The following is a 55,533-nucleotide window of genomic DNA, read 5'->3' on the forward strand; positions in this document are numbered from 1 at the left end:
GGCGGCCCCGATCGTCAACGGACAAAGGCCCCCGCCGACGCCGTCCCGCCGCTTTGGGCGCCGCTCGCCGAGCTGGCGGCAGGAGCCGCCGGCGGGGACACCGCCGTCGCGGAAATGGCCGCGGACGGCAACGTCGCCCGCTCGCTCAGCTGGCGGGAGCTGGAACAGGGCATCGCCGCCCTCGCCGCCGGCCTGACGGAAGCCGGCGTAGGGCACGGCAGCCGGGTGAGCCTGATGGTCCCGCCCGGCGTGGACCTGACCGTGGCCCTCTACGCGTGCTTGCGGCTGGGTGCCGTGGTGGTCGTGGCCGACGCGGGGCTTGGCCGCCGCGGGCTGAGCCGCGCCGTGAAGGGCGCCACCCCGGATTTCCTGATCGGCATCGACAGGGCGCTGGCGCCTGCCGCGGTGCTCGGCTGGCCGGGACGCCGCATCAGTGTCCAGGACCTGCCGGCCGCCCGCCGCCGCCTTCTCGGCGTCGAAACCTCCCTCACCGCCCTCGCCCGGCGGGGAGCGAGCGTCAGCCCGAAACGGCCGGCCCTGGCTCCTGGTCCGGATGCCGACGCCGCCGTGCTCTTCACGTCCGGCTCCACCGGTCCCGCCAAGGGTGTGCTCTACACGCACCGGCAGCTGGCCGCGATGCGGGATACGGTGGCCGAAACGTTCGGGATCCGGCCTGGTGCCAGACTGGTGGCGGGCTTCGCGCCGTTCGCCCTGCTGGGGCCCGCGCTCGGAGCGGTTTCGGTGACGCCGGCCATGGACGTCACTGCGCCCCGGACCCTGACGGCCCGCGCGCTGGCGGACGCCGCCGCGGCCATAGACGCTACCGTGGTTTTCGCCTCGCCGGCGGCCCTGCGTAACGTCCTTGCCACGCGGGCTGGCGTGAGTGGGGGAGGGCGCAGAGCTTTGGAAGGTGTCGAGTTGCTGCTGTCTGCCGGCGCGCCTATTCCCGAACCGCTCCTGGCGGAGGTGCAGCGGCTGCTGCCCCGGGCCTCGCTGCATACCCCGTACGGGATGACCGAGGCGCTGCCGGTCACCGACATCAGCCTCGAACAAATCCAGGCCGCCGATGCCGAAGCTGCCGCAGGCACCGTGGCGGGAGCAGGCAATGGCGTGTGCGTGGGGCGGCCCGTGCATGGCGCGCGCGTGGCCGTCGTCGCACTGGCGGCGGATGGCACCGCACCCGGCACCGATTTGGTGACTGAAGCAGGCGTGACCGGCGAGATCCTCGTCAGTTCCCCGCACGTCAAGGAAGCGTACGACAGGCTCTGGCTGACCCAGCGGGAGAGCAGCAGTCTGCCCGGATGGCACCGCACCGGCGACGTGGGGCACTTCGACGCCGCCGGCCGGCTCTGGGTGGAAGGACGTCTCGCGCACGTCGTGACGGCGGCCGGTTCCGTGGTCACGCCCGTGGGCGCCGAACAGGCCATCGAACGCCTCGACGACGTCGGGCTGGCCGCCGTCGTCGGGGTGGGTCCGTCCGGAACGCAGGCCGTCGTCGCCGTCGTCGAGACCGTGCCTCCCGCCCGCAAACCCGGCCCCGCTGCGCCGCAGCTTGCCGGGCGTGTCCGCGCGGCGGCACTCGCCGCGGGCGTCAGTGTCGCCGCAGTGCTCGCAGTCCCGGCACAGCCCACCGACATCCGGCACAACGCCAAGATCGACAGGACCCGTCTGTCCCGCTGGGCTTCGCGGGTGCTGGCCGGCGGCCGTCCGGGCACGCCGTGAGGGTCCTCGTCACCGGCACAAGCGGGCTGCTCGGGCGGGAAGTGGCCCGGCTGCTGGTCCGGCAAGGCCACGCCGTCGTTACATTCCAGCGCCGTCCGTCAGGGGTGGACGGCGCTGCAGACTTCTGCGGGTCCGTCACGGACGATGACGCTGTCCATCGCGCGGTTGCCGGCGCCGAGGGCGTCATCCACCTAGCCGCGAAGGTCTCCTTTACGGGCCGCACCGCGGAGTTCGACGAGGTGAACGTCGAAGGCACACGCCGTCTGCTCGGTGCTGCCCGCGATGCAGGCGTGCGGGACATGGTGTTCGTGTCCTCCCCGTCCGTGGCCAACTCCGGCGCCGCCATCGCCGGGCTGGGCGCGGAGCCCGCTGATCCGGAGCATGCGCATGGCGACTACTCCCGCACCAAGGCCGAGGCGGAGCTGCTGGCACTGGCAGCGGACGCTCCGGATTTCCGGGTCACGGCAGTGCGCCCGCACATCGTCTGGGGCCCCGGCGATACCCAGCTCGTGGAACGGGTCCTGGAACGTGCAGGCCGCGGCCGCCTGCCGCTGCTCGACGCCGGGGCGGCCCTGATCGACACCACTTACGTGGACAACGCCGCCTCGGCCATCGTCGCCGCGCTGCACCGCATGGAGCACATCCACGGCCGGTCCCTCGTCGTCAGCAACGGCGAACCCCGCCCGGTCGGCGAGCTGCTGGCGGGCATCTGTGCCGCGGGGGGCGTCTCCGCGCCGTCGTGGTCTGTGCCGGGCGGGGTGGCGCGGGCGGCGGGAGCAGCGGTGGAGAAGCTGTGGACCTGGGCCGGGCGGAAAGAGGAGCCGCCGATGACCAAGTTCCTTGCTGAGCAGCTCTCCACCGCCCACTGGTTCGACCAGCGCGAAACCCGCGAACTTCTCAACTGGGCGCCCGCCGTCTCGCTTGATGAGGGCCTCGCGAGGCTGGCCGAGCACTACGGTTCCGTCGAAGCACGCTACCCAGCCGGTGCCGGCTCCAACGCACCGAGGATCAACTCCAGCCCGTAGGCGAATTCGTTGCCGTAGTCGTAGCCGGGCTGCATGACCACCTGCATGGCGATCTCGACCATATGCGGGTAGTCACCGGTTGCGAACCGTTCCATGATGGGACCGGCCACCTCAGCCATCGGCTCATGCTTTGCTATGGGCAGTGCGGCTTCCTGGAGGGCGAACCCGTAGATGTAGCTGTCCAGCAGGGAGTAGGCCCGGGCGGTCTGTTGGACGGTAAAGCCCGCGGCGCGCAGTGTCCCCAGGGTTGCCTCGTGGTGCTTTAGGGTCGCCGGGCCTGGCGCTTTGCGGGATTCCAGCAGCCCCACCGCCCACGGATGTCGGCGCAGCGCTTCGCGCGCCGAGTGGGCCCGGCGGCGCATCTGTTCCTTCCACTCACCGCCAGCGTCCGGTGTTTCAATTTCCGTGAAGACGAGGTCCACGAGGCCGTCAAGGATCTGGTCCTTGTTGGCCACGTAGTAGTAGAGCGTCATCGGCTTGGTGCCCAGGCTCTGTGCGAGGGAGCGTATCGATAGGGCAGCGATACCGTCCCGGTCTGCCAACTCCAGAGCCTTCCGCATTACCTTCTCCCGGCTGAGCACCGGCCGGTCCCTGCCGCCCGCTACTGCGTCCTTCATTATGGGATCCTCCTAGCCCTTCCGTTTACGTACAGTGTACGATATTGTTCTCGTACAGCGTACGACAATCACCTGCAAATGAAGAAAGGAACGCTATGAAAATGCAGGAGCGCTCTCAACAACAGGGCACCAGGAACGGGGACGGCATGCGCGCTATTGTCCGGGATACCTACGGAGGGCCGGAGGTGCTGCGTCTGGACGAGGTGCCTCGCCCTGTTGTCAAAGGCGACGACGTGCTCATCCGTGTCAGGGCGGCCGGCGTCGACCGCGGAGTCTGGCACCTGATGACAGGCCTGCCTTACCTCGGCCGTCTCGCATTCGGAATCCGCAAACCGAGGAACCCGGTTCTGGGCCTTGATCTCGCAGGAACCGTAGAAGCCGTAGGTCCCGACGTCACGCGGTTCGCAGTCGGCGACGCGGTCTACGGCAGCGGCCGTGGCTCCTACGCGGAATACGCCGTTGCACCGGAGGCTCAACTGGCCGCGAAGCCCCAGGGCCTCTCCTTCGAGCAGTCCGCGGCGGTGCCGGTCTCCGCGGTCACTGCCCTCCTGGGCCTGCGCGCCGGGAAAATCAGCGAGGGGCAGAAGGTGCTGGTCACCGGAGCGTCCGGCGGCGTCGGCAGCTACGCGGTCCAGCTGGCCAAAGCCTTCGGTGCGCAGGTCACGGGAGTCTGCAGTACCGGCAAGGCCGGGTTTGTCCGTGCCCTCGGCGCCGACCACGTCATCGACTACACCCGTGAAGACTTCGCAGACGCCGGCCCGTACGACCTCATCCTGGATATCGCCGGAAACCCCCCGATCTCCCGCCTGCGCCGCGCTCTGACACCCACAGGAACGGCCGTCATCACCGGCGGTGAGGGCGGCGGCAAACTGACCGGAGGCCTGCACCGCCAACTCGGCGCCCTGGCGCTGTCCCCCTTCATCGGCCAACGGCTGACCACGTTCCTCGGCCTGGTCCGTGCCGCCGAACTTCAGGATCTTGCCCCGCTCATCGAGGCCGGCAAAGTCGCGCCAGCCCTCGACCGGACCTTTCCGCTGGCTGAGGCCAAGGACGCGATCCGCTTCCTGGAAAACGGCCAGGTGTCCGGCAAGGTAGTGCTCACCATCTAAACGGCAGAGAAGAGGCTCAGTCGCCAGCCGAAATCAGCGAGCCGCCGCTATGGGCTGCTCCTGAAAGGCCGGCATCACCGCGTCGTCCGCTAGCGTTTTGTTAGTTGGTGCCCGGCCGGTCGCCTGCTCTGCGCGGCATGGCCGACGTCCCGTGATGCGGGATCACGCCTGAGGCCAGGACGGGGACAAGGCCCGTGACCAGCGTGCCCAAGCGGGCGGCCGTGTCCGTATTCAGGCCGCTGCCAGCGAGAGTGAGGTTGTCGCCGCCGATCACCAGCACAGCGGCGTTCATTGCGGCGTCCAGCCAAGTGGCGTCGTCGGGATTGGCGATGTCGAGCTGTTCGCGGTACATCGTCGCTTCGCCGGCCCGCAGGGAGATCAGCCCCTGCGGCGTCGTCGTGATGGCGAAAACAGTCCCGGCCGGCGAGGACTGCTGGAGCATTTCGCCGTAATCGCCGCTCATGCACAGCTGAAACCCTTGGGACAGCAGTGCGGCGACCAGCGCGGAGGTCAGCTCACCGCCAGGCTCCCGGGAGGACAGCACGTCAGGCCCGGTTCCCGGCAGCTCCGGTGGCAGATCTCCGCGTCGAAGGTGAAGTATTGGGTGGCTGGAGCTAAGGCCAACCGGCAGGCCGCACAGGCGGTGGCTGTGGCCGCGGTGACGGCCACGTAAGACGTCGTATCCCGTCCCTTGAAGGCCTCAAGGCCCGCGTCCCACGCGACGTTGTTTGTGATTGGCATTCGGGTCATCCTAGTTTGCTGACGGTCAGGGCATCAGCGGCGCGGTAAGCCCGTCTGTTGAGGTCCTGGGCGCGAGCCGGCTTCCGTCGGGCACCGGGAACGGGAAGCCGAGGACTGCGAGGCGGCCGCGGACCTGGTTTTGGGCCTGGCAGTCCTGGATGCAGTCGCTGGGGGAGTTGGCCACTTCGACGGCGTCCTCACCGGTGACCATGCCCATCCGGCCGCCGCTGGCGACGTCCCAGATGGACATCGCACCGCAGTGGTTGCCGGTCTCGTTCAGGCCCAGGGTGTTGGTGAAGTCCGGGCCGCAGGCCGGTTGTGGGACCCGGTCGGCGACCTGGGCGCTGTCGCGGACGGCGAACTTGGCCGAAACGCTGTTGCCGATGTTCACCCGCGGCCTGACCTGGACGCAGAACTGGCTCGGCGGCCCGGTCTGCACGCTGGTGCAGGCGGAGCCGACGAAGTCACCGAGGCGGGCCCGGAAGTTGGCGTTGTCGAAGTAGAAGGCCTCGTTGGCGAGGCGGTGAACGATGCGGGTCCGGTTCCCGTCGCCGCGCTCGGGCTCCATCTGGAACAGTCCGCCGGTGGCGCAGTCCTTGGCCTGGATGCTCATGGACAGCCCGCCGGTGCCCGTCCGGGCGAGCGTCACTTCTTCGTCTTTGACCTCGAGGGCGATGCTGCTGGTCAGTGCGAGGCCGCGGTGGTCGGGGACCTTGCTGGCGAAGACCGGGGTATACCGGCCGCCGGTGATATCGAGTTCGTTGGGCGCGCCCGTGAAGGCGTAGTTGTGGATCGCGAAGTTCGCCGGGTCCACCTCGAACCGGACGAACTTGCCCTGGACCACGAACCGGCTACCGGGGGCCGCAACGGTTCCGTCAAATTCTCCGGCCTGCCCGAGGACCCGGAACCCGCCGCCGACGCACCCTTTCGACGATGCTGCCTGCGCCGGTCCGGCGAGACCCGTGAAGCCGGCCGCGGATGCCGCCAGTGCGACGGCCGCTGCCGCTGACCGGAATTTCCACCTTGGTTGCCGCCCCCAAGCACTCATCAGATCCTCCTTGCTGGCCGGCATCGCAGCACTCAGTCATTGAGTTTCCGTCCCGTCAACCGATGTCAGACTATGAGCTGGGCAGCACCCTCGGAACGGATGGTGACGTATACGGTACGAATCTTGGATAAACCTTGGAATTTCCCTCAACGTCTCCGCGAGAAGGGCCCCGCGGCATGCCTGAGATTCTCGAGAAGCGCCTGAATGGGAGGGGCTGGCAGTGCAGGCTCGTGCAGCGAACATGCTTGCATCTGCCCCACCCTACAACTCGCTGAGGCGTACTGGGTGGTGGGGGCGCGCGCTGAACCCGGTGCCCCTACACCAGCGGCCACGGGTACCGCATGCCGGTGCGGTCCACCGGCAGCACCGGTTCGTGCAGCAACCGCCGGACCCGCCTCTGCAGGGCGGTGACCTCCGAGCCGTCGAGGAGTTCGGCCACCTCCTCGGGCACGGACTCGGCGAGCGGGGCGATGTCGTCGAGCAGGGCCTCCGGGATGGGGTCGCCCGCGAAGTCCCAGATCACGGTCCGGAGTTTGAAGATCGCCGAAAAGCACAGCCCGTGGTCGATGCCCCACACCCGGCCGTCGTCGCCGCGCAGCACGTGTCCGCTTTTGCGGTCCGTGTTGTTGGCGACGTAGTCGAACAGGGCGATCCGCGCCAGGTCCGGGTGCGTCTCCGGGACGTCGGCGTACAGCGTGAAGTAATGCTCCCCGAAGTCGCAGTCGATGAACCACTGCAGCGACCCGACTCCCAAGGGTGCCTCCTCGCGGATCACCGTTGTCGGAACGAATTCCCAGCCAAGGGACTCGCTGAGCAGGTACGCCGCGCGTTCCCGCCGGTACAGTCCAGGCTCAAAATCGGACAGCGGCCGTTCTCCTGCCTCCGGCTTGTAGACCGCAAAGGCGGTGCCGTCCCCGCCGGAAATCTCAACGAGGAACGTCTCGTTGCTGCTGCGCGGGATGCGTCCGATCAGCTCTACCTGCCCTTCAGAAAGAAGTGTCAGCTCGCGTCCACAGCCAGCCATGTCACGGCACCATGACCTTCACGCCCGCAGCCCGCTCAACGGTTCCGACGTCGAATTCACCATATGCACGGCGGGCACCTGACCGTCCGCGTATGAAATGGCAGAGACCGACCCCGGGCTGATGACAATCCGCTGGAAGTGGTCAAGATCCGTGCCCAGGGCGTGGGCCACTGCCGCCTTGATCGGGTCGGCGTGGGAAAAACAGACGACGACGCCCCCGGCGTGCGCTGTCCCCAGCCCCTCGAGCGCCCCGACGATCCGCGCCTGCATCTCCGTGAAGCTTTCCCCGCTGGGGAAGCGGAAGGCCGAGGGGTTGTGCTGCACCGTCTGCCATTCCGGCAGACCGGACAGTTCGGCGAGTGCGACGCCGGTCCACTCACCGAAGTCGCATTCGAGCAGGCCGGGCTCCTCGTGCACCGCCAGTCCAACAGCGGCCGCCGTTGGCTCCGCCGTCTCGCAGGTGCGCTCCAGCGGTGAGGAGTACACGGCGTCGACCTCAAGGCCCGCGAGCCGTTCCGCCACCCGTTCGGCCTGGGCCCGGCCACGCTCCGAAAGATGCAGTCCCGGCGCCCGCCCGGGCAGCACCATGCCGGTTGTGGGCGTCTCCCCGTGGCGCACCAGGAGGAGGAGCGTGCTTTCCGGTTTCGACGGCGGTGATGGTGCCGACGGCGTTTCTGCAGTCATCGTGATCTAAGCGTAGCGGCAGGGGACCCCGCCCGAGCTTGCGAGGGTGGGGGCCGCGGAGCGCTAGCGTTCTGGCGGGTAGGAATCGGAGGGAATCTCTCGATTCCCCGCACAGTCGAGGACTAACGTAGAGGGGTGAGCGATCGTCCAGATATCTTCACCGTTGGCGAACTGCGTGCATCCGGCCACGTCCACAAGGACCTGCGCCACGAAATCCGCGACAACCTGATCGCGGCGCTCGCCGCCGGGCGCGATCCATGGCCCGGGCTGTACGGGTTCAGCCGGACCGTGCTGCCGCAGCTTGAGCGCGCCCTGATTGCCGGCCACGACGTCGTCCTCCTCGGCGAACGCGGGCAGGGCAAGACCCGGCTGCTCCGCACCCTGGCCGGGCTGCTGGACGAGTGGTCGCCGGTGATCGAGGACTCGGAACTCAACGAGCACCCCTACGAACCGATCACCGAGCAGTCCCGCGCCCGTGCCCTCACCGAAGGGGACCGGATGCGGGTGGCCTGGCGCTACCGCTCGGAGCGCTACGTCGAAAAACTTGCGACGCCGGACACCTCCGTCGCCGACCTCATCGGCGATGTCGACCCGATGCGCGTGGCCGAGGGCCGCCGGCTCGGCGATCCCGAGACCATCCACTACGGCCTGGTCCCGCGCTCCAACCGCGGCATCATCGCCATCAACGAGCTGCCCGACCTCGCCGAGCGGATCCAGGTGTCGATGCTCAACGTGATGGAGGAACGTGACATCCAGATCCGCGGCTACGTGCTGCGGCTTCCGCTGGACGTGCTGGTGGTCGCGTCCGCCAACCCCGAGGACTACACCAACCGCGGCCGGATTATCACGCCCCTGAAGGACCGCTTCGGCGCCGAGATCCGCACCCACTACCCGATCGAGCTGGACGACGAGGTCTCCGTCATCCGCCAGGAGGGGAAGCTGGTGGCCGACGTCCCGCCCGTCATCCTGGAGATCCTGGCCCGCTACACCCGGGCGCTGCGGCAGTCCCCGGCCATCAACCAGACCTCCGGCGTTTCCGCCCGCTTTGGCATCGCGGGCGCCGAAACTGTGGCGGCGGCGGCCCTGCGCCGGGCCAGCGTGCGAGGGGAGGACCAAGCTGTTGCCCGGATCATCGACCTGGAGACCGCCGTGGAAGTCCTCACGGGCAAGATCGAGTTTGAGTCGGGCGAGGAAGGGCGTGAACAGGGCATCCTCGACCACCTGCTGCGCACTGCCACGGCCGAAGCCGTGCGCGCGCATTTCAAGGGTATTGAGATGGGGCCGCTCGTGGCCGCGCTCGACGGCCACACCACCGTGACCACCGGGGACCAGGTCACGGCACGGGAGTTCCTCCAGAACCTCCCGTCCCTCAACGGCACCGGACACGGATCGAGTCTCTACGACAAAATCAGTGAGCGCCTGGGCGCGAAAAACGACGGGCAGCGCGCTGCGGCCGTCGAACTTGCGCTGGAAGGCCTCTACCTCGCCCGCCGGATTTCCAAGGAGTCCGACGACGAGGCAACGGTCTACGGCTAAGTCCAGTTTCTGCCCGGTACAGATTAGGGCCGGTACAGATTAGCGAGTACAGGAGGCACCATGACCCTGCACAACCGGTCCAGGTACGGCCGGTACGCCGGAGGTCCGGATCCGCTTGCCCCGCCGGTGGACCTGGCGGAGGCACTGGAGGCCATTGCCGAGGACGTCATGGAAGGCTACTCGCCCCGGCATGCCCTGCAGGAGTTCCTGCGGCGCGGCGGCCGTAACCGCGACGGGCTCGACAAGCTGGCCCGCCGCGTCCAGCAGCGGCGGAGTGAACTGCTGGGCCGGCACCGCTTGGACGGCACCCTCAACGAGGTCAGGAAGCTGCTGGACACTGCCGTGCTGGAGGAGCGCAAGCAGCTCGCCCGCGACGCCATGATGGACAACAACGACCGCGCCTTCCGCGAGATGCAGCTGCAGAACCTCCCGCAGTCCACGGCGGCCGCGGTCAACGAGCTCGCATCCTATGACTGGCAGTCGAGCAGCGCCCGGGAAGCCTACGAGCGGATCAAGGACCTGCTCGGCCGCGAAGTCCTTGACCAGCGGTTTGCCGGCATGAAGCAGGCGCTCGAGAACGCCACCGACGAGGACCGCGAGGCCGTGAGCGAGATGCTGCGCGACCTCAACGAACTGCTCGGCAAGCACCGCCGCGGCGAGGACACGGATGCCGATTTCCGGGAGTTCATGGCCAAACACGGTGACTATTTCCCGGAAAATCCGCAGTCCGTCGAGGAGCTGGTGGACGCCCTCGCCAAGCGCGCCGCGGCGGCCCAGCGGATGCTGCAATCAATGTCCCCGGAGCAGCGCGAGGAGCTGATGCGGCTGTCCGCCCAGGCGTTCGGGTCGGCCGACCTCATGGCCCAGCTCAATCAGCTCGACGACAGCCTGCGGGCCCTGCGGCCCGGTGAGGACTGGAGCGGCTCCGAGCGGTTCGGGGGCCAGGAGGGACTTGGGCTAGGTGACGGCACCGGCGTGCTGCAGGACATCGCCGAACTCGACCAGCTGTCCGAACAGCTCTCCCAGCACTACAACGGATCCACCCTCGACGACCTGGACCTGGACGCCCTGGCCCGCCAGCTCGGGCAGGACGCCGCCGTGACGGCCCGGACCCTCGCCGAGATCGAGCGGGCGATGCAGGACGGCGGCTACCTGCGCCGCGGGGCCGACGGCGACCTCCGGCTGTCGCCCCAGGCCATGCGGCGGCTCGGGAAGTCGCTGCTGCGGGACACCGCCAAGCAGCTGTCCGGCCGGCAGGGCGGCCGGGACACGCGCGTCGCCGGGGCCGCAGGCGAGCAGACCGGCTCGAGCCGGCAGTGGGAATTCGGCGATGCCGAACCGTGGGACGTCACCCGCACCATCACCAATGCCATCCGGCGCACCATGGCCGACGGCGGTGATCCGGGCCGCGGACTGCGTCTGGCGGTGGGGGACATTGAGGTGACGGAGACGGAGGCGCGCACGCAGGCCGCCGTCGTCCTCTTGGCGGACGTGTCCTTCTCGATGGCTGCCGAGGGGCGGTGGGTGCCGATGAAACGCACGGCGCTCGCCCTGCACCACCTCGTGTCCACCCGGTTCCGCGGAGACCGGCTGCAGCTGATCACATTCGGCCGCTACGCGCAGTCGATGGACATCGGCGAGCTCACGGCACTGCCGGCGTTTCGCGAGCAGGGAACCAACCTGCACCACGGCCTGCTGCTGGCCGGCCGGTTCTTCCGGCAGCACCCGTCGATGCAGCCCGTCCTCCTCGTGGTGACCGACGGCGAGCCCACCGCACACCTGCTGGGCGACGGCGAGTCGTGGTTTTGCTGGCCGCCGGACCCGGAGACCATCCGTGTCACGGTCGCCGAACTCGACCGGCTAGGGCGTGCGGGCACGCAGGCCACGTTCTTCCGGCTCGGCGACGACCCGGGCCTTGAACGTTTCGTCCGGCGGCTGGCCCGCCGGATCGACGGCCGGGTGGTCGCACCGGACACCGGGGACCTCGGCGCCGCGGTTGTGGGGGAGTACCTCCGGGCCCACTTCCGCGGCCGCTATTACGACGACGACTGGGCCGCCGGGATTTAGCTCAGGCGGCTGCCAGTACAGGTGCGGCGACCGGGAGGGCTACCAGTTTCGGCGCTGCGATCTTCGGCGCTGTAAGTTTTGGCGCTGTAAGTTTCGGCGCTACCAGTTTCGGTGCCAGGATGCTGAACCGGTAGTCGCGCTGCAGCGGATCGACCTGCAACGGAAGGTGATGGGAGCGGGCGCAGCCGCGGAGCTCCTCCATGGCCTGGGGTTCCACCTCGGCCAAGGTCATATCGAGTTCCAGTGCCAGTCCCGGGACCAACGCGTCGGCGCGCTTCATCACGCTGTACAGGCCCTGGATGCTTTGGATAGTCACGTGACCCTGAGTCTTGACCTGGGCCTTGGCGCCGTCGAGGTCAACGCTGACCAGCACCCGCAGCTTCTCGTTCACTAATTTTCTCCCCAATTTAGAAAGGGCCACCACGCTGTGGCCCCCGACTACGATAGACGAATGTGACGTGGCTAACAAGTCGGCGGGGCGCCGGGCTGACGGACGGCCGGTTACTTCTTCTCCTCGACGGGGATTTCTGCCGTTGCCCGTTGGGTGGCGGCCCAGCTCGCAAGGACTTTCAGAGCATCCTCGGACGGGGTGCCGGGCTCGGCCGTGTAGACGTTGATCCGCAGGCAGGGGTCAGCGGGGAGCTCGAGCGCTTCGAAGCTCAGGTCCAGGTCCCCGACGATCGGGTGGTGGAGCCGTTTGCGGCCGGTGCGGTGGTACTTCACGTCGTGCCTGGCCCACCGCGTGCGGAACTCCTCGCTGCGGGTCGAGAGCTCGCCGATCAGATCCGTGAGGTCCTTGTCGTAGGGGTTTTTCCCCGCGGTGGAGCGTAGGACCGCGACGATGTCGTCCGCGGCGCGTTCCCAGTCGGCAAAGAACTCCCGCGCCTTCGGGTTCAGGAAGGTGAACCGTGCGCTGTTCGGCGGGGTGACCTGCTCGGCCATCAGGTCCAGGTACAGCGCCCTGCCGAGTTCGTTGGCGGCCAGGACATCCCCGCGGTCGTTGCGGACCCAGGCCGGCGCCGTCGTAATCGCATCAATGACCCGCTGCACGCTCGGCCGCACTGTCTGCGGGCTGCGCTTGCGCCGCACGCGGGGGGATGCCGTGGCCGCACGGGCGAGGTCGAAAAGGTGGGCTGTTTCGGCGTCGTCGAGCTTCAGCGCCCGGGCAAGTGACTCGATGACGCTGTCCGAGGCGCCGGAGAGGTTTCCGCGCTCCAGGCGGATGTAGTAATCGATGCTCATTCCGGCGAGCATGGCGACTTCCTCGCGGCGCAGCCCGGCCACGCGCCGGTTCCCGCCGTAGACCGGTAACCCGGCTTCCTCGGGCGTGATCCTGGCCCGCCGGGAGGTCAGGAATTTCCGCACGTCGTCGCTGTGTGTCATGGCATCAACGCTACGCGGGGGCTGGTGCCCGAGGGAGGCACTGGCATTACCCGGAACGACAGGAACTCCCGGCCCCTGGGAAATCACGGTTGTATTGAAGGCATGAAACCTGAACTCACACTCAACAACGGCATCACGATGCCCGCCCTCGGCTTGGGCGTTTTCCAAAGCCCGCCGGAGCAGACGACGGCGGCGGTCGAGGCCGCGCTGGCGGCCGGCTACCGGCACATCGACACCGCCGCCGCGTACGGCAACGAACGGGAAGTCGGCGAAGGCATCCGCCGTTCCGGCGTCGGCCGGGCGGACGTGTTCATCGAGACCAAGGTCTGGGTGAGCGACTACGGCTACGACGAGACCCTGCATGCCTGGGAGAAAGCAGTGGGCAAGCTCGGCGTCGACTACCTCGACCTGCTCATCCTGCACCAGCCGGCACCCGACCGGTTCGAGAAAACCATCGCCGCATACAAGGCGCTGGAGACCCTGCTCGCAGACGGGCGCGTCCGGGCGATCGGCGTCAGCAACTTCATGCCGCACCACCTGGAACAGCTGCTCGCCGCGACCCACATCGTCCCGGCGGTGAACCAGATCGAGCTGCACCCCTATTTCACCCAGGCGGATGTCCAGGCAGCAGACGCCGAAAACGGCATCCTCACCCAGGCCTGGTCACCTATCGGCGGCATCACCTTCTACCCTGGCTGGGGCGAGGACCGCCGGAACGTGATGGAGGACCCTGCGATCACCGCCATTGGGCAAACGCACGGCAAGAGCTCCGCCCAGATCATGCTGCGCTGGCACCTGCAGCAGGGCCGTTCAGCCATCCCGAAATCAACCAACCCGGCACGTATCGCGGAGAACTTCAACGTCTTCGACTTCGAGCTCGGCGCCGAGGAACTCGCATCGATCGACGCGCTCGACGCAGGCGTTCGCAACGGACCCGACCCGGACGAAGCCCGCGAGGAGCGCTTCGCCATGGTCATCCCCGAAGCCTGAAACAAGGAAAAAGGAGTCACTATGGAGTACCGCCCGCTTGGCCGCACCGGCGTTCAGGTCAGCCCCTTGTGCCTCGGCGCGATGATGTTAGGCCCCTGGGGCAACGACGACAGCGCCGACAACAACCGCATCATCCACCGCGCCCTCGACGCCGGCATCAACTTCATCGACACCGCCGACGTCTACTCGGGCGGGGCGTCGGAGGAGATCGTCGGGCAGGCGCTGGAGGGCCGGCGCGACGACGTCTTCCTCGCCACGAAGTTTTTCATGCCCATGAGCGAGGAACCGAACCAGCGCGGCGGATCCCGCCGCTGGATCATCCGCGAGGTGGAAAACTCTCTCCGCCGGCTGAACACGGACTACATGGACCTCTACCAGGTCCACCGGCCCAGCCCCGACACCGACGTGGAGGAAACCCTCGGCGCGCTCACCGACCTCGTCCGTCAAGGCAAGGTACGGTACATAGGCTCGTCGTCGTACTCCGGAGCGCAGATCGTGGAAGCCCAGTGGGCGTCCCGGGAACGCAACCTGGAGCGGTTCGTCACCGAGCAGCCGCCGTACTCGATCCTGGTCCGCGGCATCGAGGAGGACATCCTCCCCACCGTGCAGCGCCACGGCATGGGCACCCTCACCTACAGCCCGCTCGCGGCTGGCTGTCAGGACGGTGGCGGAAGGACGCAGCATCGGCACCCACCTCGAGTGCCCGCCCGGGCGCGCGCTTCGACATGACCAGCCCGGCCAACCAGCGCAAGCTCGACATCGTGGAAGAACTCGCCCAGCTCGCCGAACAGGCAGGGATGAGCCTCATCGAACTGGCGATCGCGTTCGTCATCAACCACCCCGGCGTCACTTCCGCCATCGTCGGACCCCGCACCATGGACCAGCTCGAGTCCTACCTCCCGGCCGCGGGCATCACCCTGTCCACCGACGTGCTGGACCGCATCGACGAGATCGTCGCACCCGGCGTGACGGTCAACCCGGACGACAACAGCTACGGCGCGCACGAACTCACCGCCCAGGCACGGCGACGGAAACAGCCGTGAGCGCATAGCCTGCACCGTCGCATCGAACATGGTGACGTAGCGAAGGCTAGTTACGTTACCGCTGTCGCGTTCGCCGGCGAACCTGTGGCACCGGTGATGTTGAGCGGTTTCACGGTAACCAGCGCGTCCCAGTTGCCGGTGGCCTTCATGTGCCGGCTGAGCGGGCCGAGCTGCCAGAGTTCCCCGAGCGGCAGACCGAGCTTGGCAAGCAACTGCTGGTGCATCATGCCGTGGTCGTTCGGGGCTGTCTCCCGGAACGGGCTGGAGGGGACCGGCGGCAGGCACTCGACGGCGAAGTTGTCCGCGGCGATGACCGCGAGCCGGTTGTCCCAGGCCCAGGCGACGAACTCGGCCGACTGTTCGATGCCGCTGGCCCGGCGGCTGTCCCGGAGGCTCTCCTTCTCCTCGGCGGGGAGCGCGAGGAACCACTCGCACCACCCCGTGTGCAGCATGAGGATATCGCCGGGCCGGAGGGCAACGGACTGGGCCTCGGCCGCGGCCTGAATCAGGCCAAGCCCAAGAGGCTGCCCGGCCGCGTGGTCGATCGGCGTGCCCTGGCCCCGGCTATATCCGCCGAGATCCACCAGCACGCCCCGGCCGACGATGGGCTGCTCGGCCCAGGCCTGGATTCCGAGGGCAGCGGTTCCCTCCCGGATCTCGTCGTCCGGGGTCCCGTTGTAGAAGCCGACGTCGTCCGCCCGGCGGTGCCGGAGCCCGTCGATCTGGCTGGAGCCCTGCAGGTAGTACCCGTCAAGGAAATCGTCGCGATGCGCCGGGTGTGCCGAGTAGATTGTGTGCCGCGGAGCCCTGCGTTTCAGGGACATGCCGGGGTCGAACGCGTCGGCGGGGTAGTCGAGGCCAAAGGCCGTGCCGGTCCGGACGCAGCCCGCGGCTTCCCGGACGGAATCGGGCCGGATGAAGGACGGGGTGCCGCGCTCGGCGTCGGAAAACAGCCCCCACGAGGTGCCCGAGAGGTGCCCTTCCCGTTCCAGCAAAGCCTTGTACTGGGGATAGGTGGTGCCGGATTCCGTGGCAGTCATGGGGTGCGGGCTTCCTGCTGCGGGCTGTTCTGTTTTGCGGGTTTCTTGTAGCTGAGCAGGAACCCGGCGATGGCACAGACGGAGGCGGCGATGCACGCCGGGCCCTTAACGGCCTCGTTGAGGACTGCCAGCCAGTCGCCGTGCCCGGTGATCAGGGCGAGGGCCTGCCCGGCCACGAAAACTGTTCCGGCGATGAGGAGTAGCGCCAGGCTGATCACGAAGACGGCGTTGATGATGTGTTGTAGCTTCAGCATTTCCACGCTTCCCTAGATTGGCAGGACACCGATCGGCAGGACGCCGACGGCGATCAGCACGCCGATGGCCAGCAGCGGCAGGGCGTAGAGGACGAACAGGCGGGCAAAGGTCTTGTAAGGGTCTACGTCGGCAATGCCGCACGCGACATAAAGGGGAGCGCCGCCGGGCGGCACGGCCGCCTCGCAGGAGGAGAAGACCAGCACGGCGACTGCCGCCGTGGTGGCCGGAACGCCGGCGGCCACCAGCGTGGCCACACCCACCGTTCCGACGGCGGCCATGGTCGCCGTCGCGGACAGGGGAGCGGCCACGGCGATGACGATCAGTCCGATCAGGATGGCCAGCAGCCACAGCGGCAGGTTGAACTGGTTCAGCAGCGCCGTCATCTGCTTGGGCAGCCCGGTGGCGGCCAGGGCGTTGGCGCCGGCGAAGGCGAACACCACGGTAACGCCGACGACGCCGAAACGTGGCGCGGACTGCTGCAGGAAGTCCCAGTACGCTTTCCTGCTGCGTGGCAGCCGCTTCCTGCCCAGGATGATGCCCGTGAGGATCAGGACTACCGGGATCCAGACGATGACGCTGACGGTCTTGGCCACGTCCGAGCCCGTCCAGTCCGAGAGGGCATTGGCGATTGCGCCGGAGGTGAGGATCAGCGGGACGGCCACCACCACGAACAGGATCATGGTGGCCCAGCCCTGGGCGAAGGCCCGGCGGACAGGTGTCCGGTGCGCCCCGTCGAGCGGTGCCATGTCGCTCTTGCGGATCAGCACGTAGGTGACGATCAGGCGGTGCAGGAAGCACCAGAGCCCGCCGAGCAGAAGGGGAAGGATGAGGTCGTTGACCTTTAGCAGCGGCCCGACCGTGGAGGATCCGACGAGGACGAACATGGACGCGCTGAACGGGAACGTGATGCCCATGCCCGCGTTCCCTGCCACCAGCGTTGCCGCGGACGGTTTGTCGAGACGGGACTTCTCCATCCACGGGATGGTCACCGAGCCCACGGTGGCGGCGATCGCGGCCTGGTTGTGCACCACGCCGCCCAGGCCGGCCGACGCGACCGTGGAGACCCAGGCCGGACCGCCCTTGACCCCGCCGATCAGGGAGTTCAGCAGGTCGATGAGCCGGTCCAGCACGCCGGTCCGCTCGAGCAGGTAACCCATGAACACGAAGGCCATGGTGGCGTAGACGATTTCATCGGTGATGGCGTCGTGGAACGCGTCCCAGCCGACCTGGCCGGCGGCCCCGGTAAACGGAAGGACAACCAGGAACCCGAGGAGCATCGCTTCGCCCACACTGCGTTTGATGACAGTCGTCCAGAGCAGGATGACAGCCAGGTAGGCTCCCAGTGCCCAGATGCCGATCATCGGGCTGCTCCTTCGCGGTTTTCGGTTGCTTCCGGATTCATCGTTGACTCCCTGTTCATTGATTCTGCCTCATGCGCGTTCAGCGCAGGGCGGCCTCCGGTGCCGGTGCCGCAGCGATGCGTGTCAGCGCAGCAGCCGAAGCGGCAGTCATCTCTGCGGGGACGCCGAGATCGGCAAGGTAATTGGCGGTGTCCTGCATTTCCCGGGACCTGCGCACGGCGTGCTTGGACGTTCCCGCCAGGAACCTGTCGATGACGGCCTGGCCGTCGCCGGCGAGCTGGCGGGCGATCTGCTCCCGGATCCAGCCTTCAAGTCCGGCTGCCTGGCCGGCGGTGACCGCTTCCACCACCACCGATGCCAGGCCCTTCATCAGGACGCTGCGCAGCAGCTTGTGGGACATGGCCGCCCCCGGCCCGCCGTCGGCGATTTCGACCTCGACACCCAGCGGTACCAGCAGCTGCGCCACCGCGGCGGATCCGGGGCCGCTGACCATGAGCGGCGTTTTGGCGCCCAGGGCGGCGACGGGCCCAAGGATTGCGACGTCGGCAAAGCTCGCCTGGGTGGGCAGCTGGCCGAGCTCCTGCATCACGGCGGGGGACGACGACGTGAAGTCGGCATAGGTGCTGCCTGCCGCGAGTACCGGCAGGCACTCTGTGGCGACGCTGCGGGCAGCGGCCGCGCCGGTAAGCACCAGGACGATGTCCGCGCCCTCGCAGGCTTCGGCGGCGGTGGCGGCCCGGGACGTTCCCTGCGGGGTGGCGGTGGCAACGGGGTCAAACCCGGTGACCTGGTGGCCCGCTGCGGCAAGGGCTTCCGCGTAGGCCGCACCTGCTTCGCCCAGGCCGATGATGGTGCACTTAGTCATGGGATGTGTTTCCTTACTTACTGGGCGTTCATTACTTACCGCGGGCGGCGACGATCGACGCCCGGCGGTTGGTTTCGTCCGCGAAGACGGCTTCGGCGGCTTCCGCCACTGCCTCGGCCTGCTCCAGGGGGATGACCACGACGCCGTCGGAGTCACCGATGATGATGTCGCCGGGCAGGACGGGAACGCCGCCGAAGGCGACGGGGCCCCCGATGCGGTGCGGCCCGTTCTTGTACGGGCCTGCGGGGGTGACCGCCCGGGCGAAGACCGGCATGCCGATCTCGCCGAGGGCCTCGGCATCGCGTGCCGCGCCGTCAAGGGCGAAGCCTGCGATGCCGAGGTTGATGGCGCGCTCGCCGATCAGTTCGCCCAGGAGGGCGCGGGACTCGTCGCCGCCGCCGGAGACCACGATGACGTCCCCCGGCTTGGCCAGCCCCAGGGCCTGGTGGATGCCCTGGTTGTCCCCCGGGCGGGTCCAGACGGTGAAGGCGGGACCGGCGATTTTCGCCCCGGGCCAGATCGCCTGGATCGCGGAGTCGGCAACTCCCAGCCGGTCCATGGCGTCACCGATGTTGGCGGCGGGCAGCTTGGCCAGCCGGTCGACCAGTTCCTGGTCCGGGCGGGTGAAGGAGGTGTCCTGAAGGGCGGGGGTGGTCATGGCGGTGTCTTCCCTGGTGGCGTTGGTGGGCTGGAACGGGCGGTGCGTGTGGGCTAGTCCTTCTTCTGCACTAGTCCTTCTTTTGAACCATGGGCAGGACCTTCTTGAAGTCCGACTCCTGACCGGCCCAGAACGTCTCGTAGTCCTTGCCGGAGAGGTAGCTGGTCTGCAGGCCGAGGTCGTTCATCTTCTTGACGACCTCCGGATCCTCGATGGCCTTCTGCAGCGCGGCCTCGAGCTTCTTGGCGACGGCGTCCGGCAGGCCTGCGGGGGCGGAGTAACCGCGGGCGGTGCCGGCTTCAACCTCGTATCCGCTTTCCTTGAACGTGGGAACGTCCGGGAGCGACGGGGACCGCTCGGCGGTCATGATGCCCAGGACACGGGCCTTGTTCTGCTTGGTCAGGTCGGTGACGTCGCTGACGTTGGCCACGAGGATGTCGACGTGCTTGCCGAGGAATGCCGTGGTGGCCTGCGAGGCTCCTTCGGAGAAGTGGACCGGTGCGAACTCGGCGCCGGTGGTCTCCTGGATCTGCGCAAGCGCGAAGTGCTCGCCGGTCTGCAGCCCGGTGGTGCTGGCGGTCATGGACTTGGGCTTGGCCTTGGCCGCGTCCAGCAGTTCCTTCAGCGTCTTGTACGGGCTGTCCGGCTGGACGGCGATGACGGCCGGGTCAATGACCTGGCGGCCCAGCGGCTGGAAGCTGCTGCGCGTGTACTTTGCACCGCGGGCCGGGTCCAGCGGGGACACGACGACGGACGGGGACCCGGTGGCGCCGATGGTGTAGCCGTCGGGCTTGGCGCTGGTCAGCTGGGTGTAGCCGATCTGGCCGCCGGCGCCGGGCTTGTTGATGACCTCGACGTTGGTGCCGAGTTCCTTCTCCAGGACGGGCTGGACCAGACGGGCCGCGGTGTCCACGGCGCCGCCCGAGGAGAAGGCGACCACGAGGTCAATGGACTTGCCCTTCTTGGGGAAGTCGTCGCCGGCTGCGGAGGGTGCCCCGGCGTTGGCACCGCATCCGGTGAGGGCGAGCAGGGCGGCTGCAGCGATGGCTGCGGTTACTTTCTTGCGGGACATGTGTCTTCTCCTTCGAAGAGGTTGCTTTGTTGGTTTAGGGGGAGTGCGGGCTGGGTCTAGGTTTCGGGGTCGTCCATCAGGGCTTTGGGCTTACGGAGCTTCAGCAGCGGGCTGCAGATGATCAGGACACCGACTCCGATGAGCACGGCCGAGATGGGGCGGTTGAGGAAGATGCTGAAGTCACCCTGGGAGATTTCCAGTGATTCGCGCAGCGACCGCTCCATCAGCGGGCCCAGGACCAGGGTGAGGACCATGGGGGCCAGCGGAATCTCCAGGTGCCGAAGGGCCAGGCCCAGCAGGCCGAAGCCGATCATCACGAAGACGTCGAAGACGCTGAAGTTGATGGTGTACGCGCCGATGACCATGAACAGCAGGATCAGCGCGGTCAGGATCGGAGCCGGGACCCGCAAGATTGAGGTCCAGAGGCCCACCAGGGGGACGTTGAGCAGCACCAGCAGGAGGTTGCCGATGAAGAGGCTGGCGATGATGGCCCAGGCAATTTCGGAGTGCTCGATGAACAGCGTCGGTCCGGGAGTGAGGCCCTGCTGGAGGAAGGCACCCATGAGGACGGCGATGGTGGGGGAGGCGGGGATGCCGAGGGTGAACAGCGGGATGAGCGCGGCGTTGGCGTGCGCGTTGTTGGCCGTTTCCGGTCCGGCAACGCCTTCGACGGCGCCCTTGCCCAGTTCGTTGCGGTGCTTGGAGAACTTCTTCTCGGCGCCGTAGGAGAGCAGGGATGCGACCGATCCGGTCATGCCGGGGATCAGGCCGAGGCCGAAGCCGATGCCGGTTCCGCGGGCCATGGAAGGTGCGCTGCGGCGCCATTCGTTCCGGGTGGGCAGCAGCGAACGGAAACCGGGGGCGTGCACTACGGTCGACTCACCCTTGCGGTAGGAGAGGATCTCGGACAAGCCGAAGACGCCGACGATGACGGCCACGAAGCTCACTCCGTCAAGGAGCCGGTCCATGCCGAACGTGAAGCGGGGTGCGCCGGCAACAGGATCGATGCCGACCATGGAGATCAGCAGGCCCAGGGCTCCGGAGATCAGGGCCTTGACCATCGATTTGCCGGCCAGTGCCACCAGCAGCGAGATGCCGACAACCATCAGGGCGAAGAACTCCGGGGGACCGACGAGCAGGCCGAGTTCGCCCAGGGGCTTGGCGGCGGCGACGAGGCCGAGGGTGGCTATGGTGCCGCCGACGAAGGAGCCGATGGCGGCGATGGTCAGGGCCGCGCCGGCCTTGCCCATCTTTGTCATCGCGTGGCCGTCGATGGTGGTGATGGCCGATGCCGCCTCACCCGGGGTGTTCAGCAGCACGCTGGTGATGGTTCCCCCGTAGGCCGTGCCATAGAAGATGGCACAGAGCATGATGATCGAGCCGGTAGGGTCCATGTTCAGCGTGAGCGGGATGAGCAGGGCGACGCCGGCCACAGGGCCGATGCCCGGCAGCACGCCGATCACGGTGCCCAGCAGGCAGCCCAGGAACGCGAAGATGAGGTTCTGCCAGGTCAGGGCGGCCGCGAAGCCGTTCAGCAGTTCGTTGAGGGTGTCCATGTCTAGAGTCCGATCAGGTTCAGGACGGGAATAGATGAGACAGGCAGGGCCACGTTCAGTCCGTAGTTGAAGGCGTAGAAGGCGCCGACGCTTCCGGCCAGTGCGGTCAGGAGGGAGGACAGCCAGCTCCGCTTCCCCCGGATCTTCAGGTGGTACATCAGGAAGAGGAACATGCTCAGCTGGAAGCCGAGCAGGTCCAGGAGCGCTGCCAGCAGCAGAAGGCTGACGACGACGGCGAGCACCAGTCCGCCGTCGGCCCCTTCACCAGTGGTGCTGGGGCGCTTGAGCTCCTGAAGCAGCCACAGGACCGACATTGCGGCGAGCACCGCGCCCATGGCGAACGGGAACAGTCCGGGGCCGGGACCCAGTGAGGTCCAGAGACCGAGGCCCACCGAGGTGACTAGTACGTAGGCGCCCAGTGCCCCGAAGGCGGCGATCCCGGCCAGGACGCTGCGCGCAGGCCTGGCCCGGGTGGGGGACTGGGTCATGGTCGACTCCGTTGTCATCTAAATGCCTTCCAATTGCTTTCATAGAATGAAAGTGTCTTACGTCAGAAGAAATAGTGACACGGCCCACAGGTGCTGTCAAGCGAGGTGATGCGCATCGGAAGTTACATAGAATGAAAGAATGACGGTCACCAACACGCAGCCCGGCACCGCAGCTGACGACGGCGGCAAGCCCTCCAACATGCGCTCGCTGTCGCGGGCCATGGAGGTGTTCGCGGAACTCCAGCGGGCCGACCGGCCCCAGCGGCTCAGCGATCTGGCGCGGAACTGCGGCATGAGCCTGCCCACCACGCTGCGCATCCTGCGCGTGCTGCAGGATTTCGGCATGGTCAGCCAGACCGACAAGACATACCGGATCGGCCCGGCCGTGCTGCCGGCGGCGCGCAGCTATATCGAGAACGACCCCCTGGTGACCGCATCCCGTCCGGTGCTCCAGCAGGTGGCGGCACAGACTGGAATGACCGCGTCCCTCTACACCAGGCTGGGTTTCGAGCGCATTCTGGTGGTCCGCGTCGACGGTGATGCCCCGCTGCGGTACGACATGCCGCTGGGAAAGCGGCTACCCCTGACCGTCGGCGCTGCCGGAAAAATCCTGCTGGCCGGTGCGTCGGATGAGCATCTCCAGGAAGTGGTGAAGGGGGCGGTGGCAGGCGGGCACGAAGAGCCGAGCTTCAGCCTGGCCGAGCTCAAGGCCCGCCTGCCCGAACCGGGAACGGACTATGCCTACTCGGCCGATGAGCGCGCCACAGGAGTGCTCTCTGTGGCAATTGCGATCAACAGGTCCGGGCTGCCCAGTGAATCCGTCGCCCTGACCAGCCCGGTGGAAGCGGCCACCGAGGAGGGGCTCAGGGCTGGGGTGCCGGAACTTCGCCGCGCTGCGGCCCGGCTCGCTGAACTGCTGGAGGGCAGCGTCTACTAACGGACAGAAAGGCGGGTTTCATGGCGCGAATGCCGCCGGCCACCGTGGAGGTGGGTGCCGCCGTCGTCCATGCCCTCATCCGGGACCAGCGGCCGGACCTCGCAGACCGCTCCCTGGTGCGGGTGGCAAACGGCTGGGACAACGCGACCTTCCGGCTCGGTGACGATCTGGCAGTCCGGCTGCCCCGCCGGAACGAGGCAGTACCGCTGATCGTGCACGAGCAGCTGTGCCTTCCCGGCATCGCCCGCCGGTCCCCGGTGCCGGTTCCTGTGCCGGTCCATGCCGGCCGGCCGGCGCCGGACTTTCCCTGGCCGTGGAGCATTGTCCGCTGGGTGCCCGGCACTGCCGCCCTGGATCGCAGGCCGGCGGACCGCGCGCCGGCCGTTGATGGCCTGGCCGCCTTCCTCAAGGCGCTTCACGTGCCCGCCGCCGCAGGAGTTCCTGTGAATCCTCTCCGCGGGGTGCCGCTGCCGGACCGCGATGCCACGGTAATGGCACGGCTCGCAGACGGGAAGCGCTACCGGCAGGCCGCGGAGTTGGAAGCGCTATGGGCGCAGGCCTGCGCGGCTCCGGCGTGGGACGGCCCGGCGATGATGCTCCACGGGGACCTGCATCCGGCCAACATCCTGCTGGCGGCCGAAGGGTCGCTGGCCGGTGTGATCGACTTCGGCGATGTGGGGGCCGGGGATCCCGCCGTCGACCTTGCGGTGGGATGGTTGATGTTCGACGCCGGCACCCGCCAGCGCTTCATCCGTGCCTTTGGCTCCTCGGTGGACCGGGACACCTGGGCGCGGGCCCGCGGCTGGGCCCTCATCCTGTCCACCGCCATGCTCAGCAACTCCGACGACAACCCGCCGATGTTCTCCGTGGGGGAGTTCGGACTCCGGCAGGTCCTGGGGCGGTGAGCCGCCGTAGCCGGCCGCCTTATAACGAATTGATAAGTTTACTTACCACCCATTGTGGGCGACCCTACACTTGTTGCATGGAACCGCTGGTGTCGATCTTATTGGTGTTCGCGGTGGCGTTGCTGTGGCTCGCCGTTCCGGTGGTGCTGTTCTCAAGGATCAACCGGGATGCGCGGCGGGCCTGGCGGCAGCAGAGGAAGGCGCTGCGCATGAAGGAGCGCGAAAGCCATCGAAGCCACGTCCCAAAGCGGGCTGTCCTGGCGCGGAAGCGAGGGCTCAAGGCCGCCAGGCGTCGTTCTGAGTCGAAACCGCCGGCGCTCCCGTCCGCCAACTGAGCGGTCAGGCTCGAAAATAAACGTATCCGCTGCTCGGGCGGCGGTAGGGTGGGGCGCATGGAGATGCGCCTTGAAGTTGTGCAAGTGCCGGTTGCTGATGTGGACACGGCGAAGTCGTTCTACGTGGACAAGCTGGGCTTTGTCCTGGACCACGATGTGGAACACATCCCTGGCATGAGGGTGGTGCAGCTGACGCCCCCCGGATCCGCTGCCTCGATCGTCATCGGCACGGGGATGACCAGCATGCCGCCGGGGAGCCTGGAAGGGCTGCAGCTCGTCGTGCCCGACATCGGCGCCGTCCGCGCCGAACTGCTGGACCGCGGCGCCGGCATCAGCGAGGTCCAGGATATGGGCGGGGTGCAGTTTGCCTTCCTCAGCGACCCCGACGGCAACCGCTGGGTCATCCAGGGTGCAACGCCTCCGGAGGTCAAGAGCGCGCACCTGGATCCCGCCGCATCGTAGCTGCTTCGCGTGCGCTGCATACTGTACCCATGAGGGGACATGGATGGGCTGGGTTCGGGAAAAAACGAAAGCCACAGGAAGTGTGGTCCGACTGGCAGGCCGCGGATGAGGCAGGAGACCCGGGCAAAGCGGCGGCGCTTGCCGCCGAGCTGTTGCAGCTGACCCCGCAGTCGTATTTCAGCTGGTTCCAGGCAGGTCTCCTGTCCAAGGCCCGCCGCGATTGGCCCGAAAGTGCGGAGCGCAATGCCCGGGCGTTGGAACACTTCACGCCCCAGGACGCAGAGGCATTCTACGGTGCCAATCCCGCCGCCTGGAACCTGGGTATTGCAGCAACAGCGCTGGGTGACTGGGCCACCGCCAGACGTGCATGGGTGGCCTATGGACTGGACAGCTTCGGGGCCGAAACCGGCATTATCGATGTGGATTGCGGGCTGGCTCCACTCCGGCTCAATCCCGACCAGCCCAGCCTTCCCCACCAAGAGCCGCCTACCTCCGGCACTGCCGAGGTGGTCTGGTGCTGGCGCAGGAGTCCTGCCCATGCCGTCATTTCGAGCGTTCCCCTGCCCGAGTCCGGGCACAGGTTTAGGGATGTCATCCTTCATGACGGCGAACCCAAAGGATCCCGGCTGTTAGGCGATCAAGAAGTCTCCGTCTTCGACGAGCTAGAACGGCTGGATGAGTCCGGGCTTCCCACATGGCAAGCGCAGGTCAGCGGAGCGGGCTCCGACGATCTCGAAGCACTATCTGACCTTCTCGGACCGCGCGGACTCGGCGTCGACGACTGGTCCGGGATCCGGTTGATGTGCTCCGGCTGTTCACACGGTGCACCGCGGGAGGGACATGACCATGCACCTGCAAACGCAGAGGCTACGCGGCTGGGACTTGCCGGCCACGAAAGTCTTCTTGGCGAGATGATGGCGGCGTGGCTGGACAGCAGGCCCGGCATCGAGATCCATAACCTCGAACTGCTCTGGTAACAAAGAACCTCACGCAGGCCGAATGGTATCGAGCAGCCGCTGCAGATGCTCCGGCTGTTCGGCGTTGGCGAAGCGGCCGCAACGCGGATCGACTCCAGCCGGACGTGCGGGACGAACGCGTGCATCGGACATGGCGAAGGTTGTGGCCGAAATCGCTGCAACGCTGGCAGCGCGCTCCGGCCATCTCGCGGCCAGATGTCAAGCCAGGAAGCCTCCCATCGAATGGCCCACCAGGTTCCAGCGCCGGTAGCTGAGTGAATCCAGTATCTCGACGACGGCACGCCCCATCGCTTCGACGCTAAGCTCTTCCACCCGGACGCCCTCCGTGGACTCACCCCAACCGGGCAGATCGATGAGCACGCGGTCAATGTCCGGCGCCGTGGACAGCAGCGGCTGGAACGTGGTCCAAGATCCCGCGGCGCCGTGTAAGTAGACGGTTGGTGTCCGTGCCGCCACGTGAACATATCCGGTGCCCCTCTGAACACGCACGGAGACAGGACCCAACTCTGTTAAAACAATGCACGCCTGTAGCGCGGTGGCTCCGGTGCGGGCGGTTGCCTGCTGAATACTGATGGTCATCTGCTGCTCCTGGGTCTCTGGAAGGTATTCGGAGCAGGGGGAGGACCGGACGGGAACCCTACCCACCCGAAACCACGCGGCGTTAGGATGCCGTGTGACTTTCACCCATGGATACGCGGCCAACGGCGACCTGCGCATGTACTACGAGGTCCACGGCCAACCAGCACAAGACACGAGCCCGCTACTCCTCATCCCCGGCGGAGGCTCCACCATCCAAACGAACTTCGCCAACCTCATCCCGCTCCTCGCCACCCAGCGGCAGGTGATCGCCGTCGACGAGGAGGGCCACGGCCGCACGGCCGCCACCGACCGCCCCCTCACGGCCGATAATTCTGCCGGGGACGTCCTGGCGGTCCTCGATCAGCTGCAGCTGGACGTGGTCGACGTGCTCGGTTTCAGCGCCGGTGGCCACACCGCCCTCGCTCTGGCCATGCAGAACCCAACCAGGGTGCGCCGCCTCATCACAGCCTCCACGTTCTTCAGCCGGGACGCCGTGCCCGATGAATTCTGGGAAGGCATGGAGTCAGCAACTCTCGACAACATGCCAGCCGCCTACCAGGACGCGGACCGCAGCCTCAATCCCGAGCCCGGGCACCTCGAGCGGCTGTTCGAGCTGGACCGGCAGCGCATCGTCGGCTTCCCCGGCTGGTCCGAGCAGGACCTCGCCAGGATCACCGCACCCACGCTCGTGGTCTGCGCCGACCAGGACGTAATGAGCCCGGAGCATGCCGTGCGGATGTCCCGTGCCATCCCGGATGCCCGACTGCTCATCGTGCCCGGGGGCCACGGCGACTACCTCGGCGAACTCGCCGCCAGCGACGGCGACCTGCAGGACATGCACGCGACCCTGCCGCACCTCCTGCGCTTCCTGGACGCTTAAGACGGGACGACGACGGCGGGAGCCTCCGCGCCGTCGTCCGTTCCGTTTGAGATTCGGCCAGCTGCCTACTTCCGGAGAGTGTGCCCGAGGCCGGTCAGGAACCTGGCCACGGCGTCCTCCGCTGTAGGAGGAGGGCCGAAGACCTCCTGCTGGCGGGTGGTGTCGGCGACGTACTTGCCGGTCTGGAACCAGTCGATCATGGCGCTCATGTCCCGGGTCAGGGGAACCGCAGGTCCGAGGACCTTGCCGGCAGCGCGCAGGAGGCCGGCCGGAATGGAGCGGACGCTGATCCGCTCGCCGAGGAGGCGACCGGAAATGTCCGCGATTTCGTGCATGGACACCGGGCGGTCCCAGCCGATATCGATCCGCGTCCCGGGCGCCACATCCGCGTCGACGGCGGCTGCGAGATAGTCGGCGAGATCGGACGTCAGAACGAAGGTCATCGGAACCTGGTCCGAGCCGAACCAGGTCAGCCGCCGCTTGACGAACGGGTCACCGCCGAACCGGGCGACCTGGTCCAGGAAGGCGCCCGGCCGGAGCGCGACGAACGGCACATGCTGGTCCTCCAACCGGTCCTCGGCCAGCCTCTTGTGCCAAAAGTGCGGCACGCCGGGCGTCTGGTCGCACGTGAGGATGCTGGTGAGCACGAACCTGCGGACACCGGCGCGGGCGGCGGCATCGGCCAGGTTGGCGTTGCCGGTGATGTCAATGTCGGCGGTGTCACCCTTGCTGTGCCGGGTGTATCCGGCCGCCGTGGTGATGACCGCGTCAGCCCCCTCCATGCCGCGGAGCAGGGATTCCGGGTCCAGCATGTCCCCGCGGACAACCTCCACGTCAGCTCTTTGCAGCCCGGCGGCGTCTGAACCGGGACGGACCAAAGCCCGTACCTTCTTGCCGTTGGCATGCAGGGCGGAGACCACCTTGCCGCCCAGCATGCCGGTGCCGCCCACGACCAGCACTGGACCTTCGTTGCTCATTGTGTCTCCTCACTGTTTGATGAACGTCAGTCCCGTCCTTGCCACGTGCAGATGTCCACCACGTTGCCCTCCGGGTCTATGAGGGACACCCACGCGGGCGCGAAGCGGTCGCCGAGGACGCGGCCGCCGGCGGCCACGATTGCGTCGATGCGGGCCTGCGCCTGGTCATGCGGAACCGAGACGTCCATGTGGATGCGGTTGCGCGGCGGGACGAACTTCTTGTCCTGGAACCATGCGGGCGGGCCGATGAGGTTGGGTTCGATCAGGTCCTCGTCCCCGACGGCGACGTAACCCAGCGCCGCCCGCCAGAACTCCATGACGGCCGGCCGGTCCTCGGCGTCGAACGCGAGTTGGACGTGCTGCACAGCCGACGGGTCCGGCTTCAGCCCAAACCGGGCGGCAATGCCGGAGATGCTGCGGGCAAGCTCGAGGTCGCGGTCGCTGAGCCCAACACCGGGCGTGACGACCTGGACTGTGACGGTGTCCGGCCGCAGGTCCACCAGCGGGGCGTGGCCGAGCGCTTCGGCTGCCTCCGCGATCGCGGCAACAAACTTCGCGCCGGTGGCGAAGTCGCCAGTTTCGTAGAGCGTTTTCGCGCCCCAGAAGAGCACGCGCCACTCCGCGACGCCCTCGGCGGATGAGAAGTCTGCATCGGAAATCTGCGTGGCCATGCCCCCACTATTGGGACTCCGGGGGCGGCGGTCAATGGGCCGGTCCCGGTAACTAGTAGGCTTCTTCCGGTTGGCCTTACGCCGACGCATCATTGGGAAATCTTGGGGGAAAATTTCATGAAGTACCGCTGGGCCACATTCACTACCGTTTTCGGCGCACTCCTGGGCCTGGCCGCCGCACCGGCCATGGCAGCGCCTGAGGAGGCAATCTCCGTCGGGGGCACCCCGGTGCGGGTAGCGATTGCCGCCGACGGCACGGCCTATCTCGGCAATTACGGCCAAGGCGGCGGTGTCTTCGTGGTTCCCGCCGGAGCCCCCAGGGCGTCCCGCACCATCAGTACGGGAGGCCACCCGGCCACCGGGCTCGCGCTCGGCCCGGACAGTACGCTCTACGTGGCCACATCGGACGACGCCGGCCAGAACATCGTCGGCGTTGTCCCGGCAGGAGCCACGGGCATGGCACGGACCATTCGGGTATCCGCAGGCCGCCACCCGCTCGCCGCCGGACCCGACGGAACGGTATACGTCGCCAACCCCGAGGGGAACACCGTCTCCGTCATCGCGCCGAACGGGACAGCCGTGGACCGGACTGTCAAAGTCGGGGCGGGTCCGGCAGAGGTAACGGTGACGAAGGACGGAACCGCGTTCGTGTCCAACCAGATCGCCGGCACGGTCTCCGTGATTCCGGCCGGGGCGGACACCGTCTCGAAAACCGTCGAATTCGTCTCAGACATTGGGACCTCACAGGCGCCGCACGGCATCGCCGCCGGCCCTGACGGGACCGTCTACGTGGCCGTCATCAAGTCCAGTGACATTGCCGTCATCAAGCCTGGCGCAAGCGACGTTGCCGATCGGATCTACGTCGAGGGCGGCCCGCAGGACGTGGCCATCGCACCGGACGGCACCCTGTACGTGACGAGCCTGCTGACCCAGAAGCTGTCCGTCATCCGTCCGGAGGCCTCGGACGTGTCGGGCTCCCTCCCCACCGAGGGCGGCCCCGCTCACCTCGCGGTGGCCCCCGACGGTTCGGTCATCGTGATCAGCCCGGGTTCCTCCCCCGGCGGGGGTGCGGTGTCCAGGTTCAGCGCGGCAGCCCTGGCAGCGGCGTCACACGATTCGACGGCGGCAACTCCGGCGGAGTCCGGGGCGCCGACCGCGGCAGCTCAGGCGAATGAAGCCGCGGCCCAACCATCCCCCGGCTCCTGGAATGCTCTCCCCGCAGTTGTTGCCGGCGGAGCGACGGCCGCCGTCGTCGCCGTCGTTGCTTTGATTCTGGTGAACGGCCGACGCCGGAAAGCCGGGCTGGCTGCCGGCGCCAGCCAAGCGGGGTAGCGGGCTGTAACATCGTTCACATCCGTAGTTGAAAGGGGAGCAGTGCGCGCAACCGTCAAGGACGTCGCGCGCCATGCCGGGGTTTCACCTAAGACTGTGTCGAACGTGATGAACGGCGTGGTGCCGGTCAGCGGATCCACCCGGCTCAAGGTGGAGCAGGCCATCCTCGAACTCGACTACGTGCCCAACCTCTCCGCCCGGGGCCTGCGCAACGGCAGGTCAGGCGTCATCGCCCTGGCGCTGCCGGACCTGGCCACCCCCTACTCCGCGGAGATCGCGCACCACGTGGTGGAGGTCGCCCACGAGCAGGGCTGGAGCATACAGATCGAGGAAACCGGCTCCGACCCCAGGCGCGAATACGAACTGATGTCCCGGGCGCGGTCCAACCTCATCGACGGCCTGATCCTCAACCCCGTGGTGCTCGATGAAAGCGCCGTCAAAGTGGGCGTCTCCCTGCCGCCGGTGGTCCTGCTGGGGGAGGTCTCCCAGCAGCTGGCTGACCGCGTGTGGGTGGACAGCGTTGCCGCCGCCCGCGACATGACCCTCGCGCTCGCCCGGACGGGCCGCCGCCGCATCGCCGTGCTGGGAACTGCAGAGGGCCGGCACTCGGCAGCGGCAGTTCTGCGGACCCGCGGCTACCAGGCCGCGCTGGATGAACTCGGCATTGATCCTGATGACTCGCTGCTGATCCCCTGCGAGAAGTGGACGCCCCAGACGGCTGCGGACGCGCTCGCCTCCTATCTGGACGCGCACCCGCTCCCCGACGCGCTGTTCTGCTTCACTGACTCCATGGCCATCGGCGCGCTCAGCGTGCTGTGGAAGCGCGGAATCAAGGTTCCGGAGGACGTCGCCGTGGCCGGCTTCGACGACATCGCCGATGGGCAATATGCCGTGCCATCGCTGACCACCGTTTCCTTCGACAAGCGACTGGTGGCCAGCGAGGCCCTGCGCCTCCTCACCGCGCGGATGGCGGACCGTGCCAGTGAGCAGCAGGTAGTCACCGTGGACTACAGGATTGTGGAACGGGAGAGCACCGCATCCTGAACCAGGATCCGGGCTAAGCGAGACCGCCCCATCACATTGTTGGCGCTAACAAATTTTCCTTGTGCCCTGTTTTACAACGATGTAATGTGAGGTCTGCATCACACGCCAGCCGCAACCGGTCACGGGGTACAGCGAACCGGAACGGCTGGCGCGGTGCCACAAGGATTACTTTCAGCGGACCCATCCAAAGGAGTGACGGGTGAAGCACTTTGATTTTTTCGCGAGGAATCAGTTGCCTGGCAGACAGGTGTCCCGGCGACAGCTACTGGCAGGAACCGCGGCCCTGGGCAGCGTCTTAGCCGCCGCCGGACTCACGGGCTGCGGCGGAACCGCCTCCGCGGCGGCTGTTCGGGACATTGCGTTTTGGCATCTGCTGTCCGGCGGCGACGGCATCAAGATGCAGGCCATGATCAGCGCGGCGAACGGGGCCAACCCCGGCTTCAAGGTCCATCCGACCGTCCTCGCGTGGGGGCCGCCGTATTACACCAAGCTGGCCATGGCATCGGCGGGCGGCAGGCCGCCGGAACTGGCCATCATGCACGCCAGCCGGGTTCCCGGGTACGCGCCGGGCGGGCTCATCGACCCGTGGGACATGTCCCTGCTGGCTGAACACGGCGTAACGGCCGAAAGCTTCGCCCCGAGGATCTGGGACAAGAGCCAGCACGACGGCCAGGTGTTCTCCATCGCACTGGATTCCCACCCCTTCGTCATGTTCTACAACACTGAGGTTGCCGGCAAGGCGGGAGTGCTCGCCGCCAACGGCCAGCTGCAGGAAGTTAGCTCCCCGCAGGACTTCCTCGCCATGGCCCGTGAGATGCAGAAGGTGACGCAGGCGCACGGCCTGTCCTTCGGTTATTTGGGCAGCGGTTCGCAGATGTGGCGCCTCTTCTACACGCTCTACAAGCAGCACGGGGCGGACATGGAACTCACGCCCGGCCAGCCGATGAAGGCCGACCGGGACGCCGCCGTCGAATCCCTGGAATTCATGGCCTCACTGTTCGATGACACCGTCGCCGCAAAGAGTGGGGACATCGGAACGGGGATCGCCGAATTCGCCCGCGGCGGTTCGGGGATGCTGTTCAGCGGCGTCTGGGAACTCCCCACCTTCAAGAAGGCCGAGCTGCCCGTCGACGCCGCCACCATTCCCACGCTCTACGGGACCCCGGCGTCGTACGCGGACTCGCATTCCTTCGTCCTGCCGCGGCAACTGAACGTCGACGACGGGAAGCGCCGCGACGTGTACAAGTTTGTGAGCGACATCCTCAAGGGGTCGCTGTCCTGGGCCGAAGCCGGCCACATCCCGGCCTACCAGCCCATTGTGCAGTCCCAGGCTTACAGGGACCTCACGCCCCAGATCCACTACGCCAATGCCGCGGACATCATCACCTACGACCCCGAGTCCTGGTTCAGCGGCTCTGGTTCGGACTGGCAGACCTACTTTGCGGAAAACGTGCAGAACGTACTCCTCGGCCGCGACAAGGCAGCCGACGGCTGGGACGCCTTTGTCCGGCGCACCAACACCCTTCTTTCCCGGCCCAACCCGGTCTGAGGCCACTGAGTATCTGAGGCCACTGAGCGACAAAGGAGTCCCCAATGAGTTCCTTAGCAACATCCGAAAGTGCTGAGCAGGCGCCGTCGCTGCCCGGCCAGTTCCGCAGCAACCCGTCCCGCAAAAGACCGTCCGGACCCGGCCGGTCCAACGCATCGCAGTCCAGTCCCCGCCGGACCCGGGACAACCTCAACGGCTGGGGCTTTGCCGCCCCGTTCCTGGCGTTCTTCTTGGTGTTCCTCGTCTGGCCGCTCCTGTACGGCCTGTACATGAGCCTGACCGGCAAATCCCTAACGGGAGCCAATGACAGCCTGATCGGCCTGGCCAACTATGCCGAAGCGCTGGCCGACGCCGACATGTGGCACTCGCTCGGCAACACGCTGTACTTCACGGTGATCAGCACGGTTCCGCTGGTACTCGTCGCCCTTGTTATGGCGGCACTGGTCAACGTCGGGCTGCCGGCCCAGTGGCTGTGGCGGCTCTCCTACTTCGCCCCGTACCTGCTCGCATCCACGGTGGTCTCCCTCTTCTTCTCCTGGATGTACAACCCGCAGCTGGGCCTGATCAATGACTCGCTGGCGAAGATCGGGCTTCCCAAGGTGGCCTGGCTGAACGACCCGAACGTAGCCATGTGGGCCATCGTCATCGCCACGCTGTGGTGGACGGTGGGCTTCAACTTCCTGCTCTACCTGGCCGCCATGCAGAACATCCCCGCCCAGCACTACGAGGCCGCGTCGCTGGACGGGGCCGGCGCCTGGCGGCAGTTCTTCTCCATCACCCTGCCGCAGCTGACTCCGACCACCGTGATGATCGTGCTCCTGCAAATCCTGGCCTCGCTGAAAATCTTCGATCAGGTCTACCAGATGACCGCCGGTGGCCCCGCGGGTTCCACCCGGCCCGTGGTGCAGTACATCTTCGAAACCGGGTTTACCGGCTACCGGCTGGGCTACTCCGCAGCCATCTCCTACATCTTCTTCGGGCTGATCGTGGCCGTCTCGGTCATGCAGTTCTTCATCACTCGCCGCAGGAGTGCATAACCATGGCAACCCAGACCCTCACCCGTCCCGCCCTTCGCGGCACATCCGCCACACAAGTCCGCCAGCCCCGCAAGAAGATGACCGCCGGCAGGGCCGCCGTCCTGGCGGTGGCCGCGATCCTCGCCGTCCTGTGGCTGATCCCCTTCGCCTGGGCTACGGTCACCGCTTTCAAGAGCGAAACGGATGCCGCAGCGCCGAAAGTAAGCTGGATCCCGCCGTCGGGCTTCACTGCCGATGCGTTCGTCAAGGTATTCCAGGACGGCAACATCCCGCTGTGGACGTGGAACTCCCTCTACACCTCCGCGGCCATCACCGTGATCACGCTGGCCATCTCCGCGCTGGTGGCCTATGCCCTGTCCCGGATCGACTTCCGCGGCAAGAAAGTGCTGATGACGGTGATCATCGCCTCCATCATCATCCCTCCGCCGGTGCTGATCATCCCGCTGTTCTACCAGATGGTGGCGCTGCACATGATTGACACGTCGTGGGCCATCATCCTGCCGCAGGTCATCCACCCCGCCATGGTGTTCGTGCTCAAGAAGTTCTTCGACCAGATCCCGCGTGAGCTTGAGGAGGCCGCTGTGATGGACGGTGCCAGCCGGATGCGGATCTTCACCCAGATCATCCTGCCGCTCTCACGCCCCATCCTGGCCGCCGTCGCGATCTTCGTGTTCATCAGCGCCTGGAACAACTTCCTCTGGCCCTTCATCTCCACCAACGACGGCTCCATCCTGACCCTGCCGGTGGGGCTGCAGACCATCAAGAGCGCCTACGGCATCCAGTACGCGCAGAACATGGCGTCCGCGCTGCTCGCGGCACTGCCGCTCATCCTCGTCTTCCTGTTCTTCCAGCGCCAGATCATCAAGGGCGTTGCGACGACGGGACTCGCCGGCACCTGATCCGGAACCTTCGCTTTTCACCTGATTTCTGACGATCCAGTTCCACCACCAAGGAGAACCCCACATGTCCCGCGCAAGGATCACCCTCGACCGCGACTTCACCATCGGGGAAGTACCCCGCCGCCTTTTCGGCTCCTTTGTTGAGCACATGGGCCGCTGCGTCTACACCGGCATCTACGAGCCCGGCCACCCGGAGGCCGACGAGAACGGCTTCCGGCAGGACGTGCTCAAGCTCGTCAAGGAGCTCGGCGCCACCGTCATCCGCTACCCCGGCGGCAACTTCGTCTCCGGCTACAACTGGGAGGACGGCATCGGGCCGCGGGAAAACCGCCCCCGCCGGCTCGACGGCGCCTGGCACACCTTGGAGACCAACGCCTTCGGCCTGCACGAGTTCGTGGACTGGTCCCGGCAGGCCGGCACGGAAATCATGGAAGCCATCAACCTCGGCACCAGGGGAGTGGACGCGGCCCGCGAGATCGTGGAGTACGCCAACCACCCCGGCGGCACCTACCTGTCCGACCTGCGCGCCAAGAATGGCCACAAGGACCCGTTCAACATCAAGCTGTGGTGCCTCGGCAACGAGATGGACGGGCCATGGCAGATCGGCCACAAGACGGCCGAGGAATACGGCCGGCTGGCCCAGGAGGCCGCCAAGGCGATGCGGTTCGTGGACCCGGACATCGAACTGGTGGCCTGCGGCAGCTCCAACTCCGGCATGCCGACCTTTGGCGCCTGGGAACAGACCGTGCTGACCCACGCCTACGAGGAAGTGGACTACGTCTCGCTGCACGCCTACTACCAGGAGCACGACGGCGACGTCGGCAGCTTCCTCGCCAGCGCCGTCGACACCGACTACTTCATCGAGTCGGTGGTCGCCACGGCCGACGCCGTCCGCGCCAAGGGCAAGCACAAGAAGAACATCAACCTGTCCTTCGACGAGTGGAACGTCTGGTACCAGCGCGGCCTCGACACCGAGGACCAGCCGCACAACGTGACCAAGGCGGGCTGGCGCGAGCACCCGCGGGTCATTGAGGACAAATACAACGTGACGGACGCCGTCGTGGTCGGCACCCTGCTCAACTCGCTGCTCCGCCACGGCGACAGGGTCAAGATCGCCAACCAGGCGCAGCTGGTCAACGTGATCGCGCCGATCTTCAGTGAGGAAAACGGCCCGGCCTGGCGGCAGACCATCTTCCACCCCTTTGCCCGGATGGCCGAACTGGCCAAGGGCCAGATCCTGCGCCTGTCCGTCGACTCGGACAAGTACGGGAACGCCCGGTTCGGCGACACCGACCTCGTGGACGTCAGTGCCACGTGGAACGAGGAAACGGGCCGGGTGGCGCTGTTCTTCGCCAACCGGGGCCTGGAGGAGGCGGCCGACGTCGAGGTGGCCCTGCGCGGCTTCGACGCCCGCAAGGTGCTCCGCGCCGAGGTGCTGGAAATCCCGGAGGGCGGGGACCGCTTCACGATCAACACCCAGGGCAGCCCGGACCGCGTGGGCCTGAAGCCGCTCGAAGGGGCCAAGGCAAGCGGCTCCGAACTCCGGCTGAGCCTGCCCGCGCTGTCCTGGGCCGTCGTCGAGCTGGACGTGGCGAAGAGCTGACCCCTTCCCGTCGAGGACCTTTCTCAAGGCGTTATGTACATCCGTACACAACCAGTGTACGTTTGTACATAACGCCTTTTGGAGGGATTTATTGTGGAGCAGTATTTTGCCGGCGACAGCAGGACGATGCAGGAACGGATGCTGGCCGGAGACCTGTACATCGCCGACGATCCGAACCTTGCCGCCGACAACGCCCGCGGCATGGAGCTCGCCGACCGCTACGGCAGGACGTGGGCCGGGGATCGCGAGGAGGCGAAGCGGATCCTTGCCGACCTCCTCGGCGCGGTCGGTGAGGGTACGGACATCCGGCCGCCGTTCTTCGTCGACTACGGCAAGTACATCCGGATCGGCGCCCGGACCTTCATCAACTTCAACTTCACGGCGCTGGACGTTGCCCCCATCACCATCGGCGACGACGTACAGATCGGCCCCAATGTCCAGCTGCTGACGCCCACCCATCCCGTGGAGCCCGGGCCGCGCCGGGACAAGCTTGAGGCGGCGCAGCCCATCACCATCGGGAACAACGTCTGGATCGGCGGAGGCGCGATCATCCTGCCCGGCGTGACCGTGGGCGAGAACTCGGTAATCGGCGCCGGGGCCGTGGTGACGAAGGACGTGCCGGCCAACGTCGTCGCCGTCGGCAACCCGGCCCGCGTCATCCGCAGCATATGAGCGTGCGCCGCCACGACCCCAACCGCCGGCAGCGGCTTATCGAGGTGGCCCTGGACGTCATCGCCGAACACGGCGTTGCCGCCACCACCCACCGGAAGGTCGCCCAGGCAGCGGATGTGCCCCTCGGTTCGCTGACCTACCATTTCAAGGGCCTCGACGATCTGTTCGCGGCCGCCTTCACGAAGCTCGCTGACGAAACCGCGGACGGGTTCGAGGCAGCCCTGGCTAACGCCGAGGGGCCGGACGCGGCGCGGGAAGCCGTGGTGGGCCTCATCGCGGGCGAGCTGCTCGGGGAACGCCGGAACATTCTGCTCACCTACGAGCTCTACGCCCTGGCCGCGCGCCGCCCGGACCTGCGCCGGGTGACCGATACCTGGATGGCCAGGAGCCGCGCCGCCCTGGAACGCCACTTTGATCCGGCCACGACGGTGATGCTGGACGCTCTGATAGAGGGCCTCTCCATCCACCGGGCGCTGGCCCTGGAACCCATGTCCGTTGAGACCGTTCGCGACGCCGTGAACAGAATAGTGATTCCGCAGTGAACAACCCTTCAACAACGGCGCCGTCCACCGCCGCGATCGCCGCCCCGGCCGGGCCAGGCAAGGCGCGTGCCGCCGTCGCCATCCTCTTCCTCACCAACGGCGCGCTCTTCGCCAACCTGCTGCCCCGGTACCCGGCCATCATGGCGGAGCTGGGTCTGAACAACGCCCAATTCGGGCTTGCTGTGGCGGCATTTCCGCTCGGCGCCCTTCTGGCCGGGCTCGCCGCCGGGGTGCTGATCCGCCGTTTTCGGTCCTCGCGGGTGGCGGTCGCGGGCACCATTCTGACCAGCCTGGGGATCCTCTGCGCGGGCATGGCACCGTCCTGGGCGATGCTCGCCGCCGCGCTGTTCTTCGCCGGAGCGATGGACGCCGTCACCGACGTGGCCCAGAACGCCCACGGGCTGCGTGTCCAGAGGTTGTACCAGCGCTCCATCATCAACTCGCTGCACGCGGTGTGGAGCATCGGAGCCGTGCTGGGCGGCCTGATGGGGGCCGCGGCGGCGGGCCTGGATCTTGCGCCCGGAATCCAACTCAGCATCTCGGCCGCACTGTTCGCGGCGTTGACGCTGTGCTGCTACCGCTTCCTCCTGCCCGGGCCGGAAACGGACGACGACGGCGAGTCCGCCGCCGCTGCGGCGGACGGGACAGCGGCACCTGGCCCGGAGCCGTCGTCGGCCGCCCGGGGAACAGTCGCCAAGTACGGCGTCCTGGCCGCACTGGTGCTCATCGCCACGGCTGTGGCTTTGGTGGAGGATGCCGGCAGTTCGTGGTCCGCCATCTACCTCAGCGACACCCTCGGCGCGGCCACCACACTCGCCGGGTTCGGCTTCGTGGCGCTGACCGGGGCGCAGTTCGTCGGCCGCCTGCTGGGCGACCGGCTCGTGGACCGCTTCGGCCAGCGGACGGTGGCGCGGGCCGGCGGACTGATTGCCGCCGTCGGCATGGGTACCGCCCTGGCCGTCCCCAGCATCCCCGGCACGATTCTCGGCTTCGCGGCAGCCGGCCTCGGCGTGGCAACGCTCGTTCCTGCGGCCATGCACGCCGCGGACGAACTACCCGGGCTGCGGCCCGGGACCGGCCTCACCATGGTCAGCTGGCTGATGCGCGTGGGCTTCCTGGTTTCGCCGCCGGTTGTCGGCGCCGTCGCGGATGCCGCCAGCCTGCGCGCCGGCCTCTTCGTGGTGCCGCTGGCCGGACTCCTGGTTCTGGCGCTGTCGGCGGTGCTGGCCAAGCGGCTGAAACCGGGTTTCACCCATTGAAATCGTCGGAGGCAGGGCAGGCCTGACCGGGGGACGCTTAATCAGGTGAACATGATTAATGTAGAGCCGCGCTGCCGGATTATCTTGGACAATGACTGGGCAGGTGATCCGGATGGGCTTATCGGGCTAGCCCATCATGCCTTGTCTCCTGCCAACCGGATCATCGCGGTCACGAGCTCGCTGACCAACCCGATGTTCGGGCCGCCCGACGGCATGGCCCGGGAAGGGGCGGACCTGGCCGAGGACTTGCTCCGAGTCCTGAAGCTCCCGGATCTGGCAACCGTTCACGCCGGCTCCGACGCGCCGTTCACCGGGCAGCCTCGGCACACAGCCGCCGCGCAGTCCATCGTTGACGCTGTCCGGGCAGGAGCTATTGCAGACATGCCAACGGTCCTCGTATGCGCCGGCCCGCTGACGAACGTGGCAGACGCGCTCCTTCTGGAACCGGACATCGCCGCCGCGTTCACCCTTGCTTGGGTCGGCGGGGCCGCCGCGAACGAGGACGAATACAACTACTACACGGATCCTGCCGCCGCCCGGTTTGTGCTGGCGAACCAACAACTCGCCGTGTGGCAATTTCCCATGGAGACGTACCGGGAAGTCGTCATTTCCGTTGCCGAGCTGGACTACTCGCTCAGGAACGCGGGAGCGGGCGGCACGTGGCTGTGGGAGCGGTTCAACAGCCTAAAGGTTCCGGACTTCGTCAAGTTCGGTCCGCTGTGGTGCCTGGGAGACAGTGCACCGCTCGTCATTACCGGGCTCGACGACGTCACATCCAGGTTTGAGGAAACGGGCAGTTCACCGTCCAGAAGGACCTACACGAGTGTGGACTCGAGACTGATCATCGCGGACTTTTTTGCGCGGCTGCAGCTGCACAGTCACGCCGGATAAACCGCGATGGCGGTGGCCTTGATGACGAAGTAGACGGTCATTCCCGGGGTGAGTCCCAGGTCTGCCGAGGCTGCTGGGGTGATGTCCGCGGACAGGCCGCCGGCGTGGACGCGGATCTGGTCGCCGTGGGGTTCCAGGTCCGTGATGGTGACGGCGAACGAGTTCCGCGGGCTGCCGTGCTCGGCGCTCAGGAAGACCGAAACAGCCGTCGGCGAGAAGACGGCGACGCCGTCCTGGCCGGGGACGGCACCGTCCTCGGGGTGGGCGGTGATGTCCAGCCCGCCGTCGGACGTGAGCCCGTGGCCGGTGATGATGCCGGCCAGAAGGTTCATGCCCGCCAAACCGGCGGCGAACTTGCTGCGCGGTTTCTCCAGGACCGCGCGGGTGGGCCCCTCCTCGGTGATGCGTCCGCCTTCGACCACGATGGCCCGGTCCGCGAGCATGAGCGCGTCCAGGACATCGTGCGTGATGATGATGGCCCGGCGGTTGGCGAGGACCCGTTTGAGGAGCCGGCGGAGCATGGGGGCGGCATGGATGTCGAGGGCAGCCATGGGTTCGTCGAGCAGAAGCAGTTCGGGGTCTGTGGCCAGGGCGCGGGCGATGGCGACGCGCTGCGCCTGGCCGCCCGAGAGCTGGCCGGGCCGCCGGTCCGCGAACTCCGCGGCCTCTACCTCGGCCAGCCAATGCCGCGCCGTCTCCAGCGCACCTGCCCGGTTGGCGCCGGCTGCCCGGGGCCCGAAGGCGACATTCTCCAGCACGCTCATGTGCGGAAACAGCAGCGGTTCCTGTGCGAGCAAGGCTGTTCCCCGCGTGTGCGGCGGCAGGAAATGGCTGTTCCCGCCGTCGAGGTTGAACAGCGATTTCTGTCCGAGCACGGCGTGCCCGCTGTCGGGGCGGAGGAGCCCGGCGATGATCCCCAGCAGTGTCGACTTACCGGCGCCGTTGGGGCCCAGCACGGCGACGGTTTCGGCGGCTCCGAGCGTGAGGGAGACGTCGAAGTTGCGTGCCGTCAGCGCGGCGTTAAGCGTGAAAGTCACTTTGCTCCTGCCTCTGCCGCCAGCGCCCGGGGGCGCCGGTAGGAAAGCCCGACGACGGCGACGGCCACGGCCACCAGCACCAGGGAAAGGGCGACGGCGGCATCGGCGTCGGTTTCCCGCTGCAGGTAGATCTCCAGGGGCAGGGTCCGGGTGACGCCCTGCAGGCTGCCGGCGAATGTCAGGGTGGCGCCGAACTCACCCAGGCAGCGCGCGAAGGACAGTACGGCACCGGAAGCCAGGCCGGGCAGTACCAGCGGGATGCTGACGCGACGCAGCACCGTGGTGGGACGGGCGCCCAGGGTTGCAGCGACCGCCTCGTATTTGGTGCCCGCCGTGCGGAGGGCGCCCTCGAGGCTGACCACCAGGAAAGGCAGCGCCACGAACGTCTGGGCGAGGACGACGGCGGTGGTTGAGAAAGCGATCTGGATTCCGGCCAGTTCGATGCTGCGCCCGAGCATGCCCTGGCGGCCGAACGTGTAGAGCAGGGCGATGCCGCCGACGACCGGGGGCAACACGAGCGGGAGCAGCACGAAGGCCCGCAGCAGGCGCTGGCCCGGGAAACTGGCACGGGCCAGGACGAGGGCCAGCGGCACGCCGAGCACGATGCACAGCACCGTGCTGGCGGCCGAGGTCCGCAGGCTCAGGCCCAGCGCGGTGAGGGCGGATTCGGAGGTGATGAGCGGGATGAACTGGCCCCAGTTGACCTTGGCCACCATGGCGGCCAGCGGCAGCAGGACAAACAGAGCCCCTGCTGCCGCGAGGGCGAAGACCCAGGGCGGGACACCCGTGTAGCCGGTGTCCCGCCGGTTAGTTTTGCGGGCTGTCCCGGCCTTGTTACGGGGTGCCGAAACCGGCGTCACTGAGGACCTTCCTGCCTTCGCTGCCGGTGACCGTGGCGATGAAGGCCCTGGCCAGTTCCTTGTTCTTGCTGCTGCCCACGGTGGCGATGGGGTAGGTGTTCACGGCCTGGTCCGACTCGCTGAACGGGATGCCCTTAACCTTGTCGCCCGCGTTTTTGACGTCGGTGACGTAGACCAGCCCGGCGTCGGCTTCCCCGGAGGTGACCTTGCCGAGCACATCAGTCACAGAGGATTCCTCGCTGACGGGCTTCAGGGTGGTTCCGGCGGCCTGCTCCACCGTCTCGGTGGCGGAGCCGCAGGGCACCTGCGGCGCGCAGACAACCACCTTGACGCCAGGCTTCGCCAGATCGGCGAAGGAACTGACCGACGCCGGATTGCCCGGCGGGACGGCGATCTCCAGGACGTTCGTGGCGAAGTTGCTTGCCGTTCCGTCGGTGAGCCCGGCGTCGGAGAGCTTGGCCATGTTCCTGGTGTCGGCGGAGGCGAACACATCGGCCGGGGCGCCCTGGCTGATCTGCGTGGCCAGGTCCGAGGACCCGGCGAAGTTGAGCGTGACCTTGGTGCCCGGGTTTGCGGCCTCGAACTCGGAGGCGATCCTGGTGAACGTCGGCTTGAGGGACGCGGCGGCGAACACGGTCACGGTGCCGGTGCCGGCCGCCGTCGAACTGCCGCTCTGGGTTGTGCCGGCCGCCGTATTGGAGGCGGCGCAGCCGGCCAGCCCGGCGGTAACGACTCCGGCGGCCAGCACGGCGCCAATGCGCACGTGGATGGTGCTCATATGATGCTCTTTCCCTGAGGCGTTTCGATGATGACGGTGGTGGCCTTGACGACGGCGGTGGCCACGGACCCGAGTTCAAGGCCGAGGTCACGGACGGCTTCGCTGCTCATCAGGGAGACAACGCGGAACGGGCCGCACTGCAGCTCCACCTGGGCCATGACCTTGTCCGCGGTGATGCCGGTGACCAGGCCAACGAACCGGTTGCGCGCCGAGCTGCCGACCCGGGTGGGGTCCTCGGGCAGCTGCGCCTGGTTGCGGGCGAGGTGGGCGAGTTCGAGCCCCTCGACGGCCAGCCGGCCGGAGGCGTCCTTAACCGGGGTCAGGGTCCCGCTTTCGGTCCAGCGGCGGACGGTGTCGTCGCTGACGCCCAGGAAGCGCGCGGCTTCGGAGATGCGTATTTTCGGCATGACACCATATTTGCCCATATGCGGCAATTTCGCGAGGTTATGTCCGCAAATTCGGAACTGGTCCCGATTTGCTGGGGCTTGGAAGTTGGCCGGTTTTGTTACGCCCCGCTTCGGCCGGTGAAGCTGCGTTTCCGTGCGCGTCAGTTCGTTGCAGCCGGGCTTGGGAAGCCGCCAGCAAGGTGCTTGATTGGGTCTACACGCTTCGAAAGGACTCGCCATGACGGAACTCTCAGACCTCAGCCCGCGCCGGATCCGCAACGTGCTGGGCCACTTCGCGACGGGCCTGACCGTGATCACCGCGGCAACCGAGAACGGCCCTGCCGGGTTCACCTGCCAGTCCTTTGCGTCCCTCTCGCTGGAACCGGCGCTGGTGACCTTCAGCCCGGCACGGACCTCCAGTACCTGGCCGCTGCTGCGCCAGGCAGGCCGCTTCACCGTCAACATCCTTCCCGCGGACCACCAGCATCTCGCGGCCCAGTTCGCGCGGTCCGGTGCGGACAAGTTCGTCGGAGTCGAGCACTCGCCGTCGCCCCTCGGCAACCCTGTCCTCGACGGCGCCCTGGCCTGGGTGGACTGCGAGCTGCACCAGGAGTACGACGGCGGCGACCACACCATAGTGGTGGCCGCGATCCACGCCCTGGGCGCCCGCTCCGACGTCGATCCCCTCCTTTTCTTCAAGGGCGAGTACGTCTCCGTGCAGCCACGGGTCAAAATCCTGGAGGGCGTCGCATGACACGGGGTGGCGTGGCCAAGGTCAAGGCCACGTCCCGTCGGCGTGGCCGCCGGCTCGCGCAGCCGGACATCACCGACGAGGTGTGGCTGCCCGCGGAGGACTGGGCAGCCATCAAGGTCGGGGCCAGTGTCGAGGTCACGCTTCCCTCGGGGCACTCGTACACCGGCCGCGTTGACTCCAAGACGCCGGACTCGGACCTGGTGTGGATCATCAGTTCGGCCGGACAGGGACGCCAGATGTACGGCAACCGCGACGGAGTGCGCCTCCTCCCGGTGTGAGGCCCACGCGCGTGAGCGTCCTTCTGGTTCCCCGCGGTTTCCTGGCGGCCGCGCACCTTTTCTGCCGCGGGCGCAGAGGCCCTGCGCCCGGGAAATCTGCAGCAGACCTGAACAGCAAGGAGGGTGGGCATCCGCTGGATGCCCACCCTCCTTTTTCGCTTGTGTTGGCTTTACGCCTGCGGCTTAGGCTGCGTTGGCTGTTCCGGTTCCCCGAGCGACAGCATCAGCCGGTTGGCCCAGTTGAAAAACGCGCTGCCGTGGATCACGTCGGCCAGGTCCAGCACGTCGAGGCCCTCGTCCTGCAGGGCCCGGACGTGGGCCTCGTTCAGCCGCGGCGGTGTCTGCGCCAGCGCCGCCGCTGCCGCAACGACGGCGTTCCAGCGCGACCCGAGGTCAGCGGAGGTGCCGTCGTCGAGAAGCTGCTGGACGTCGTCGTGCCGGTCTGAGTGGTGTGAGGCGAACCGGGCGTGGACGGACGCGCAGAAGACGCAGCCGTTGGCGCGGGACGTCGCAGCTGCCGCGAGTTCCCGCTCGCCGCGGGGGAGGCCTTCCTTCGTGTTGTAGAAGATGTCCTTATCGGTGCGCGTCCGAGCGCCCAGGATGTCCGGGTCGCGGGCCAATAGCCGGAAGTAGTCGCTTCCGGCGCGCCCGCGGTCCACCAGCCCGGCCAGCTGCCGCTCGGTCAGGGCCGCGGCGTCGGGCGCCTGCAGCCAGGGCCGCCATCCTAGTTCGTCCTGGGTGAAGGCCTCCGGTCGGTTCAGGGTGGGGTAGGTGGTCACTTCATCGGTCATGATCCGATCCTTACGGTCTGGGCGTCAGCCGGGTTCGCGGCAATTTCTGTCAGGGCGGGTTCCGGCAGGGCGGCGGCCAGAATCCGCAGCCCGCTGACCACCCGGAGCTGGTAGGCGAGGAACGCAACGAGCTGCGAGAGCGTGACGATGCCCGTGGTGGACCACCCCGCCGCCACGAGGGTGCCGAGGGCTGCCGGGGAAGCTTCCCGCGGCCGGAAGACCAGCAGGTGCGCGTGGTCCAGGGCCGAGCTCAGCCTGTCGCCCAAGATGCCCCTGACTGCGGCAGGGGCAGCCCATCGCAGCCCCGGACGGCTTTCGGCCTGCAGACCGGGCTCGCGGTACTCGCCGTAGGGCCCGAGCGCCACGCCCGATTCCGCTGCCTCGAGGACGGCGGCGTGGAGCGAATCGCCGGCTCCGGCCGCCTTGAACCCCTGCTCATAGAACGCCGTCGCCTCAGCGTTCCCGTGCAGCGCCGCCACGAACACGGCGACGGCGAACCGTTCTGGCAGGCTGGCTGCGGTGAGCACGTCGGGCTCGAAGAGGGCCAGGTAACTGGCTTGGGTGTTCTCCCGGGTGACGGGACGGCGCCGCCGCAGTTCATCTAAGGGCGACCCGGGGGAGACCCCCAAAATGGTGTCGACGGCGTCTTGTGCTGTGTTGCTCATTTCGCTCCTTGCTGGACGGGGTGAGATTGCTGGGCGGGGACAGATGCGGGGGCTGCTTTCCAGCCGAGCCGCGGAACCACTTCGGTGGCGGCGAGCTCGATGGAGCGCAGGATGTGCTCGTGCGGGGGATCGATGGAATGGACCTGGAAGGAAATGTCCGTTGCCCGCTGCAGGGAGCTGTCGCGGGCCAGGGATTCGACGACGTCGTCCACGGTTCCGACGTGCGAGTCGGTCGCAGTTATCAGGCCCTCGACGCCGTGGCTTTCAAAGACGTGGCCCTGGCGCTCGAAATGCGGGACGATCCGGCGCAGTCCGGCCTCGGCGAAGCGGAGCGCCTCGGCCCGGCTGTCGGCAACAAAGAGTGTGCGGGAAGCGAGGACCCTTGGCGTTGCTCCGTGCGGCAGCGCCGCCACGTAGGCATCGATGATCGGATTCTGAAGCTCGTCCAGCGGCGCCGACGGCTTTTCGGGGGACCGTGGCTGGGTGCGGGAGAGCATCACACCGTCACCTGCCCGGCCGGCGCGCTCGCCGCCAGCCACCGAGAAGGTGGCCTGCCATATCCGCTCCAGCAGTTGCGGGGCAGCCGGGTAGAGCCGGTTCGTTGAGGTTCCGAGCTCCTTGCCGCCCCAGGCCTCGGCGAGCAGCTGCAGCTTGTCCGCGAAGATCCCACGGCGTTCGTCGGAGTCCAACCCGAACGCTGTGAAGGCGGACGGCGTACCTCCCGTCCCGACGCCAACCTCGAGCCGGCCGCCGGAGAGCAGGTCCAGCACGGCGGCATCCTCGGCCGCGCGCAGCGGGTCCTCGAGGGGAAGAGTGATGATCCCGGTTCCCAGCCGGATGCGGGAGGTCCTTGCCGCAACGTGCGACAGGAACACCAGGGGCGAGGGAAGCCCGCCCTCCGACTCGTTGAAGTGGTGCTGTGCCACCCACGCGGAATCAAATCCCAGCTCCTCGGCCCTGAGGATCTGCTCCAGGGCGAGCCGGTAGCGTTCGGCGGGTCCGGCGTCGTCCAGCAGCCGGGTGAAGAAGCCGATCCTCTTGGCCGTGCCTTGCTTGGCCAGTGCGGCGGGGCGGGTCATGGTTGTGCCTTTCGGTTTCCGGGGATCGCGTCGATCAGTTCCCGGGTGTAGGAGTGCTGCGGGTTCAGGAAGACGTCATCCACCGTGCCCTGTTCCACCTGGCGGCCGTTGCTCATGACGGAGACCGTGTCCGCGATCTGGCGGACGACGGCGAGGTCATGGGTGATGAAGACATAGCTCAGGTCAAGTTCGCACTGCAGTTCCCCGAGGAGGGCCAGGATCTGGGACTGGACAGTGACGTCCAGGGCGGACACGGCCTCATCCAGGATCAGCACCTCCGGGTCGAGCACCAGCGCGCGGGCAATCGCCACCCGCTGGCGCTGGCCACCGGAGAGTTCCCGGGGATGCTTGGCGAGGAGCGACTCCGGCAGGCTGACGCGGTTCAGCAGTTCCCGCACTGTGGCGTCCCGCCCGGGTTTGGGCCCGGCGTTGAAGTTCAGCAGCGGTTCCTCGATGATTCTGGCAATGGTCTGCCGTGGGTCCAAGGAGGTGAAGGGGTTCTGGTAGACCAGCTGCACGTGCTTGCGGAACAGCCGCAGCCCTTTCGCGTCCAGTTCGGAGAGGTCTTGGCCGCCGATGACGATGTGGCCGGCCGTGGGGCGCTGGAAACCGGCGAGGGCCCGCGCCGTCGTCGTCTTTCCGGATCCCGATTCACCCACGATGGCGTGCGTCGTGCCGCGCGGAACGCTGAAGCTGACGCCGTCCACGGCCCGGAAAGCGGGTTGGTTCCGCCCCGTTGCGAATTCCTGGATGAGGTTGCGGACCGCGACGGCGGTGTCCCGGCTGGCGGCGCGTTCACCGGCGGCGGGCAGGAGCCGAGCCTTGCCGTCAGAGATCGACGGCGCGTCAGCGATCAGCTGCCGGGTGTAGGAACTGGTGGGGTGCGCGAGTACCTCGGCTGTAGGGCCTTGTTCCTGGACCCGCCCGCCCTTGAGGACCACGGTCCGGTCGGCGCGGTCGGCGGCGACGCCGAGGTCGTGCGTGACGAACAGAACGGCTGTGCCGGATTCGGCGCGCAGGTCATCGAGCAGGTCCAGGATTCGCCGCTGTACGGTGACGTCGAGGGCAGACGTGGCCTCGTCGGCAATGATCAGTTGAGGCTGCAGCGCGATGGCCGCGGCGATCAGCACCCGTTGCTTCATGCCACCGGAAAGTTCGTGGGCGTACTGCCTGGCGCGGCGCTCGGGGTCAGGTATGCCCACTCGCCCCAGCAGTTCCAGGACGCGCTGCCGGCGCTCCGCCTTCGGCAGCCTGGTATGCAGGCGCAGCACCTCCTCCACCTGCATGCCCACCGTGGTCACCGGGTTCAGGGAGCTCGTCGGGTCCTGCGGGATGAGGCTGATCTTGGCCCCGCGGATCGCTTCCAGGCGCTTCTGCGACCAGCCCGCAATGTCCGTGCCATTGAGCCGGATACTGCCGCCGTCGATTCTGCCGTTTCCGGCGAGCAGCCCGATCACGGCCTGGGCGGTCGTCGACTTCCCTGAACCGGACTCGCCTACCAGGGCGACCACTTCGCCGGGCGCGAGGTTCAGCGACACGTTGTGGACCACGCGGCGGTGCGATCCGTGGCGGTCCGCGTAGGACACTGAGAGGTTTTCGAGTTCCAGGACGGGACCGGTGTGGGCCCGTGGGCCGGCGGCTGTGGCCCCTGCTGTGAGGATTCCGGTCACGGCTGAACCTTTCGGATCGAGTGGCTGATGCGGTTGGCTGACAGGACGACGGCCACCACCACCAGCCCGGGATAGGTGGTGAGCCACCAGGACGTGGCCACGTAGTTCCGTCCCTCGGCTATCAGCAGCCCCCATTCGGGCGTGGGTGGCGGGGCACCGTAGCCAAGGAATCCAAGGGTGGAGATCGCCAGGATCGCGGCTCCGAACTGAAGCGCGACCAGTGCAAGGACGGGACCGGCGGAATTGGGCAGGATGTGCCGGCGGAGGACGGCGGCGAAGGTCCCGCCGCTGCCGAACGCGGCCTCGACGAAGTCGCTGCGCCGGACTCGCAGGACCTCGGCACGCGAGAGCCGGGCGAAGCTGGCCACCGAGCCGACGCCGACGGCGATGGCCGCGTTCACGGTGCCGAAGCCGAGGATGATGATGATGCTCAGCGACAGCAGGAGGCCGGGAATGGACAGCAGGACGTCCACAATCCGCATCACGACGGCGTCGGTGATCCCGCCGATGGAACCGGCGAGGAGACCCAGGAGGGTTCCGACCACCAGCCCCACCGCGACGGCCACCAAGGCGCCGGTCACGGAGTTGATGGAGCCATGCACGATCCTCGAGTAGAGATCACGTCCCAGCTCGTCGGTGCCGAGCAGGTGCCCGCCGCCGGGTGGCAGCAGCTTGTCCCGGGCGGTTCCCGAGGTGGCGCTGTGGGCGGTGAAAAGCCCCGGGGCGATGGTCCAGAGCGCCACGAGGCCCAGGACCAGCCAGGACAGCACCAGTCCGGGCTGGATGCGGAGGCGGGGGCGACTGGGGACTTCTTCCGGGCTGTCCGTGTCCGGGGTGGCCGTTACCGGTGTGCCGGCCAGGCTGACGTGGCTCACGTGAGGGCACCTGCCTTTCGCTTCAGTCGGGGGTCCAGGACGGGATATAGGAGGTCGACGGCCAAGTTGACCAGCACGAACGCCGCGGCGGCCAGGACCACGACGGCCTGCAGTACGGCGGCGTCCTGGCTGTTCACGGCCTCCTGGGTCAGCTGGCCTATGCCGTTGCGGCCGAAGACGGTCTCCGTGACCACCGCCCCGCCAATGAGTTCGCCCAGCAGGACACCGGCGATCGTGAGCGCGGGCAGCACGGCGTTCCGTACCACGTGGTGGCCCAGCACCCACACGTTGCTGCCGCCCCGTGACCGTGCGACGGCCACGAAAGGCTGTGTCCCGACGTCGTCGATGCTGCGGATCAGCACCTGTGCCAGTGGCGCCGAAATCGGGATCGCCAGCGTTGCCACCGGCAGTACCAGGCCCAGCGCCTCGGGCGGGTTGATCACGGGAATGAGCTTCAGTTGGAAGGAGAAGATCTGGATCAGCACGATCCCGAGCCAGAACACCGGCACCGAGATGAACAGTGACGGCAGTGACTGGACCGCGTTCCGCAGCCAGCTGAACGGCGCCAGGCTGGAGAGGAACGCTATCGCAGCGGCCAGGACCACCGCGGCCAGGAAGCCGAGTCCGGCCAGGGCCAGGGTTGACGGCACGTTGGCCGCCAGCTGGTCCACCACCGGAACGCCGGCCTGAACCGAATAGCCCAGGTTTCCCGTGAGGAAGCCCGCCAGGGAATGCAGGTATTGCAGGAATAGCGGGGTGTCCGCGCCGTAGGAGGTGCGGATGTCCTCGATCTCCTGCGGGCTCAGCCCCATGTCGGGGTTCTGGTACTTGATCAGGAGGGCATCACCGGGCAGCGCCTGAAGCAGGATGAACGCGACAGTGAAGGCGGCCCACAGCACCAGCGTGGCCTGCCCTGCACGGCTCAGAAGATGGCGGCTCAGAAGGTGGCGGCGCATGTCAGTGCTTGGCGAGCCAAACGCCGTACAGGCTGGGGCGTCCGACAGCTTCGAAGCCGAGGCCCTGCAAGTACGGTGCTGCGGCGAAGACCTGCGGCTCCTCGAAGATCGGAATCACGAGGGCCTGGTCGATCAGGTGGTTCTGGACCTCCGCGACATCCTTGAGGCGCTGTGCCGGATCGGTGCGGGACGTTTCGGCTTCCAGGAGCGCGTTCAGCTTCTGGTCCACAAAGCTCTTCACCTTCTGGCTGCTGCCGCCCTTCTGGAGCAGGGCATCGCGGTTCTTGGGGTAGAACTGGCTCTTGATGACATCCGGATCGGCGCGTCCCACCATCGCCACGGACACCGGGGTCTTCTCCGGGTCAAGGCTGTCGACGGTCTTGCTGCCCGAGTCACCGGCGAGGATGTTGAGCTTGACGCCAACCTTCTCCCACTGCTGGGCGACCAGCTGCAGCACGGCCTTGTTCTGCGGCTGCGGCAGCGATTCATAAATCGTCAGGGACAGCTGCTTGCCGTCCTTGCTGCGGATGCCGTCGGCACCCGGCTTCCACCCGGCGTCGTCCAGCAGTTCCTTGGCCTTCTCCGGGTCGTGACCGAGCTTGGCGGAGAGGTCCACGTAGCCGATGGCTTCCTTGGACAGCACCGAGGTGGCCACCGGGTAGTTGTCGGAGAAGATGGTCTCCACGATCTCGTCCCTGTCGGTGGCCTTGAGGAGCGCCTGGCGAACGCGGACGTCGGCAACGAGGGCGTTGTCGGGGCGGAAGACGATGCTGTCGTTGACGCCGCGGGTGCCGGGCGCGAAGATCTTGAAGCCCTTGGACTCCACCTGCTTCTCGTCGTAGGCCTGGACCTGGCGGATCAGGTCGCCCTGCCCGGCGATCAGTGAGCCGGTGCGCACGCTGTCCTCCGGGGTCACCACGATCTTCACCGCCTCCATGTACGCACGGCCCTGGTGGTCGGCCGTCTTGGGTCCCCAGTTGTAGTCGGGCCTGGCACTGAGGTCGACTTCCTTGCCCAGAACTTCGTTGGCGACGGTGAACGGGCCGCTGCCGATGATGTTCTTGGCGCTGCCGAGGTCGTCAAAGTTCCGGTCCAGGGTGCTGATGGACACGATGCCCGAGCCGATGGTGGCGGTGCCCTGCAGGAAGCCCGGGGAGGACTTTTTGAAGTGGAACTTCACGGTAAGGGGGTCGATGACCTCGCTGTGGTCGTAATTGTTGATCACCTCGGACACCGGCTGGTTGAGGGCCTTGTTGCCCAGGCCGTAGGTGTCGAAGTTCCGGGCGACGGCGGCAGCATCCACCGGTGTGCCGTCTGAGAAGGTGACGCCGCTGCGCAGCTTGAAGGTGTACTCCGTCAGCGCCGGGTTGCTGGTCCAGGATTCGGCGAGCCACGGCTCGATCTTGAGGGTCTCCGGGTTCTGGTAGGTCAGCTTGTCGGTGATCTGGTTAAGGATGCCGCCGTTGGGGTAGAAACCGCCGGCCGGGGGATACAGGTTGGTGTGGGCCTGCTGTTCCAGATAGGTCAGCGTGCCTCCGCTGACGGGCTTGCCGGCATCGACCTGTGCCGCGCCCGAACTGGTGCTGCAGCCGGCCAGCGCGGTGGCCAGGGCCAGGGCAGCGACGCCGGCAGCGAGACTCCGGACAGGTTTGGGTAGAGCCACGGGGGATCCTTCTTTCAGGGAGAACGGGCCTGCGCTTCCCTGACGGGCCGGGAACGCGAGGTGCGAATGGGGACGTTTTCATCACCATAGGTTCCTTCTGCTCCCCTGCTGAAGCGGCCCGACACCGTCGGTCACCCTGATTAGCACTGCGCAAAACTGCGACATTTTCCGCAACGAAAACGGGTGCCTACCTGCCCCAGTTTTCCAACCGCTCCCTCCGGCGGTGATCGGCCTGCTGGACCAGTTCGACCATCCACGGCCGGTGCCCCTGGTGGAGCGTCATCCCCTCAGACAGCCCTTGGACCGACGGGACGGAATTGGCGATGTCGATGGTGATGCGGCCGCCGCCCAGCGGAGCGTTGGTGATGTGCAGGTCCCCAAAGGACGGAGGAAGGACCGGGTCCATCCAGACGCCGCCCGCGGAAACGACGGGGTCGTACCGCATCAGGCTCGTCACCAGCTGGATGGGTGCGGTAGCTGCCCAGGCCTGCGGCGAGCACGCCGTCGGATACGGGACGGGGGCGGTGAGCTGTTCCCGGCTGAAACCGCAGAACAGCTCCGGGAGCCGGCCGTCGGAGTACTCGGCAGCATCCATCATGCCGGTGGCGATCCGCTGCGCCTCCTCGACGAAGCCATAGCGGAGGAGCCCGGCCGCGACGATGGCGTTGTCGTGCGGCCACACCGATCCGTTGTGGTAGCTGGCGGGGTTGTAGGCGCCCATGTCGCTGGCCAGGGTACGCACGCCCCAGCCGCTGAACATCTCGGGGGACATCAGCCGTTCGGCCACCTGAGGGGCCTTGTTCTCGTCAATGAGGCCCTGCAACATGCAGTGGCCCATATTCGAAGCGCAGGCATCCACCTGTCTTTTCTTTCCGTCCAGGGCAATGGCGTAGTACCCGCGTTCAGGGATCCAGAACTGTTCGTTGAATTGTTTCTTCAGCCGGGCCGCGCGGTCGGCGAGCTCATTACCAAAAGCCGTGTCCCCGGCGTCGTACGCCAGCCACGCGCGCGAAAGGTAAGCGACGTAAACGTAGGCCTGGACCTCGCAGAGTGCGATCGGCGGCTCGGCAAGCCTGCCGTTCGCGAAGTTGATGCCGTCCCACGAATCCTTCCAGCCCTGGTTGATCAGGCCCTGGTCGTTGAGGCGCTCGTACTCGACGAAGCCGTCGCCGTCCCTGTCCCCGTATTTCATGATCCACTCGAGTGCGCGGTCCGCGTGGGGCAGCAATGCAGCGATCGTGTCCGAGGCGAAGCCCCAGCGGCTGACCGCACCAAGCACCATCAGGAACAGGGGTGTCGCGTCGACGCTGCCGTAGTAGGCCGACTTGCCGCCCAGGGACAGCTCGCTGGAAACGTCGAGCCGGACCTCATGGAGGATCTTGCCCGGTTCCTCCTCGGTCATCGGGTCCACCACGGATCCCTGCCGGTCGGCCAGGGTCTGCAGCGTGCCCAGGGCCAGGGATGGATCCACCGGCATCGCCATGACCGAAGCCCAGAGCGAATCCCTGCCAAACAGGGTCATGAACCAGGGCGCCCCGGCGGCCACCACAACACGTTCAGGATGCTCGGGGTCCTCGATCCGCAGGGCACCCAGATCGTCGTAGCTGCGGCGCAGGGTCCGTTCAACCGACCGGTTGCCCATCTGCAGGACCGGAATCTTCGCCACCCACTCCCGCCGGCGCAGGTCCCTGGGCGACAAGCCGTCCCCTTCGGAATGGACGAAAGCCATCGCCGCATCGGATCCCTCGCTGCTGGGCAGCACTGTCAGGACCGTGCTCCAGTGACCGTGCGCCGGTACCGTTGCCCGGTAGGTCACCGTATCCACCGAAACGTCCGCACCGGGGGCCAGGACCACCACGCCCTTCCGGACGTCCTGCCACGCGGCCCGAATGGTGAGCGAACCGCCGTCGGCCTGCCGTTTTTCGTCCCAGCGCCGCAGGATGCGAGCCTCTTTCACCTCGAAGAGGTCAGCGAAGTCCGCCCCGATCTTTACGGCGACGACGCAGTCGACAGGCTCGAGGGAGAAATTGCGGACGGTGAGCTGCTCCTGGATGCCGGCCCCCACCTCCCGCAGCCGCTCCACGATCAAGGGACTGTCGGCGTAGCCGTCGGAGCGGGGAACCCGTCCCACAAACAGCGCCCGGTACGGCTCCTTTGTCTCGGCCGCCAGCGGCTCCAGCGCCAGGCCGTCGACCGTCAGGCTCCAGCCCGAGAGGATGCGGGCGTCCTGCACAAAGAGGCCATGCGGATGCTCTGTGCTGATGTCCCCGTTCGGCAGGGAGATGCAGAAGGACGATCCCTCGACCAAGGTGACCGTCCCGGCCCCCAAGGGGCCTGCCGCCGTATCAGCATTCCATCCAGCCATTGCGCCACCTCCGAGCAACCAGCAACAGCGTGCAGTTCGACGCTACGCTTGTGCGCTCCGCCTCGCTAGGGCTTGACTTGCCCGACGCCGGGCGCAGACTTACGCCGGAATCGCGCCGGATTCGGGCTGGACGCCCCAGGTCATCTTCCGGATGGTTTCGCGCTGCAATCCGCTGAGGGCGGCGAGCTCGTAGTCATCCAGAACTCCCCGCCGTCGTGCTGCTGCCAGGAGGTTCAGGCGGCGCTCTTCCAGAGCGGCTTTGGACTCTTCGAGTTCCGCCAGCTCCGACTTGAGCTGGCGGATCGAGGCAAGGTGCTCCTCCGCCGGCACCCCGGACGGGAGCAGGTCCTCGGACGACAGGCCCACCGTGCGGACGGCCCAGGCCTCGGCGAGGCGGGTCACTTTCAAGCCGTCGCACAGCGCCTGCGCGATCTGCTGGTTTAGCCGGACCGAGAGGGCGCGCATGCTGGTGGCATTGAAGGAAATCCGCTGCCGGCTGTCCCGGAGCAGCTTGCGCGTCTTTTCCGCTTGGACAGCCGCCTTGTCGGGTTTCGCGGTGCCCCGGTAGCGGTAGTAGCCGTCGCTGCGGTCATCACGGTGCAGAATAACCAACAGCACTCCTCGGATCGGGTTCACGACTTACCTAGAAGGCTAGGCAGAACGGAGGGAGGGGCGGAAATACCTATAGTGCGTGGAGCCATAACCAAAAAGTTTGGGTCGGGTGCTTAGGCAGAAGGACGACGGCGGTCCATAAGAGACGCTTATCCGTCCACGCAGATTAGGTCTTATCCAGACCGGCCGGGATTCCCTAGTGTCGAAGGAACGAATATCGCTTCGTCCTGACTCCCTAGGAAGAGACCATGTCTGAATTTGAACCTGCATCGCGAGTGTCCCGCATCAAGCAATCTGCCAGCGTGGCCGCAGCGGCCCGCGTGCGTGAGCTGAAGGCAGAAGGGCGCCGGATTCTGGACCTGACGGTCGGTGAGCCGGACTTCGATACCCCTGAGCACATCAAGGCGGCAGCGGTTGAGGCCATCAGCAAGGGGGAGACGAAGTACACCTCGGTCACCGGGACGCCGGCTCTGCAGAAGGCGATCCTCCAGACCATCGAGCTGCGCAGCGGCGTCCACTACACTCCGGCCGAGATCACGATCGGCGGTGGCGCCAAGCAGGTGATCTTCACGGCGTTCATGGCCTCCCTGGACGCGGGTGACGAGGTTGTGGTTCCCGCGCCGTACTGGGTCTCCTACCCGGACATGGTGCTCGCGAACGAGGGCACGCCCGTGGTTGTCACCTGCGGCGAGGAGTCGGGCTTCAAGCTCACCCCGGAAGCATTGGCCGGTGCCCTCAACGAGCGGACCAAGTGGGTCATCCTGAACACCCCGTCAAACCCCACGGGCGCCGTGTACTCCAAGTCGGAACTGCGGGCCTTGGCCGATGTTCTGGCGGACTTCCCGCACGTGAACGTCCTGACGGATGAGATCTACGACCAGATCTACTTCGGCTCCGGCCGGATTCAGAGCCTGGTGGAAGTTGCTCCG

57 protein-coding genes and 1 pseudogene (2 of these 58 cut by a window edge) are annotated in these 55,533 nt (G+C 67.3%); 26 read left to right on the plus strand and 32 right to left on the minus strand.

The features are described from left to right. Together ACTHQX_RS14140 and ACTHQX_RS14145 are read left to right on the plus strand one after the other, a co-directional pair. On the plus strand, positions 1-1,722 hold the 3' portion of the coding sequence (locus ACTHQX_RS14140) for an alpha/beta fold hydrolase (protein ID WP_440157855.1). 948 nt of this gene lie to the left of the window's left edge; only the last 1,722 of its 2,670 coding nucleotides appear in the window; its start codon lies beyond the left edge, outside the window; the stop codon is at positions 1,720-1,722. Further along, a complete protein-coding gene (locus ACTHQX_RS14145; RefSeq protein ID WP_440157856.1) occupies positions 1,719-2,747 on the plus strand; it encodes an NAD-dependent epimerase/dehydratase family protein in 1,029 nt (342 codons plus the stop codon). The genes ACTHQX_RS14140 and ACTHQX_RS14145 overlap by 4 nt, the downstream gene beginning before the upstream one ends. Here ACTHQX_RS14145 and ACTHQX_RS14150 read toward each other — a convergent pair. Next, a complete protein-coding gene (locus ACTHQX_RS14150; protein WP_236805278.1) occupies positions 2,696-3,364 on the minus strand; it encodes a TetR/AcrR family transcriptional regulator in 669 nt (222 codons plus the stop codon). The genes ACTHQX_RS14145 and ACTHQX_RS14150 overlap by 52 nt on opposite strands. Before the next feature lie 101 nt (positions 3,365-3,465). Here ACTHQX_RS14150 and ACTHQX_RS14155 point away from each other — a divergent pair, with 101 nt between their 5' ends. Beyond that, positions 3,466-4,473, plus strand: a complete 1,008-nt coding sequence (locus tag ACTHQX_RS14155; protein ID WP_236805277.1) for an NAD(P)-dependent alcohol dehydrogenase — start codon at positions 3,466-3,468, stop codon at positions 4,471-4,473. Positions 4,474-4,573: 100 nt separating this feature from the next. Here the strand turns inward: ACTHQX_RS14155 and ACTHQX_RS14160 are convergent, their stop codons facing one another. The 5 genes from ACTHQX_RS14160 to ACTHQX_RS14180 all read right to left on the minus strand — a co-directional run bounded on the left by ACTHQX_RS14160 (position 4,574) and on the right by ACTHQX_RS14180 (position 7,970). Next, on the minus strand, positions 4,574-4,936 hold the full coding sequence (locus ACTHQX_RS14160; RefSeq protein WP_236805276.1) for a hypothetical protein: 363 nt from the start codon (positions 4,934-4,936) through the stop codon (positions 4,574-4,576). A gap of 47 nt (positions 4,937-4,983) precedes the next feature. Further along, the gene (locus ACTHQX_RS14165; RefSeq protein WP_440157857.1) at positions 4,984-5,214 is read right to left on the minus strand and encodes a hypothetical protein; all 231 of its coding nucleotides are present in this window, start codon (positions 5,212-5,214) and stop codon (positions 4,984-4,986) included. A 25-nt stretch (positions 5,215-5,239) separates the two neighbouring features. After that, positions 5,240-6,262, minus strand: coding sequence for a hypothetical protein (locus tag ACTHQX_RS14170; RefSeq protein WP_440157858.1), 1,023 nt, complete (start codon positions 6,260-6,262; stop codon positions 5,240-5,242). Positions 6,263-6,578: 316 nt separating this feature from the next. Then, positions 6,579-7,286: an SCO1664 family protein gene (locus ACTHQX_RS14175; RefSeq protein ID WP_440157859.1), complete on the minus strand. Its 708-nt coding sequence runs from the start codon at positions 7,284-7,286 to the stop codon at positions 6,579-6,581. A gap of 18 nt (positions 7,287-7,304) precedes the next feature. Continuing rightward, on the minus strand, positions 7,305-7,970 hold the full coding sequence (locus ACTHQX_RS14180) for an MSMEG_4193 family putative phosphomutase (RefSeq protein ID WP_440157860.1): 666 nt from the start codon (positions 7,968-7,970) through the stop codon (positions 7,305-7,307). Positions 7,971-8,105: 135 nt separating this feature from the next. Between ACTHQX_RS14180 and ACTHQX_RS14185 the strand changes: the two genes are divergently transcribed. Both ACTHQX_RS14185 and ACTHQX_RS14190 read left to right on the plus strand, forming a co-directional pair. Then, a complete protein-coding gene (locus ACTHQX_RS14185; protein ID WP_440157861.1) occupies positions 8,106-9,506 on the plus strand; it encodes a sigma 54-interacting transcriptional regulator in 1,401 nt (466 codons plus the stop codon). Positions 9,507-9,566: 60 nt separating this feature from the next. Continuing rightward, positions 9,567-11,573, plus strand: a complete 2,007-nt coding sequence (locus ACTHQX_RS14190) for a vWA domain-containing protein (protein ID WP_440157862.1) — start codon at positions 9,567-9,569, stop codon at positions 11,571-11,573. A gap of 1 nt (position 11,574) precedes the next feature. Here the strand turns inward: ACTHQX_RS14190 and ACTHQX_RS14195 are convergent, their stop codons facing one another. Together ACTHQX_RS14195 and ACTHQX_RS14200 are read right to left on the minus strand one after the other, a co-directional pair. Then, positions 11,575-11,964 carry a hypothetical protein gene (locus ACTHQX_RS14195; RefSeq protein WP_440157863.1) on the minus strand — a complete coding sequence of 130 codons (390 nt, stop codon included), beginning with the start codon at positions 11,962-11,964 and terminating at the stop codon, positions 11,575-11,577. Between the two features lie 110 nt (positions 11,965-12,074). Next, positions 12,075-12,956, minus strand: coding sequence for a helix-turn-helix transcriptional regulator (locus ACTHQX_RS14200; RefSeq protein ID WP_440157864.1), 882 nt, complete (start codon positions 12,954-12,956; stop codon positions 12,075-12,077). Positions 12,957-13,058: 102 nt separating this feature from the next. Between ACTHQX_RS14200 and ACTHQX_RS14205 the strand changes: the two genes are divergently transcribed. Continuing rightward, complete coding sequence (locus ACTHQX_RS14205) at positions 13,059-13,946, plus strand: aldo/keto reductase (protein ID WP_440157865.1); 888 nt, start codon at positions 13,059-13,061, stop codon at positions 13,944-13,946. Between the two features lie 21 nt (positions 13,947-13,967). Further along, a pseudogene (locus ACTHQX_RS14210) lies at positions 13,968-14,989 on the plus strand (aldo/keto reductase). A 50-nt stretch (positions 14,990-15,039) separates the two neighbouring features. Here ACTHQX_RS14210 and ACTHQX_RS14215 read toward each other — a convergent pair. The 8 genes from ACTHQX_RS14215 to ACTHQX_RS14250 all read right to left on the minus strand — a co-directional run bounded on the left by ACTHQX_RS14215 (position 15,040) and on the right by ACTHQX_RS14250 (position 22,302). After that, positions 15,040-16,029 carry a cyclase family protein gene (locus ACTHQX_RS14215; RefSeq protein ID WP_236805265.1) on the minus strand — a complete coding sequence of 330 codons (990 nt, stop codon included), beginning with the start codon at positions 16,027-16,029 and terminating at the stop codon, positions 15,040-15,042. Next, on the minus strand, positions 16,026-16,283 hold the full coding sequence (locus tag ACTHQX_RS14220; RefSeq protein ID WP_440157866.1) for a hypothetical protein: 258 nt from the start codon (positions 16,281-16,283) through the stop codon (positions 16,026-16,028). Before ACTHQX_RS14220 ends, ACTHQX_RS14215 begins: the two co-directional genes overlap by 4 nt. A gap of 12 nt (positions 16,284-16,295) precedes the next feature. After that, on the minus strand, positions 16,296-17,645 hold the full coding sequence (locus tag ACTHQX_RS14225; RefSeq protein WP_440157867.1) for a TRAP transporter large permease subunit: 1,350 nt from the start codon (positions 17,643-17,645) through the stop codon (positions 16,296-16,298). 79 nt (positions 17,646-17,724) lie between these two features. Then, on the minus strand, positions 17,725-18,510 hold the full coding sequence (locus ACTHQX_RS14230; RefSeq protein WP_440157868.1) for a DUF1932 domain-containing protein: 786 nt from the start codon (positions 18,508-18,510) through the stop codon (positions 17,725-17,727). Between the two features lie 31 nt (positions 18,511-18,541). Further along, positions 18,542-19,168, minus strand: coding sequence for an RraA family protein (locus tag ACTHQX_RS14235; RefSeq protein WP_236805261.1), 627 nt, complete (start codon positions 19,166-19,168; stop codon positions 18,542-18,544). A gap of 70 nt (positions 19,169-19,238) precedes the next feature. Further along, positions 19,239-20,240: a tripartite tricarboxylate transporter substrate binding protein gene (locus tag ACTHQX_RS14240; RefSeq protein ID WP_236805260.1), complete on the minus strand. Its 1,002-nt coding sequence runs from the start codon at positions 20,238-20,240 to the stop codon at positions 19,239-19,241. 56 nt (positions 20,241-20,296) lie between these two features. Then, positions 20,297-21,796: a tripartite tricarboxylate transporter permease gene (locus ACTHQX_RS14245; RefSeq protein WP_440157869.1), complete on the minus strand. Its 1,500-nt coding sequence runs from the start codon at positions 21,794-21,796 to the stop codon at positions 20,297-20,299. Between the two features lie 2 nt (positions 21,797-21,798). Then, entirely contained in the window at positions 21,799-22,302 is a 504-nt protein-coding gene (locus ACTHQX_RS14250) for a tripartite tricarboxylate transporter TctB family protein (protein WP_440157870.1), read from the minus strand. A 121-nt stretch (positions 22,303-22,423) separates the two neighbouring features. Between ACTHQX_RS14250 and ACTHQX_RS14255 the strand changes: the two genes are divergently transcribed. From ACTHQX_RS14255 to ACTHQX_RS14275, 5 genes are all read left to right on the plus strand, one after another. After that, positions 22,424-23,221 carry an IclR family transcriptional regulator gene (locus tag ACTHQX_RS14255; RefSeq protein ID WP_236805257.1) on the plus strand — a complete coding sequence of 266 codons (798 nt, stop codon included), beginning with the start codon at positions 22,424-22,426 and terminating at the stop codon, positions 23,219-23,221. Positions 23,222-23,241: 20 nt separating this feature from the next. Then, positions 23,242-24,126, plus strand: a complete 885-nt coding sequence (locus ACTHQX_RS14260) for an aminoglycoside phosphotransferase family protein (RefSeq protein WP_440157871.1) — start codon at positions 23,242-23,244, stop codon at positions 24,124-24,126. Positions 24,127-24,203: 77 nt separating this feature from the next. Continuing rightward, the gene (locus ACTHQX_RS14265; RefSeq protein ID WP_440157873.1) at positions 24,204-24,461 is read left to right on the plus strand and encodes a hypothetical protein; all 258 of its coding nucleotides are present in this window, start codon (positions 24,204-24,206) and stop codon (positions 24,459-24,461) included. 57 nt (positions 24,462-24,518) lie between these two features. After that, positions 24,519-24,923, plus strand: a complete 405-nt coding sequence (locus ACTHQX_RS14270; protein ID WP_236805254.1) for a VOC family protein — start codon at positions 24,519-24,521, stop codon at positions 24,921-24,923. A gap of 80 nt (positions 24,924-25,003) precedes the next feature. After that, entirely contained in the window at positions 25,004-25,900 is an 897-nt protein-coding gene (locus ACTHQX_RS14275; protein WP_236805253.1) for a tetratricopeptide repeat protein, read from the plus strand. Between the two features lie 198 nt (positions 25,901-26,098). Here ACTHQX_RS14275 and ACTHQX_RS14280 read toward each other — a convergent pair whose 3' ends face one another. Further along, positions 26,099-26,479 carry an alpha/beta fold hydrolase gene (locus ACTHQX_RS14280; protein ID WP_440157875.1) on the minus strand — a complete coding sequence of 127 codons (381 nt, stop codon included), beginning with the start codon at positions 26,477-26,479 and terminating at the stop codon, positions 26,099-26,101. 94 nt (positions 26,480-26,573) lie between these two features. Between ACTHQX_RS14280 and ACTHQX_RS14285 the strand changes: the two genes are divergently transcribed. Continuing rightward, positions 26,574-27,359 carry an alpha/beta fold hydrolase gene (locus tag ACTHQX_RS14285; RefSeq protein ID WP_440157876.1) on the plus strand — a complete coding sequence of 262 codons (786 nt, stop codon included), beginning with the start codon at positions 26,574-26,576 and terminating at the stop codon, positions 27,357-27,359. A gap of 65 nt (positions 27,360-27,424) precedes the next feature. Here ACTHQX_RS14285 and ACTHQX_RS14290 read toward each other — a convergent pair whose 3' ends face one another. Together ACTHQX_RS14290 and ACTHQX_RS14295 are read right to left on the minus strand one after the other, a co-directional pair. Further along, positions 27,425-28,336, minus strand: a complete 912-nt coding sequence (locus ACTHQX_RS14290; RefSeq protein ID WP_440157877.1) for an NmrA family NAD(P)-binding protein — start codon at positions 28,334-28,336, stop codon at positions 27,425-27,427. 26 nt (positions 28,337-28,362) lie between these two features. After that, a complete protein-coding gene (locus tag ACTHQX_RS14295; RefSeq protein ID WP_440157878.1) occupies positions 28,363-29,007 on the minus strand; it encodes a VOC family protein in 645 nt (214 codons plus the stop codon). Positions 29,008-29,124: 117 nt separating this feature from the next. Here ACTHQX_RS14295 and ACTHQX_RS14300 point away from each other — a divergent pair, with 117 nt between their 5' ends. The 10 genes from ACTHQX_RS14300 (at position 29,125) to ACTHQX_RS14345 (ending at position 39,835) form a co-directional block, all read left to right on the plus strand. Next, positions 29,125-30,339, plus strand: a complete 1,215-nt coding sequence (locus ACTHQX_RS14300) for a virginiamycin B lyase family protein (RefSeq protein WP_440157879.1) — start codon at positions 29,125-29,127, stop codon at positions 30,337-30,339. 42 nt (positions 30,340-30,381) lie between these two features. Next, positions 30,382-31,383, plus strand: a complete 1,002-nt coding sequence (locus tag ACTHQX_RS14305; RefSeq protein WP_236805247.1) for a LacI family DNA-binding transcriptional regulator — start codon at positions 30,382-30,384, stop codon at positions 31,381-31,383. Between the two features lie 247 nt (positions 31,384-31,630). After that, positions 31,631-32,932, plus strand: coding sequence for an ABC transporter substrate-binding protein (locus tag ACTHQX_RS14310; RefSeq protein ID WP_440157880.1), 1,302 nt, complete (start codon positions 31,631-31,633; stop codon positions 32,930-32,932). A 44-nt stretch (positions 32,933-32,976) separates the two neighbouring features. After that, positions 32,977-33,969, plus strand: a complete 993-nt coding sequence (locus tag ACTHQX_RS14315) for a carbohydrate ABC transporter permease (RefSeq protein WP_440157881.1) — start codon at positions 32,977-32,979, stop codon at positions 33,967-33,969. A 2-nt stretch (positions 33,970-33,971) separates the two neighbouring features. Continuing rightward, positions 33,972-34,868, plus strand: a complete 897-nt coding sequence (locus tag ACTHQX_RS14320) for a carbohydrate ABC transporter permease (protein WP_440157882.1) — start codon at positions 33,972-33,974, stop codon at positions 34,866-34,868. A 64-nt stretch (positions 34,869-34,932) separates the two neighbouring features. After that, positions 34,933-36,471, plus strand: a complete 1,539-nt coding sequence (arfA, locus tag ACTHQX_RS14325) for an arabinosylfuranosidase ArfA (RefSeq protein ID WP_440157883.1) — start codon at positions 34,933-34,935, stop codon at positions 36,469-36,471. A 90-nt stretch (positions 36,472-36,561) separates the two neighbouring features. Next, positions 36,562-37,143 carry a sugar O-acetyltransferase gene (locus tag ACTHQX_RS14330; protein WP_440157907.1) on the plus strand — a complete coding sequence of 194 codons (582 nt, stop codon included), beginning with the start codon at positions 36,562-36,564 and terminating at the stop codon, positions 37,141-37,143. Further along, positions 37,140-37,685: a TetR/AcrR family transcriptional regulator gene (locus ACTHQX_RS14335; protein WP_440157884.1), complete on the plus strand. Its 546-nt coding sequence runs from the start codon at positions 37,140-37,142 to the stop codon at positions 37,683-37,685. The genes ACTHQX_RS14330 and ACTHQX_RS14335 overlap by 4 nt, the downstream gene beginning before the upstream one ends. Next, a complete protein-coding gene (locus tag ACTHQX_RS14340; RefSeq protein ID WP_440157885.1) occupies positions 37,682-38,944 on the plus strand; it encodes an MFS transporter in 1,263 nt (420 codons plus the stop codon). The genes ACTHQX_RS14335 and ACTHQX_RS14340 overlap by 4 nt, the downstream gene beginning before the upstream one ends. A gap of 51 nt (positions 38,945-38,995) precedes the next feature. Continuing rightward, the gene (locus ACTHQX_RS14345) at positions 38,996-39,835 is read left to right on the plus strand and encodes a nucleoside hydrolase (RefSeq protein WP_440157886.1); all 840 of its coding nucleotides are present in this window, start codon (positions 38,996-38,998) and stop codon (positions 39,833-39,835) included. On the opposite strand, the gene ACTHQX_RS14350 is transcribed toward ACTHQX_RS14345, so the two are convergent. The 4 genes from ACTHQX_RS14350 to ACTHQX_RS14365 are packed head-to-tail and all read right to left on the minus strand — an operon-like array spanning position 39,823 to position 42,917. Then, entirely contained in the window at positions 39,823-40,872 is a 1,050-nt protein-coding gene (locus ACTHQX_RS14350; protein WP_440157887.1) for a sulfate/molybdate ABC transporter ATP-binding protein, read from the minus strand. The two genes, ACTHQX_RS14345 and ACTHQX_RS14350, sit on opposite strands and share 13 nt — an antisense overlap. Beyond that, positions 40,869-41,732 (minus strand): ABC transporter permease, encoded by an 864-nt coding sequence (locus tag ACTHQX_RS14355; protein ID WP_440157888.1) that lies wholly within the window; start codon positions 41,730-41,732, stop codon positions 40,869-40,871. The genes ACTHQX_RS14350 and ACTHQX_RS14355 overlap by 4 nt, the downstream gene beginning before the upstream one ends. Then, positions 41,707-42,510, minus strand: a complete 804-nt coding sequence (gene modA, locus ACTHQX_RS14360) for a molybdate ABC transporter substrate-binding protein (protein ID WP_440157889.1) — start codon at positions 42,508-42,510, stop codon at positions 41,707-41,709. Before modA ends, ACTHQX_RS14355 begins: the two co-directional genes overlap by 26 nt. Next, a complete protein-coding gene (locus ACTHQX_RS14365) occupies positions 42,507-42,917 on the minus strand; it encodes a TOBE domain-containing protein (protein ID WP_440157890.1) in 411 nt (136 codons plus the stop codon). The genes modA and ACTHQX_RS14365 overlap by 4 nt, the downstream gene beginning before the upstream one ends. Before the next feature lie 217 nt (positions 42,918-43,134). Between ACTHQX_RS14365 and ACTHQX_RS14370 the strand changes: the two genes are divergently transcribed. Together ACTHQX_RS14370 and ACTHQX_RS14375 are read left to right on the plus strand one after the other, a co-directional pair. Further along, positions 43,135-43,650 carry a flavin reductase family protein gene (locus ACTHQX_RS14370; RefSeq protein WP_440157891.1) on the plus strand — a complete coding sequence of 172 codons (516 nt, stop codon included), beginning with the start codon at positions 43,135-43,137 and terminating at the stop codon, positions 43,648-43,650. Beyond that, positions 43,647-43,928: an efflux RND transporter periplasmic adaptor subunit gene (locus tag ACTHQX_RS14375; protein ID WP_236805234.1), complete on the plus strand. Its 282-nt coding sequence runs from the start codon at positions 43,647-43,649 to the stop codon at positions 43,926-43,928. The genes ACTHQX_RS14370 and ACTHQX_RS14375 overlap by 4 nt, the downstream gene beginning before the upstream one ends. A 170-nt stretch (positions 43,929-44,098) precedes the next feature. On the opposite strand, the gene ACTHQX_RS14380 is transcribed toward ACTHQX_RS14375, so the two are convergent. The 9 genes from ACTHQX_RS14380 to ACTHQX_RS14420 all read right to left on the minus strand — a co-directional run bounded on the left by ACTHQX_RS14380 (position 44,099) and on the right by ACTHQX_RS14420 (position 54,604). Next, positions 44,099-44,719, minus strand: a complete 621-nt coding sequence (locus ACTHQX_RS14380) for an alkylhydroperoxidase domain protein (protein ID WP_236805233.1) — start codon at positions 44,717-44,719, stop codon at positions 44,099-44,101. Next, positions 44,716-45,384 (minus strand): CMD domain protein, encoded by a 669-nt coding sequence (locus tag ACTHQX_RS14385; protein WP_236805232.1) that lies wholly within the window; start codon positions 45,382-45,384, stop codon positions 44,716-44,718. The genes ACTHQX_RS14380 and ACTHQX_RS14385 overlap by 4 nt, the downstream gene beginning before the upstream one ends. Further along, entirely contained in the window at positions 45,381-46,463 is a 1,083-nt protein-coding gene (locus tag ACTHQX_RS14390) for a putative FMN-dependent luciferase-like monooxygenase (protein WP_440157892.1), read from the minus strand. The genes ACTHQX_RS14385 and ACTHQX_RS14390 overlap by 4 nt, the downstream gene beginning before the upstream one ends. Then, positions 46,460-48,133, minus strand: coding sequence for a dipeptide ABC transporter ATP-binding protein (locus ACTHQX_RS14395; protein ID WP_440157893.1), 1,674 nt, complete (start codon positions 48,131-48,133; stop codon positions 46,460-46,462). Before ACTHQX_RS14395 ends, ACTHQX_RS14390 begins: the two co-directional genes overlap by 4 nt. After that, positions 48,130-49,008, minus strand: coding sequence for an ABC transporter permease (locus tag ACTHQX_RS14400; protein WP_440157894.1), 879 nt, complete (start codon positions 49,006-49,008; stop codon positions 48,130-48,132). The genes ACTHQX_RS14395 and ACTHQX_RS14400 overlap by 4 nt, the downstream gene beginning before the upstream one ends. After that, a complete protein-coding gene (locus ACTHQX_RS14405) occupies positions 49,005-49,964 on the minus strand; it encodes an ABC transporter permease (protein ID WP_236805229.1) in 960 nt (319 codons plus the stop codon). The genes ACTHQX_RS14400 and ACTHQX_RS14405 overlap by 4 nt, the downstream gene beginning before the upstream one ends. 1 nt (position 49,965) lies before the next feature. Continuing rightward, positions 49,966-51,627, minus strand: a complete 1,662-nt coding sequence (locus ACTHQX_RS14410; protein WP_440157895.1) for a TIGR04028 family ABC transporter substrate-binding protein — start codon at positions 51,625-51,627, stop codon at positions 49,966-49,968. Between the two features lie 187 nt (positions 51,628-51,814). Then, positions 51,815-53,992, minus strand: a complete 2,178-nt coding sequence (locus ACTHQX_RS14415) for an amylo-alpha-1,6-glucosidase (protein ID WP_440157896.1) — start codon at positions 53,990-53,992, stop codon at positions 51,815-51,817. A gap of 99 nt (positions 53,993-54,091) precedes the next feature. Then, complete coding sequence (locus ACTHQX_RS14420; RefSeq protein ID WP_440157897.1) at positions 54,092-54,604, minus strand: hypothetical protein; 513 nt, start codon at positions 54,602-54,604, stop codon at positions 54,092-54,094. Between the two features lie 248 nt (positions 54,605-54,852). On the opposite strand from ACTHQX_RS14420, the gene ACTHQX_RS14425 reads away from it, so the two are divergent. Continuing rightward, positions 54,853-55,533 carry the 5' portion of an aspartate transaminase gene (locus ACTHQX_RS14425; RefSeq protein ID WP_440157898.1) on the plus strand. Its footprint extends 528 nt past the window's final position, so only the first 681 of its 1,209 coding nucleotides appear in the window; the start codon lies at positions 54,853-54,855; its stop codon lies beyond the right edge, outside the window.

The sequence above is a fragment of the Arthrobacter sp. SAFR-023 genome (assembly GCF_051965295.1).
In the GTDB taxonomy this organism is placed as follows: Bacteria; Actinomycetota; Actinomycetes; order Actinomycetales; family Micrococcaceae; genus Arthrobacter.

Bases quoted from the DNA above. Each gene is read 5' to 3' on its own strand.
- ACTHQX_RS14320 (WP_440157882.1), top strand. From the start codon at position 33,972: ATGGCAACCCAGACCCTCACCCGTCCCGCCCTTCGCGGCACATCCGCC.
- ACTHQX_RS14220 (WP_440157866.1), bottom strand. From the start codon at position 16,283: ATGCTGAAGCTACAACACATCATCAACGCCGTCTTCGTGATCAGCCTG.
- ACTHQX_RS14415 (WP_440157896.1), bottom strand. From the start codon at position 53,992: ATGGCTGGATGGAATGCTGATACGGCGGCAGGCCCCTTGGGGGCCGGG.
- ACTHQX_RS14235 (WP_236805261.1), bottom strand. From the start codon at position 19,168: ATGACCACCCCCGCCCTTCAGGACACCTCCTTCACCCGCCCGGACCAG.
- ACTHQX_RS14255 (WP_236805257.1), top strand. From the start codon at position 22,424: ATGACGGTCACCAACACGCAGCCCGGCACCGCAGCTGACGACGGCGGC.
- ACTHQX_RS14225 (WP_440157867.1), bottom strand. From the start codon at position 17,645: ATGATCGGCATCTGGGCACTGGGAGCCTACCTGGCTGTCATCCTGCTC.
- ACTHQX_RS14345 (WP_440157886.1), top strand. From the start codon at position 38,996: ATGATTAATGTAGAGCCGCGCTGCCGGATTATCTTGGACAATGACTGG.
- ACTHQX_RS14150 (WP_236805278.1), bottom strand. From the start codon at position 3,364: ATGAAGGACGCAGTAGCGGGCGGCAGGGACCGGCCGGTGCTCAGCCGG.
- ACTHQX_RS14405 (WP_236805229.1), bottom strand. From the start codon at position 49,964: ATGCGCCGCCACCTTCTGAGCCGCCATCTTCTGAGCCGTGCAGGGCAG.
- ACTHQX_RS14335 (WP_440157884.1), top strand. From the start codon at position 37,140: ATGAGCGTGCGCCGCCACGACCCCAACCGCCGGCAGCGGCTTATCGAG.
- ACTHQX_RS14240 (WP_236805260.1), bottom strand. From the start codon at position 20,240: ATGTCCCGCAAGAAAGTAACCGCAGCCATCGCTGCAGCCGCCCTGCTC.
- ACTHQX_RS14165 (WP_440157857.1), bottom strand. From the start codon at position 5,214: ATGCCAATCACAAACAACGTCGCGTGGGACGCGGGCCTTGAGGCCTTC.
- ACTHQX_RS14300 (WP_440157879.1), top strand. From the start codon at position 29,125: ATGAAGTACCGCTGGGCCACATTCACTACCGTTTTCGGCGCACTCCTG.
- ACTHQX_RS14175 (WP_440157859.1), bottom strand. From the start codon at position 7,286: ATGGCTGGCTGTGGACGCGAGCTGACACTTCTTTCTGAAGGGCAGGTA.
- ACTHQX_RS14215 (WP_236805265.1), bottom strand. From the start codon at position 16,029: ATGACTGCCACGGAATCCGGCACCACCTATCCCCAGTACAAGGCTTTG.
- ACTHQX_RS14265 (WP_440157873.1), top strand. From the start codon at position 24,204: ATGGAACCGCTGGTGTCGATCTTATTGGTGTTCGCGGTGGCGTTGCTG.
- ACTHQX_RS14260 (WP_440157871.1), top strand. From the start codon at position 23,242: ATGGCGCGAATGCCGCCGGCCACCGTGGAGGTGGGTGCCGCCGTCGTC.
- ACTHQX_RS14390 (WP_440157892.1), bottom strand. From the start codon at position 46,463: ATGACCCGCCCCGCCGCACTGGCCAAGCAAGGCACGGCCAAGAGGATC.
- ACTHQX_RS14200 (WP_440157864.1), bottom strand. From the start codon at position 12,956: ATGACACACAGCGACGACGTGCGGAAATTCCTGACCTCCCGGCGGGCC.
- ACTHQX_RS14205 (WP_440157865.1), top strand. From the start codon at position 13,059: ATGAAACCTGAACTCACACTCAACAACGGCATCACGATGCCCGCCCTC.
- ACTHQX_RS14295 (WP_440157878.1), bottom strand. From the start codon at position 29,007: ATGGCCACGCAGATTTCCGATGCAGACTTCTCATCCGCCGAGGGCGTC.
- ACTHQX_RS14370 (WP_440157891.1), top strand. From the start codon at position 43,135: ATGACGGAACTCTCAGACCTCAGCCCGCGCCGGATCCGCAACGTGCTG.
- ACTHQX_RS14170 (WP_440157858.1), bottom strand. From the start codon at position 6,262: ATGAGTGCTTGGGGGCGGCAACCAAGGTGGAAATTCCGGTCAGCGGCA.
- ACTHQX_RS14270 (WP_236805254.1), top strand. From the start codon at position 24,519: ATGGAGATGCGCCTTGAAGTTGTGCAAGTGCCGGTTGCTGATGTGGAC.
- ACTHQX_RS14365 (WP_440157890.1), bottom strand. From the start codon at position 42,917: ATGCCGAAAATACGCATCTCCGAAGCCGCGCGCTTCCTGGGCGTCAGC.
- ACTHQX_RS14375 (WP_236805234.1), top strand. From the start codon at position 43,647: ATGACACGGGGTGGCGTGGCCAAGGTCAAGGCCACGTCCCGTCGGCGT.
- ACTHQX_RS14280 (WP_440157875.1), bottom strand. From the start codon at position 26,479: ATGACCATCAGTATTCAGCAGGCAACCGCCCGCACCGGAGCCACCGCG.
- modA (WP_440157889.1), bottom strand. From the start codon at position 42,510: ATGAGCACCATCCACGTGCGCATTGGCGCCGTGCTGGCCGCCGGAGTC.
- ACTHQX_RS14190 (WP_440157862.1), top strand. From the start codon at position 9,567: ATGACCCTGCACAACCGGTCCAGGTACGGCCGGTACGCCGGAGGTCCG.
- ACTHQX_RS14160 (WP_236805276.1), bottom strand. From the start codon at position 4,936: ATGAGCGGCGATTACGGCGAAATGCTCCAGCAGTCCTCGCCGGCCGGG.
- ACTHQX_RS14155 (WP_236805277.1), top strand. From the start codon at position 3,466: ATGCAGGAGCGCTCTCAACAACAGGGCACCAGGAACGGGGACGGCATG.
- ACTHQX_RS14380 (WP_236805233.1), bottom strand. From the start codon at position 44,719: ATGACCGATGAAGTGACCACCTACCCCACCCTGAACCGACCGGAGGCC.
- ACTHQX_RS14230 (WP_440157868.1), bottom strand. From the start codon at position 18,510: ATGACTAAGTGCACCATCATCGGCCTGGGCGAAGCAGGTGCGGCCTAC.
- ACTHQX_RS14290 (WP_440157877.1), bottom strand. From the start codon at position 28,336: ATGAGCAACGAAGGTCCAGTGCTGGTCGTGGGCGGCACCGGCATGCTG.
- ACTHQX_RS14250 (WP_440157870.1), bottom strand. From the start codon at position 22,302: ATGACAACGGAGTCGACCATGACCCAGTCCCCCACCCGGGCCAGGCCT.
- ACTHQX_RS14315 (WP_440157881.1), top strand. From the start codon at position 32,977: ATGAGTTCCTTAGCAACATCCGAAAGTGCTGAGCAGGCGCCGTCGCTG.
- ACTHQX_RS14245 (WP_440157869.1), bottom strand. From the start codon at position 21,796: ATGGACACCCTCAACGAACTGCTGAACGGCTTCGCGGCCGCCCTGACC.
- ACTHQX_RS14180 (WP_440157860.1), bottom strand. From the start codon at position 7,970: ATGACTGCAGAAACGCCGTCGGCACCATCACCGCCGTCGAAACCGGAA.
- arfA (WP_440157883.1), top strand. From the start codon at position 34,933: ATGTCCCGCGCAAGGATCACCCTCGACCGCGACTTCACCATCGGGGAA.
- ACTHQX_RS14385 (WP_236805232.1), bottom strand. From the start codon at position 45,384: ATGAGCAACACAGCACAAGACGCCGTCGACACCATTTTGGGGGTCTCC.